Source organism: Calothrix anomala FACHB-343, from assembly GCF_014696435.1.
In the GTDB taxonomy this organism is placed as follows: domain Bacteria; phylum Cyanobacteriota; class Cyanobacteriia; order Cyanobacteriales; family Nostocaceae; genus Aulosira; species Aulosira anomala_A.
In genome coordinates, this window is sequence record NZ_JACJQG010000025.1 from 57,672 (window position 1) to 109,169 (window position 51,498).

General features: G+C 41.1%; 46 protein-coding genes, 1 tRNA gene and 2 pseudogenes (1 of these 49 cut by a window edge). 21 read left to right on the forward strand and 28 right to left on the reverse strand.

Annotated features, from left to right (window positions below):
- Window positions 1-500 carry the end of a GumC family protein gene (locus H6G08_RS16055; protein ID WP_190544476.1) on the forward strand. It extends 1,699 nt beyond the left edge of the window, so only the last 500 of its 2,199 coding nucleotides appear in the window; its start codon lies off the left edge, out of view; its stop codon occupies window positions 498-500.
- Between the two features lie 142 nt (window positions 501-642).
- Complete coding sequence (locus H6G08_RS16060) at window positions 643-1,107, forward strand: hypothetical protein (protein WP_190544620.1); 465 nt, start codon at window positions 643-645, stop codon at window positions 1,105-1,107.
- 298 nt (window positions 1,108-1,405) lie between these two features.
- Here the strand turns inward: H6G08_RS16060 and H6G08_RS16065 are convergent, their stop codons facing one another.
- The 5 genes from H6G08_RS16065 to H6G08_RS16085 all read right to left on the reverse strand — a co-directional run bounded on the left by H6G08_RS16065 (window position 1,406) and on the right by H6G08_RS16085 (window position 9,243).
- Complete coding sequence (locus tag H6G08_RS16065; protein ID WP_190544479.1) at window positions 1,406-2,551, reverse strand: ABC transporter permease; 1,146 nt, start codon at window positions 2,549-2,551, stop codon at window positions 1,406-1,408.
- Between the two features lie 62 nt (window positions 2,552-2,613).
- A complete protein-coding gene (locus H6G08_RS16070; RefSeq protein WP_190544482.1) occupies window positions 2,614-4,608 on the reverse strand; it encodes an ATP-binding cassette domain-containing protein in 1,995 nt (664 codons plus the stop codon).
- Window positions 4,609-4,653: 45 nt separating this feature from the next.
- On the reverse strand, window positions 4,654-4,929 hold the full coding sequence (locus H6G08_RS16075; protein ID WP_190544485.1) for a hypothetical protein: 276 nt from the start codon (window positions 4,927-4,929) through the stop codon (window positions 4,654-4,656).
- 125 nt (window positions 4,930-5,054) lie between these two features.
- The gene (locus tag H6G08_RS16080; protein ID WP_190544488.1) at window positions 5,055-6,314 is read right to left on the reverse strand and encodes an HlyD family secretion protein; all 1,260 of its coding nucleotides are present in this window, start codon (window positions 6,312-6,314) and stop codon (window positions 5,055-5,057) included.
- 478 nt (window positions 6,315-6,792) lie between these two features.
- A complete protein-coding gene (locus H6G08_RS16085; RefSeq protein WP_190544490.1) occupies window positions 6,793-9,243 on the reverse strand; it encodes a GNAT family N-acetyltransferase in 2,451 nt (816 codons plus the stop codon).
- Between the two features lie 525 nt (window positions 9,244-9,768).
- Between H6G08_RS16085 and H6G08_RS16090 the strand changes: the two genes are divergently transcribed.
- On the forward strand, window positions 9,769-10,389 hold the full coding sequence (locus H6G08_RS16090) for a hypothetical protein (RefSeq protein WP_190544496.1): 621 nt from the start codon (window positions 9,769-9,771) through the stop codon (window positions 10,387-10,389).
- Window positions 10,390-10,620: 231 nt separating this feature from the next.
- Here H6G08_RS16090 and H6G08_RS16095 read toward each other — a convergent pair whose 3' ends face one another.
- From H6G08_RS16095 to H6G08_RS16120, 6 genes are all read right to left on the reverse strand, one after another.
- Window positions 10,621-11,565: a ribonuclease Z gene (locus H6G08_RS16095; protein ID WP_190544499.1), complete on the reverse strand. Its 945-nt coding sequence runs from the start codon at window positions 11,563-11,565 to the stop codon at window positions 10,621-10,623.
- Between the two features lie 268 nt (window positions 11,566-11,833).
- Window positions 11,834-12,676 carry a M56 family metallopeptidase gene (locus tag H6G08_RS16100; RefSeq protein WP_190544502.1) on the reverse strand — a complete coding sequence of 281 codons (843 nt, stop codon included), beginning with the start codon at window positions 12,674-12,676 and terminating at the stop codon, window positions 11,834-11,836.
- Window positions 12,673-13,092 carry a BlaI/MecI/CopY family transcriptional regulator gene (locus H6G08_RS16105; RefSeq protein ID WP_096642420.1) on the reverse strand — a complete coding sequence of 140 codons (420 nt, stop codon included), beginning with the start codon at window positions 13,090-13,092 and terminating at the stop codon, window positions 12,673-12,675. The genes H6G08_RS16100 and H6G08_RS16105 overlap by 4 nt, the downstream gene beginning before the upstream one ends.
- 255 nt (window positions 13,093-13,347) lie before the next feature.
- On the reverse strand, window positions 13,348-14,796 hold the full coding sequence (locus H6G08_RS16110; RefSeq protein ID WP_190544504.1) for a DUF3370 domain-containing protein: 1,449 nt from the start codon (window positions 14,794-14,796) through the stop codon (window positions 13,348-13,350).
- A gap of 89 nt (window positions 14,797-14,885) precedes the next feature.
- A complete protein-coding gene (locus H6G08_RS16115; RefSeq protein WP_190544623.1) occupies window positions 14,886-15,455 on the reverse strand; it encodes a DUF3611 family protein in 570 nt (189 codons plus the stop codon).
- Window positions 15,456-15,857: 402 nt separating this feature from the next.
- Window positions 15,858-16,037 carry a hypothetical protein gene (locus H6G08_RS16120; RefSeq protein ID WP_190544508.1) on the reverse strand — a complete coding sequence of 60 codons (180 nt, stop codon included), beginning with the start codon at window positions 16,035-16,037 and terminating at the stop codon, window positions 15,858-15,860.
- Here H6G08_RS16120 and H6G08_RS16125 point away from each other — a divergent pair.
- On the forward strand, window positions 16,036-16,509 hold the full coding sequence (locus tag H6G08_RS16125) for a TspO/MBR family protein (protein WP_190544511.1): 474 nt from the start codon (window positions 16,036-16,038) through the stop codon (window positions 16,507-16,509). The genes H6G08_RS16120 and H6G08_RS16125 overlap by 2 nt on opposite strands.
- A gap of 90 nt (window positions 16,510-16,599) precedes the next feature.
- Here the strand turns inward: H6G08_RS16125 and trhO are convergent, their stop codons facing one another.
- Window positions 16,600-17,505 carry an oxygen-dependent tRNA uridine(34) hydroxylase TrhO gene (gene trhO / locus H6G08_RS16130; RefSeq protein ID WP_190544514.1) on the reverse strand — a complete coding sequence of 302 codons (906 nt, stop codon included), beginning with the start codon at window positions 17,503-17,505 and terminating at the stop codon, window positions 16,600-16,602.
- 71 nt (window positions 17,506-17,576) lie between these two features.
- Here trhO and H6G08_RS16135 point away from each other — a divergent pair.
- A tRNA-Ala gene (locus tag H6G08_RS16135) sits at window positions 17,577-17,649 on the forward strand.
- Window positions 17,650-17,966: 317 nt separating this feature from the next.
- Entirely contained in the window at window positions 17,967-19,049 is a 1,083-nt protein-coding gene (psbA, locus tag H6G08_RS16140) for a photosystem II reaction center subunit D1 (protein WP_190544517.1), read from the forward strand.
- 67 nt (window positions 19,050-19,116) lie between these two features.
- Here the strand turns inward: psbA and H6G08_RS16145 are convergent, their stop codons facing one another.
- On the reverse strand, window positions 19,117-19,479 hold the full coding sequence (locus H6G08_RS16145; protein WP_190544520.1) for an ArsR/SmtB family transcription factor: 363 nt from the start codon (window positions 19,477-19,479) through the stop codon (window positions 19,117-19,119).
- 376 nt (window positions 19,480-19,855) lie between these two features.
- Here H6G08_RS16145 and H6G08_RS16150 point away from each other — a divergent pair, with 376 nt between their 5' ends.
- Window positions 19,856-20,503: a DUF4142 domain-containing protein gene (locus tag H6G08_RS16150; RefSeq protein WP_242046173.1), complete on the forward strand. Its 648-nt coding sequence runs from the start codon at window positions 19,856-19,858 to the stop codon at window positions 20,501-20,503.
- Between the two features lie 241 nt (window positions 20,504-20,744).
- Here H6G08_RS16150 and H6G08_RS16155 read toward each other — a convergent pair whose 3' ends face one another.
- The 3 genes from H6G08_RS16155 to H6G08_RS16165 form a co-directional block, all read right to left on the reverse strand.
- Window positions 20,745-21,137 carry a DUF309 domain-containing protein gene (locus H6G08_RS16155; RefSeq protein WP_190544523.1) on the reverse strand — a complete coding sequence of 131 codons (393 nt, stop codon included), beginning with the start codon at window positions 21,135-21,137 and terminating at the stop codon, window positions 20,745-20,747.
- 230 nt (window positions 21,138-21,367) lie between these two features.
- Window positions 21,368-21,709: a ferredoxin thioredoxin reductase catalytic beta subunit gene (locus H6G08_RS16160; protein WP_190544526.1), complete on the reverse strand. Its 342-nt coding sequence runs from the start codon at window positions 21,707-21,709 to the stop codon at window positions 21,368-21,370.
- 222 nt (window positions 21,710-21,931) lie between these two features.
- On the reverse strand, window positions 21,932-23,089 hold the full coding sequence (locus tag H6G08_RS16165) for a DUF58 domain-containing protein (protein ID WP_190544529.1): 1,158 nt from the start codon (window positions 23,087-23,089) through the stop codon (window positions 21,932-21,934).
- Between the two features lie 347 nt (window positions 23,090-23,436).
- Here H6G08_RS16165 and H6G08_RS16170 point away from each other — a divergent pair, with 347 nt between their 5' ends.
- Window positions 23,437-24,627 carry a type IV pilus twitching motility protein PilT gene (locus H6G08_RS16170; RefSeq protein ID WP_190544532.1) on the forward strand — a complete coding sequence of 397 codons (1,191 nt, stop codon included), beginning with the start codon at window positions 23,437-23,439 and terminating at the stop codon, window positions 24,625-24,627.
- A gap of 72 nt (window positions 24,628-24,699) precedes the next feature.
- Here the strand turns inward: H6G08_RS16170 and H6G08_RS16175 are convergent, their stop codons facing one another.
- Window positions 24,700-25,287, reverse strand: coding sequence for a Uma2 family endonuclease (locus H6G08_RS16175; protein ID WP_190544536.1), 588 nt, complete (start codon window positions 25,285-25,287; stop codon window positions 24,700-24,702).
- 128 nt (window positions 25,288-25,415) lie between these two features.
- Here H6G08_RS16175 and H6G08_RS16180 point away from each other — a divergent pair, with 128 nt between their 5' ends.
- Window positions 25,416-25,619 (forward strand): type II toxin-antitoxin system HicB family antitoxin, encoded by a 204-nt coding sequence (locus H6G08_RS16180; protein WP_190544539.1) that lies wholly within the window; start codon window positions 25,416-25,418, stop codon window positions 25,617-25,619.
- A 76-nt stretch (window positions 25,620-25,695) separates the two neighbouring features.
- Here H6G08_RS16180 and H6G08_RS16185 read toward each other — a convergent pair whose 3' ends face one another.
- The 4 genes from H6G08_RS16185 to typA form a co-directional block, all read right to left on the reverse strand.
- Window positions 25,696-25,872, reverse strand: coding sequence for a hypothetical protein (locus tag H6G08_RS16185; RefSeq protein WP_242046174.1), 177 nt, complete (start codon window positions 25,870-25,872; stop codon window positions 25,696-25,698).
- Between the two features lie 67 nt (window positions 25,873-25,939).
- Window positions 25,940-26,713 (reverse strand): hypothetical protein, encoded by a 774-nt coding sequence (locus H6G08_RS16190; protein WP_190544542.1) that lies wholly within the window; start codon window positions 26,711-26,713, stop codon window positions 25,940-25,942.
- 26 nt (window positions 26,714-26,739) lie between these two features.
- Window positions 26,740-27,735, reverse strand: a complete 996-nt coding sequence (locus tag H6G08_RS16195; protein WP_190544545.1) for a hypothetical protein — start codon at window positions 27,733-27,735, stop codon at window positions 26,740-26,742.
- Between the two features lie 329 nt (window positions 27,736-28,064).
- Window positions 28,065-29,855 (reverse strand): translational GTPase TypA, encoded by a 1,791-nt coding sequence (gene typA / locus H6G08_RS16200; RefSeq protein WP_096642436.1) that lies wholly within the window; start codon window positions 29,853-29,855, stop codon window positions 28,065-28,067.
- 254 nt (window positions 29,856-30,109) lie between these two features.
- On the opposite strand from typA, the gene H6G08_RS16205 reads away from it, so the two are divergent.
- From H6G08_RS16205 to lepB, 3 genes and pseudogenes are all read left to right on the forward strand, one after another.
- Window positions 30,110-30,262 (forward strand): hypothetical protein, encoded by a 153-nt coding sequence (locus H6G08_RS16205; protein ID WP_190544548.1) that lies wholly within the window; start codon window positions 30,110-30,112, stop codon window positions 30,260-30,262.
- 232 nt (window positions 30,263-30,494) lie between these two features.
- Window positions 30,495-31,427 carry a calcium-binding protein gene (locus tag H6G08_RS16210; RefSeq protein ID WP_190544552.1) on the forward strand — a complete coding sequence of 311 codons (933 nt, stop codon included), beginning with the start codon at window positions 30,495-30,497 and terminating at the stop codon, window positions 31,425-31,427.
- A 985-nt stretch (window positions 31,428-32,412) separates the two neighbouring features.
- Window positions 32,413-32,964: pseudogene (gene lepB, locus H6G08_RS37520) on the forward strand (signal peptidase I); the annotation flags it as partial.
- Between the two features lie 13 nt (window positions 32,965-32,977).
- On the opposite strand, the gene H6G08_RS16220 reads toward lepB, so the two are convergent.
- Window positions 32,978-33,553 carry a Uma2 family endonuclease gene (locus H6G08_RS16220; RefSeq protein ID WP_190544558.1) on the reverse strand — a complete coding sequence of 192 codons (576 nt, stop codon included), beginning with the start codon at window positions 33,551-33,553 and terminating at the stop codon, window positions 32,978-32,980.
- A 176-nt stretch (window positions 33,554-33,729) separates the two neighbouring features.
- Window positions 33,730-34,752, reverse strand: coding sequence for a ribose-phosphate pyrophosphokinase (locus H6G08_RS16225; protein WP_190544560.1), 1,023 nt, complete (start codon window positions 34,750-34,752; stop codon window positions 33,730-33,732).
- Between the two features lie 744 nt (window positions 34,753-35,496).
- On the opposite strand from H6G08_RS16225, the gene H6G08_RS16230 reads away from it, so the two are divergent.
- The 3 genes from H6G08_RS16230 to H6G08_RS16240 all read left to right on the forward strand — a co-directional run bounded on the left by H6G08_RS16230 (window position 35,497) and on the right by H6G08_RS16240 (window position 39,472).
- Window positions 35,497-37,173, forward strand: coding sequence for a serine/threonine-protein kinase (locus H6G08_RS16230; protein WP_190544563.1), 1,677 nt, complete (start codon window positions 35,497-35,499; stop codon window positions 37,171-37,173).
- Between the two features lie 164 nt (window positions 37,174-37,337).
- On the forward strand, window positions 37,338-38,015 hold the full coding sequence (bioD, locus tag H6G08_RS16235) for a dethiobiotin synthase (RefSeq protein WP_190544566.1): 678 nt from the start codon (window positions 37,338-37,340) through the stop codon (window positions 38,013-38,015).
- 239 nt (window positions 38,016-38,254) lie between these two features.
- Window positions 38,255-39,472 (forward strand): M20 family metallopeptidase, encoded by a 1,218-nt coding sequence (locus H6G08_RS16240; RefSeq protein WP_190544569.1) that lies wholly within the window; start codon window positions 38,255-38,257, stop codon window positions 39,470-39,472.
- Window positions 39,473-39,787: 315 nt separating this feature from the next.
- On the opposite strand, the gene H6G08_RS16245 is transcribed toward H6G08_RS16240, so the two are convergent.
- The gene (locus H6G08_RS16245; RefSeq protein ID WP_190544572.1) at window positions 39,788-41,689 is read right to left on the reverse strand and encodes a protein kinase domain-containing protein; all 1,902 of its coding nucleotides are present in this window, start codon (window positions 41,687-41,689) and stop codon (window positions 39,788-39,790) included.
- A 163-nt stretch (window positions 41,690-41,852) separates the two neighbouring features.
- Here H6G08_RS16245 and H6G08_RS16250 point away from each other — a divergent pair, with 163 nt between their 5' ends.
- Entirely contained in the window at window positions 41,853-42,350 is a 498-nt protein-coding gene (locus tag H6G08_RS16250) for a hypothetical protein (protein WP_190544575.1), read from the forward strand.
- A 308-nt stretch (window positions 42,351-42,658) separates the two neighbouring features.
- On the opposite strand, the gene H6G08_RS16255 is transcribed toward H6G08_RS16250, so the two are convergent.
- Complete coding sequence (locus H6G08_RS16255) at window positions 42,659-43,933, reverse strand: hypothetical protein (RefSeq protein ID WP_190544578.1); 1,275 nt, start codon at window positions 43,931-43,933, stop codon at window positions 42,659-42,661.
- A gap of 281 nt (window positions 43,934-44,214) precedes the next feature.
- Between H6G08_RS16255 and H6G08_RS16260 the strand changes: the two genes are divergently transcribed.
- From H6G08_RS16260 to H6G08_RS16270, 3 genes are all read left to right on the forward strand, one after another.
- Window positions 44,215-45,135 carry a histone deacetylase family protein gene (locus H6G08_RS16260; RefSeq protein ID WP_190544581.1) on the forward strand — a complete coding sequence of 307 codons (921 nt, stop codon included), beginning with the start codon at window positions 44,215-44,217 and terminating at the stop codon, window positions 45,133-45,135.
- Window positions 45,136-45,740: 605 nt separating this feature from the next.
- Window positions 45,741-45,878: a hypothetical protein gene (locus H6G08_RS16265; RefSeq protein WP_190544584.1), complete on the forward strand. Its 138-nt coding sequence runs from the start codon at window positions 45,741-45,743 to the stop codon at window positions 45,876-45,878.
- Window positions 45,879-46,056: 178 nt separating this feature from the next.
- Window positions 46,057-46,503, forward strand: coding sequence for a tellurite resistance TerB family protein (locus H6G08_RS16270; protein ID WP_190544587.1), 447 nt, complete (start codon window positions 46,057-46,059; stop codon window positions 46,501-46,503).
- A 291-nt stretch (window positions 46,504-46,794) separates the two neighbouring features.
- Here H6G08_RS16270 and H6G08_RS16275 read toward each other — a convergent pair whose 3' ends face one another.
- From H6G08_RS16275 to H6G08_RS16285, 3 genes are all read right to left on the reverse strand, one after another.
- Window positions 46,795-47,679 carry a hypothetical protein gene (locus H6G08_RS16275; RefSeq protein WP_190544590.1) on the reverse strand — a complete coding sequence of 295 codons (885 nt, stop codon included), beginning with the start codon at window positions 47,677-47,679 and terminating at the stop codon, window positions 46,795-46,797.
- A gap of 69 nt (window positions 47,680-47,748) precedes the next feature.
- Entirely contained in the window at window positions 47,749-48,342 is a 594-nt protein-coding gene (locus H6G08_RS16280) for a DUF1517 domain-containing protein (protein WP_190544593.1), read from the reverse strand.
- Window positions 48,343-48,399: 57 nt separating this feature from the next.
- Window positions 48,400-49,965: a pentapeptide repeat-containing protein gene (locus H6G08_RS16285; RefSeq protein ID WP_190544596.1), complete on the reverse strand. Its 1,566-nt coding sequence runs from the start codon at window positions 49,963-49,965 to the stop codon at window positions 48,400-48,402.
- An 83-nt stretch (window positions 49,966-50,048) separates the two neighbouring features.
- On the opposite strand from H6G08_RS16285, the gene H6G08_RS16290 reads away from it, so the two are divergent.
- The gene (locus H6G08_RS16290) at window positions 50,049-50,888 is read left to right on the forward strand and encodes a prephenate/arogenate dehydrogenase (RefSeq protein ID WP_190544599.1); all 840 of its coding nucleotides are present in this window, start codon (window positions 50,049-50,051) and stop codon (window positions 50,886-50,888) included.
- A 287-nt stretch (window positions 50,889-51,175) separates the two neighbouring features.
- Window positions 51,176-51,498, forward strand: a pseudogene (locus tag H6G08_RS16295) (photosystem II q(b) protein); the annotation flags it as partial.

Here is a 51,498-nt window from a genome sequence, read left to right on the forward strand (position 1 = left end):
CGGGTGAAGGAAAAACAACCTTAGCTTTGGGGCTGGCTGCGAGCGCATCTCACATGCATCGTCGCGTATTAGTAATTGATGCTAATTTGCAGCATCCTAACTTGCATAAAAAATTAAATCTGTCTAATGATTGGGGTTTATCTCTGTTATTAGTTGATGAAAGTAATAATCCAGTTGCTGAGTATATTCAACCAATTCATCCCCACATTGATGTTTTAACTGCTGGCCCCGCACCAGAAGACGCTGTTAAGCTACTCAGTTCAGGGCGGATGAAAGAAATTATTGAATTGTTTGAACAAACCTACGATTTAGTGTTAATTGATGCTCCAGCAATTTTAAATAAGGTTGATGCCAGAATTCTGGCATCTTTGTGTAATGCCATTGTGTTAGTCGGGCGGATTGGTCAGGTAACTCAAAGCGAACTCATGGATGCTAGAGAAATTTTCAGCAACTTAAATTTAATTGGCGCGATCGCTAATGATGTCAAACAAACTAAGTAGGTCGGCGTAACGAAAATACAGGCAAAGGTAGTCATTGGTCATTGGTCATTAGTCATTAGTCAGGGGTTGGAAACTGTAAAACTACTGACTATCCCATTCAATGCTACGATGTTGAAGTATCTGCTTGACTAGTTGCGATCGGATGAATAAACCATTGGATGCGGCGCTTTCGGTTGAAATTTCTCAACGCATCAAAAGCAAAGCCAAAAAAACCTTTGATAATGCTTACAAAGCAGCACTGGCGACTGAGAAAGCAAAGTACGTCCAGGGGTTTGTAGTGTTTTCCGGTCAGCCATACCGACCTGTTGAACATGCTTGGATTGAATTAGACGAGTCAATTGTCGATCCTAACCTCCCGCATCTGCAAAAAAAACCAGAGAACCTTTACTACTTCCCCGCAGAAAGCTTTTCTATTAAGAAACTCAAAGCCATTATTGAGGAATCTGAAGAAGATTATCCTGAAGATGACCCCCTACCCATTTATGGCGATCCACCTTATGAATATTATGGTGATGTCATGTTGGGTGGGAAAAATTATTTAGATGCATATCAAGCTGCTGAGGCTAAAAGCAAAGAAATTAATCAACCCAAATTGGATAGTAATTAATAATTCTCAGTCGGTCGGTGTAATTAAAGATAACTAGCGAAGGCTGTCATTTGTCCTTTGTCATTGGTCATTTGGTAAGAGTTTCAAGCCAATTTACGTTTCTTAACATAGTTCGGTTTATTTCCACTGACTTACTTAGTAGTAGATTGACAAGCCTAAAATGATGCAATAGATTTTGTAGGTTGGGTCGTTCGCGTTAGCGTCACGTAGTGAAGAATGAGACCCAACACTCAACGAATGTTGGGTTTCGCAAAGCCTCAACCCAACCTACAACTAACTTCTTGAAGAAGTCGGGGATCTAGGAAGATAACTGCATTCGCTTTAAGATTCGTCGGGCGACATTAAATAGTAAAACGCCCAGAATAATTAGCATGAGGATGGCGAACCAAACACCAGCCCAACCGGTACCGCGCACGTAAGCATCGCGAGTAATTTCAATATAATAACGGGCGGGAATAATGGCAGAAAATAAGGATAGGGGAAAAGGAATATTACTGATAGGATAAATAAATCCTGATAGTAGTAAAGCTGTTAAAAAGCCGACTAAGGCGACAGCTTGCACAGCAGAATTTTGATTATTGACGCGCACGCCAATTAATAAACCAAACATCACACTATCAATTAAAAATATCAGCGTACCAATGAATAATGGTGTTGGTTCTACTGCAAAGCTTAATTGCCAAATAATTGCACTCATCACCATAATTAATATAGCTTCGCTAATGCCAATTAAAAGATAAGCCAAGCCTTTCCCTAATAGTAATTCCTCAGCAGTGAGATTAGAGGCATAAACTTGTAAAATTGTCCCTTTTTCTTTTTCTCGCACCATTGCAACTGCTGTTAATAGTGAGGGATAAATCCAAAGGATTACTGCATAAATTCCAGGGACTATATATAAAGATTCTTTTCTACCAGGGTTAAACCAGAGGCGGATATGGGCAACGATTTTATCAAATGAGGATTGTAGTCCAGAATCTCTTAAAAAGAATCTAGTAGTTGCTTGAATACTATTTTTGATAATTCTGGCATTATTCACATCTGTTCCATCAACTAACACTTGAATATTTATAGGTAAATCTGATTTAATCTGCCGACTAAAATCTGGGGGAATAATGACAGCAGCTTTGGCAAGTCCTTTATCAATTGCTTCTTGAGGATTAGATATTTCAACTTGAGATTTATTGAGGGAATTAAACAGGGGAAATTTAAAGTTATGAATTGGTTCAAATTGATTCGTAGCAAATAAACGCTCAATATAAGAGCGACTGAGGGGACTGTTATCAAAATCTTGAATAAATATCGGAATATTTTTTGATTCTAGGCGAATCACAAATCCAAAAATAATTAAAGTCATCAAGGGTAAGAGAAACGCCAGCGCTAACGAAAGGCGATCGCGTCTAAATTGGGCTAACTCTTTACGACATTGGGATAGTATTCTTGTCATTGGTCATTTGTCATTTGTCATTTGTCAGAGACGCGATTAATTGCGTCTGTACAATTGTCCACCTACCCCCTGCCCCCTCTTCCCCCAATCCCCAAAGGGGGCCCCGAGTCCCCCTGCACCCTTGCCTCTTCCTCTGTGCGTTGGACTATGCCGATGAAAGCATCTTCGAGGGAAAAGGGGATTGGACGGAGAGATTGTATATTTATGCGGTCTGTTTGCAAAATTGAGCGAATTCGGGGGATATCTGCGTCGGGATAGTCGAGGACTAGGTGGAGGCGATCGCCAAAAATTGACACTCGCCAAGGGGCAAACTGTGTTTTAAGTAAATTAGAGGCATCTTGGGTTCTATCTGTAACTATTTCTATTAACTGGCCGGGTTGGGCGGCTTTAATTTCGCTGGGGGAACCTTGTACTACCATTTCCCCGGCTACCATAAAGCCCATGCGGTTACATTGTTCGGCTTCTTCTAAATAATGGGTGGTGACTAATACTGCTGTTCCATCTCGCGCAAACTCGTTAATTAACCGCCAAAATTGACGCCGCGCTAAGGGATCTACTCCTGATGTCGGTTCATCGAGAAATAATATCTCTGGTTCGTGCATCACGGAAGCGCCAAAGGCTACTCGCTGTTTCCATCCCCCTGGTAGTTGTCCGGTAAGCATATTTTCTCTACCAACTAAGCCACAAGTTCTCAATACCCAGTCGATTTTACTGCGACGTAATTGTCTGGCGACGCCATAAACACCACAATAAAATTCTAAGTTCTGAATAATAGTTAAATCATCGTAAAGTGTGAACTTTTGACTCATGTAACCAATGCGTTTTCTTAAGGCACTGCTGCGTAAATTCTGCGTTTCTCCAGCTAAGGAAATTTTGCCTGATGTCGGTTCTAGCAAGCCGCAGAGCATTTTAATAATTGTCGTCTTACCTGCGCCATTTGCTCCTAATAATCCATAAATTTCACCGTAGGAAATTTCTAAATCTACACCTTTAACCGCTTGAAAATCACCAAATACTTTGCTTAACTTATTGGCACCAATCGCCACAGATAAATTATGAGCATCATTAGCTATTTTTTCATCCCTAGCCCCTGTTTTTGTCCGAGGAAAAGAAATAAATTCCGGGTCATTTCCCGATGCACGGAGACGGGAGACAAATACATTTTCTAGAGTTGCATCTGCTGCTTGAATATTATTAAGTTGTAGTTGCTGTTGGGCAAAAATTTTCTCAACTGAGGCGCTTGCTTTGACAGCATCGCGAACTAATACATCTAATCTATCGCCAAAGGTTTGCACATCGACAATAGATGTTTGCAGATTATTACTAGCATCGTGCAAAACTCGCTCGGCGGCGGCAATATTATTGGTGCGAACTTCTAAACGCTGTAAACCCAAGCTTTCGCGTAACTGGGACAGAGTACCAATTTGCTGGATTTCGCCTGCATACATTAAAGCAATGCGATCGCATCTTTCGGCTTCATCTAAATAGGGTGTAGCAACAACTACCGTCACCCCCTCAGCAGCGATCGCCGCTAATACATCCCAAAATTCCCGCCGCGATACGGGATCTACACCTGTTGTCGGTTCATCTAATAACAAAATTTGCGGCTGAGAAATCAGCGCACAGCATAAAGCCAGCTTTTGTTTCATCCCCCCAGAGAGACGACCCGCCAAGCGATCGCCAAATTTCTCTAAACTCATTAATCGCAGGTATTTATTGCGACGCTGCACAAAAATATTCTCAGAAACTTCACGTAAACCCGCACTATAGCGGAGATTTTCATCAATACTAAGGTCAAGATACAGAGAAAATTGCTGAGTCAGGTACCCAATAGCTAAACGCGCATCGCGAGGAAGTTTACCTAATATCTGGATATTCCCGGCTGATGCTTCCATCACCCCACTTAAAATATGAAATGTCGTAGTTTTCCCCGCACCATCAGGGCCAATTAAGCCAAAAATTTCTCCTTGGTTGACGGTAAAATCAATTCCCTTCACGGCGACTAATTTACCGTAACGTTTGTTTAAACCCTCCACCCGAATTACAATGTTTGTCATTTGTCAATGGTCAATAGTCAATAGTCAATGGTCAATGGTCAATTGTCATTGGTCATTTATCATGGGTAGGGGCGGGGTTTCCCCGCCCTTTGCTTGAAGTTTGATGTTCCAAAGAGGAATTTTCATGTAAAAAGGTGCAAGTTTCGAGTTCAAAGGCGCAACTTCCAAGCAAAAAGGCGCAAGTTTCCAGCAAAAAGGTGCAACTTCCGAGTTCAAAACCTCAACTTCCGAGCAAAAAGCCTCACCTTCCGAGTTCAAAGGTGCAACTTCCAAGCAAAAAACCTCAACTTCCGAGTTCAAAACCTCAACTTCCGAGTTCAAAACCTCAACTCCCAAGCAAAAAGCCTCAACGTCCAAGCTAATTTCACAAAACAGCGCCTCCCCCTTGTCCCCCTTGTCCTCCTTGTCCTCCTTGTCCCCCTTCCCTTCCCTTGTCCCCCGTCCCCCTAATTTGCTGTAAGATCAATCTCAGCATCCGCCGGCATTCCGGGTTTAGCGAATCCAGCCGGGTTATCAATGGTAATTTTGACACCAAAAACTTGTTTAACTCGGTCTTGTTGGAAGTAAATATTCTCCGGGGTGAAAGATGCTTGGGTATCAATCGCCGCAATCTTGGCTGTTAGGGGTTGTTTGATTGCTGAATCTAGAAATATCTTAGCTGGTTGACCAACACGGACTTTACCAATCATACCTTGGGGGATAAAAGCACGCAGATAAACTGTATTAGGATCGATTAAGGTAAGTAAAGTTTTACCAGTGCTGACAACTACTCCAGGTTCTACGCTGCGACTGACAACTACGCCGTTAATTGGACTAGTGACTGTGAGATTAGCAATTTTCGCTTTGATTTCTTCTACAGCCGCTTTAGCATTAAGTACATCAGCTTGGGCTGTAGAGAGTTTTAGCTGAGTTTGCGCTAATTGCGTCTTTGAAGCATTTAATTGAACGTTGCGAATGGAGGAATTGTACCCCACACTTTTAGCTTGGGTTAATTGTCCTTGGGCAGAATTGACTAATTTTTGATAAGAAGTTACTGCTGCTTGGCGAGATTTGAGATTAGCTAATGCACTTTCTAAGTTTGCTTGGGCTTGATCGAATTGTTGTCTGGTAATAGCGCCCTGTTTAACTAATTTGATGTAGCGATCGCGGTTCATTTGCGCTAATTTTAACTCAGATTTGGCTTGTTCTACATTGGCGATCGCTTGACTGAGTTGGGCTTGGCTAGAAGCTACTGATGATTCCGCCTGTAAAATTCGTCCTTTAGCATCTTCTACAGCTTGTTTTAAGCTGATTTGATTTTCTTGGATTTGGCTGTGGAGAAAACTGATTTGTAATCTTGCTTGCTCTTCTTGTTTTTGCATCGCATCTACACGCGCAGATGCACCTTTGAGTTGTGCTTGAATCTCTGCATCATCTAACTGAACAATTACCTGTTTTTCTCGCACCGTATCCCCTTCGCGCACAGCTACCGAGGTGATGCGCCCTGCAACTTTAGCGCCAATATCAGTTTGATAGCCTTCAATTCTTCCAGTAACTCGGATTGTATTAGCTGCAGAACGAGATGTGATTACATAAGAGGTGAAAACACCAATACCTGTGAGTAATAAACCTAATGGGATTAATAAACGCGGTGAGAGTTTGCGCTTACCTTTAGATGTGGCGCTGGTATCAAAAGGTTCTTGGGCGGGCGAGAGTGGCGGAGCCATATTTTTTTGAGTTTAAAACTAAACTTCAACGGGAACTTACTATGATGCTGGCTCAAGATTTACAACCTGAGTACATACGTTATAGTATGTCCGAGATGTTTTGCACAACTCAGATATTTCAGGGAGATTAGTAAATAGGGGCTAGGGACTGTTCATTGGTGTCAACTTAAGTTTAAACGCTTACCCCACAAGCCTTTCACCCCACCCTTTAATCCCCTCCCCGTTTACCTACGGCGTACACACAAGTCTTATAATCTAGCCCGATAACGTTTTGATCCCCCCTAACCCCCCTTAAAAAGGGGGGAAGAGAATCAAAGTCCCCCTTTTTAAGGGGCAGCCCTGCGTTGCGGGGGTTCCCCCCGTTGTAGCAAGTGGCGTGGATTTAGGGGGATCTAGCTACATTTTGCACTTAGCACAGAGATGTGTGTACACCGTAGCCTTAAAAAGGGGGGTAGGGGGGATCTGATAGCCCTGAGAATTATTGATTTGTCTTAAGTTGCAAGATACTATTTAAATCTTTGATAGTGATGGTTTGGCGATCTGATGCTGCGCCAATCAGATTTAAACTGTCGGGAGTGAGGACAGCATTATGTTTTAGTCCATCAACCGAGGAAATATATTTGTTATTTTGCCAATTCCATAGATTTGTAGAACAACAATCGTTAAAAATGATTGTTTGACTATCAGGTGTAACGGTTAAAGATGTTAAGAAAGTAGAAGAACCCGGTAATGTTTTTAATAGTTTCAAAGTTTGCGCATCCCAAACTTTCACCATCCAAATTGTACTTAAGTCTTGCCGATCGCTACCGCCAGTGACAATAAATTTACCATCAGGGCTGAGGGCGATTACTTCAACTTCGCGAGAATGCGCCGCCCAGCTTTGGACAAATTTTTGTTGACGTAAATCCCAAATCTTAACTCCGCCCAGGCTAGCAATATATAAATTCTGATTGTCTTTGCTAGTGGCTAAAGCAAACACATAACCGCGAGAATTAACTTTTTGTAGTAAGTTACCATCTGCTAAATTCCAAACTTTTACAGTTGGATCGTTGGGACTTCCAGTAACTAAGATTTGAGCATCGGCGCTGATGTTTAAAGCTTTAACTTCTCCTAAATGTGCGGGGTAGAATGTTTTATTTAACGTGCCGCTTTTGTAATCCCATTTTTGAATTACCCCTGTAGATGTACCCACTACTAAATTTTGATTATCTGGACTGACGGCGATAGATTGAATTTTGCCAGAAAATACGTTTAAGGTTTGTTGCAGACTCTTTTTGTTAATATCCCAAACTTGAATTTTGTTGTCCCAATTTCCGCTAATTAGTGTTTGGTTATCCGGCGCGATCGCTAAAACTCCAATATGTTCCGGTATTTTCCAAGCTGGTATGGCTGGTTGATTAGCGGAGATATCTTGTTTGGGAGTTTGCGGCTGTGAGTTAGCGTAAATTTGCGGTATTTGCCAAAGCGGCGTCAGCATGTAAATTACCAGGAAGATGACTACATCGCCAATCAAAAACCACTTGCGATCGCGTGACTTTTTTACTGGTAGATTTGGTGGGTGAACCGTTTGATGGGCGCTAATAGCGGTAATAGTTTCCGGTAGTTGATTAAATATGTTTGTCGCTGCTTGGGATGTCAGTTTGAAATATACTTGCTCGCTAAATTGAATGATTCTAAATTCTAATGGTAGTTCTTGACGATGGGCGGAAATGAAACCCAATCCATTATAAAACTGTTTATCTCTCCGCCAACCAAGACAGTAAAGTGGTAAGGTGATTTGCGGCTGAATTCGAGCTAATATCAACTTCGTCATTTCTTGAGGTTGATATTGTGCCTCAATATGCAAGTTAAATAACATCGAATAGTTATTGTATTTACCAAAGTGAATGTAACCTATTGGGCGGTTATCTTTCTCAATTAGTAACTCTTGCCATTTAAAAATAAACCGATTCAGGATGAAGAAGAGAGAAATTAACCAAAGTGCGATCGCAATTCCCGAAACAGGTAAATCTAATACAGAATAATCAAATTCAGCGAGCCATGTTAACCCTAGTAATTCTTTGATGATAATTCCAGTTAAACTAATTACTACAAAACTGCCGCCAGCTAGTGCAGTAATTATTGTGGCAATATAAATCAGAGACTTTCTAAATCTTTGTCGCTGCCAAAATGTTTGATAAATTTGCCATTGTTCTTGAAAATTTTGGAAAGGACGAATAGAAATCCCTGGCGGTAAAGGAAAACTTGTAGATTTATGTTCGCTGATGGGAATTGGTGGTTGCAATATTACCATTGCAGGGAGTGGAGAAAACTTTAATTCTCTAGGCTTCTCATCATTGGGAAGAGAAACAAACCCAAATCTTTCATAAAATGATTTGAGATAAGGAATATAAATTAGATATACAGGTAAACTGAGATTTTCTAGACAATGCCAGAGTAATTGTGAACCAACACCTTGACTGCGATGTTTAGGCTCAATATAAATGTTAGATAGGATATTATAGTTACTTTTAACTACAATGAATGCCCAACCAACAATTTGCTTTTCATACTCAACAAACCATACTTTATCTTTGGTATAGCTACGTGCTATTAAATATTCTGAAAGTTTATATATAGCAATGCCAAAGGCAACTGCACTACCCATTGATAAAAACACAAGAAAATCACTTGGTTTGATGGCTGAAGAAATTATTTGCCAATCAAGGAAGTGCTTTGGCGGTTTGCCATATTCAAATAAATATGCTTTATGATTTATTTCTAATCGCTTGACAAATGCTTCTAAAACTGTTCTGATACTGAAAACTATTGCCAAGATAGATATTGAAATAATTACCCAACCAGAGTATTTAGAGTGGTGCGCTTGTAATTCTGCAACAGTGCCTTGACGGAATGAGTATCCTGACGGTGTTTTTGCGGATGAAGACATTGATGAGTCAGCCTTTTAATAGTTGCACGCCTAGAAAAATATTTATGCGATCGCTCCCAGCTTTTCACGTAATTTAGAAAATAGAGAACCGCAATTACACCGAATGTTCTTATAGATGAGTCTGTTTTATTTTTTCTTTCAGGTATTTCCAGAAAATCAATTATCCAATTTACGACAGAGAATATTTTCTTTCTCCCCTTGCTCCCTTCCCCTTTACCAAAAAAGCGATAGTATATTTTTTTAGCCGGAAGTCCCTAAACGGGTACAGAACTATTTTTTATCAGTATTTTTACTAATAGAAGTAATATTTTTGACGATAAATGTGGTGATGGATTGAAAAAGTGTGTTTTCTATCCGCAGATTTGTCAATTACTAATCAAAACTTCACTGAAACGAAATATTACTGCCTAAGTAAATCCCTATAATAATACTTATAGAAACTATTTGAAACCGCAAATTTAGTTGCAAATATATTTGCTGTTTTCAAAGCATTAACAATATTTGCATTTAACTTTAAATAGGCTTATGTTATCAGTAGCATCAGCAGTAGAAGAGTCTGTCAAAATTTTCCACAATGTTCATAATGAATATGTGCCCGCCAAGATTGTACCTATTTCTGGCAAACATATTCAAGATATTGAATTACTATGGCTACCCCAACTGAGAAATCACAATTGTTGGGATCGGGATTTAGATATACACAAATATTTAAATAACCCAGATATTTATGAAGTTTATGTTCTGGAATACGATGCGATCGCGCAAGGTATAATTATTCTCCAAACTAATAAATGTTATTCTCGGTTGGATGTAGATAAAAATTTAATTTATGTTCACTTATTAACTGTAGCACCTTGGAACCGTGCAGCGATTCTCGGCAGAAGGAATTATAAAGGAGTGGGTACAGTTCTTTTAACATTTGCGATGTTACATAGTTTTAACTTGGGATTTCAAGGAAGAATTGCCTTAAATACTGTTCAAGAATCTGAAAATTTTTATCAAAAGTTGCCTTTTTTTGATGGCGGATATGATTTATTTCCATCTGGTAATGATGGCAGATATATTGGTTTAAAATATCTAGAAATGCCAGAAGAAGAAGCAGAATTAGTAATGCTAAATTTATATTTAACAAGTTATTTAAATTAGCATTTATAGCTGTTGACTGTTGACTGTTGACTGTTGACAGACTTAAAAGCCTTTTATTGTCAGGGTTTTATCTTAGGTTGATGTCCTAATCTATCTGGCTACAGCTATATTGTACATTCAAGGGTTTAAAACCCCTTTATTGACACTGAGTAAATTTTCAGTGGTGGTTGACATTCCCAGCTTAAAATATTTTGAATTTTGAATTTTGAATTTTGAATTTTGAATTTTGAATTATTCATCTGCCTCACGCCGCCGGGGTACATCATAAACCATGAAATCATGAGCCATATTAGTATTGGGAAAAATTGCTCTAGCTTCTTGTAGCAAATCCTTCAATTCTATACTATTGCCTGGAGCATAACGCGGGCTGAAATGAGTCATGATTAAGCGATGTGCTTGAGCCGCTAAAGCTGTTTGTGCTGCCATTGTACTAGTGGAATGTAGCCTTTGAAATGCCATATCTGCATCTTGATGGGCAAAAGTCGCTTCGTGAATTAACACATCTGCATCCTGTGCTAATTCCACTGCACCTTCGCAAAATACGGTATCCGTACAATAGGCAATCTTACGGCCAATCTCTGTAGGCCCGCATAATTCTTTACCATCAATTACTCGGCCATCTGTCAGCGTAACGGTTTCACCGCGCTTGAGTTGACCGTAAATCCGACCTGGGGGAATCTGCAATTCCTTCGCTTTTTCTATATCAAAGCGTCCGGCGCGGTCTTTTTCCGCGACTCGGTAGCCAAAAGCTGTAATCCGATGATGTAAAGCGCCGCAGGTAACCGTAAATTCATCATCTTCATAAACTACCCCCGGACGGACAGCATGAACTTTTACCGGGTAAGAAAAGTGTGTATGGGAGTAACGTAAAGCCGATTGGATATATTCATTTAATCCTGGCGGCCCGTAAATATCTATCTTTTCGACATTTCCCGCCAAGCCACAACTAGCTAGCAATCCCATCAAGCCAAAAATGTGGTCACCATGCATGTGGGTAATAAAAATTCGGGATAGTTGGCTGATTCTGAGTTCACTCCGCAATAGTTGATGCTGAGTACCTTCGCCACAATCGAATAACCACAGTTCTGCCCTTTGGGGTAATCTTAAGGCAACACTGGAAACATTACGCGCTCTTGTGGGTACGCCGGAACTTGTCCCTAAAAATGTGATCTGCACAGCGTTTTTTAGTTTTCCTTTGGCTGATTTGGATACTTTATTTTATTATGGGGCATTGGGCATTGGGCATTGGGCATTGGGCATTGGGCATTGAAACAATTTTGGATTTTGGATTTTAGATTTTAGATTTTAGATTGGAATCCAAAATCGCAAATCTAAAATCTAAAATTTCTTGTCCCCCTTGTCCTTTCATACATGGCGATGAAATTTGTTTCATCAAGACTGCCCTCTGCTTTCTGCCTTCTTCAATCCCAGTCCGCGATTGGATTTAGGTGTGAAATATCACAGTTAATAAGGGTAAAAATGCTAGCAGAAAGCCATGCCAGGAATGCAATTTAACTGCGGGGATGGGTTCTGGTGGTGCTAAAAGGGCTTCGATTCTCTGTTCTAAGCGATCGCCTGTGGGCGAACCTAAAGCAGCACAACAAATATCTGATAATACTGGTGTATTACTAACTACCATGAGCAGCGATTCTGCTAACACTAAGGGGTCTACTTTGCTGGCTGCATATCCATCGGCGCGGAGTTCGCGCAATACTAGCAATTCTTCCCACAAGGAGTCTGTGTTGGGTAACCAGGCGGTACAAGTACGCACCCAACCCAGCCAGAAAAACCAAAATGTATCTCGGTAATGATAATGACCTTGTTCGTGCGCCAGAACACTTTCTAAATGTTCAGGGGAAAGTGTTTGCAATAATCCTTGACTAACTACTAGTTCGGGGTGCCAAAAACCAATTTGACCTGCGAAGAGTGCTTCTGTGTTTAAGAGGCGGATTTGTCTGTGACCAAAATTTACTAAGGGACAGTTCCGCGCAGATTGGACAGACTGCCAGCCTTGAATGGTAATTTTGATACAGAAAATACTAAAAATTCCCAGATAACACAGAGCTAGGAGATAACTACCCCAGCCTGTATACATCCCTGCCATTTTACCTTGAGGCCCCATACAGAGGACAGCGATCGCAGTCATTAATAGTAGCAAGGGGGGGAAGAGAAATAAAAATAGCGATCGCCGCCAGCGCAAATTCCAATTACCTTGAGAACCATTCCAAGAGGATCTTAACCCCCAAGCCACTGCCACAGCAGTCAAAATCATGATTAAATGTATCATTTCCCCTCCCTAGCCTGCCTTGCGGCTTGAATGCGTTTTGCGATCGCTTCTATTTGTTCGCTGGCTGTTTCATCCAGACTATCAGCAAAAGCAGCCACGACATCGGGATTACCTACCGCCAAAAATCGCTGCAATTGCTCGTGCGCTCTAATTACTTCTGCTTGCTGTTTTGTAACTAAGGGACGCCAATAAAATGCTTTACCTTTTTTATCGCAGACTAGCCAACCTTTATCGGTGAGGCGGCGCATCACGGTGGTAACAGAGGTGTAAGCTAATTCTCGGTTGGGATCGGACAAAATGCGATCGTGTACATCCTTAACTGTCGCTGAACCCAATTCCCAGATGATTTGTAAAATTTCTGCTTCTAAAGGGCCTACAGATAGCTGTTTAGGTCGGTAGTCGGGTAATGGAGCCATATAAATTTTCCATTGGAGATGGTGGGTAAGTAGATTAAACGCGCAATTCCATTGTGAATTTGATTAGCTGAGGTTGAGTCTGTCTTTCTTTCACAATACAGACTTTTTCCGTTCCTTGAACAGCAGCCGACAACCATCAGCACCAGTTTGGCAGATAATCAAGTTACCACACCTGTCAACGGTCAACGGTCAACGGTCAACGGTCAACCGTCAACAGCCCTCACGATGCATTGTGCAACTTAAAAGCAGAATAGCTTATGTTAAAGTTCTCACAGTTAAAACCTGTGGTGGTGTTGAATCTGGCGGATAAATTAAATCTACCTGCACTCTACGTTGACTTCCAGGCGCTAGGTTTAGCTGGAGTAAAGGTTCTAAAACCTGGCCTGTTCTGTGCCATAAATGTACGTAGCGCGTTTTTTGTTGTCCTTGCTCGTCTAAATAGCGCAATCGCACCGTACCCCGGAAAAAGGGAAAATCCAAGGATGGTTGACGAAAACGCAGACCACCTTGGGATAATTTATCTTCTTTTAATGGTGTTTCTAATGTGACAGTAACTTTCTGATTTTCTTTAGTTTTATTACTTAAGGGTAAAGTGAGATTGTATTCCACTCCATAATTACCATGAGCTTCATAAGCTGTATCTGGATAGCGTACTAACATTTTTGCAGTTTGAATTTGTCCGCTACCCAATTGACCACCGCGTAAGCTACCAATAGCATAAGAAATTGCCTCACCACGTTGGGGAATAGTCAGAGTTTGCGCTTTAGTATTATCTGTCAGTACAGCTTGCCATTGGGAACCGCTAGAGACGCCTGCTACACGCCCATAAATTAGCACACCGCCTGTAGCATTGGGAGGAGTGGGAGTTTTATCTCTGGGGCCGGCAAAGTTGCCATTATTGAGTAAAGCTTGCCATTCTGTTAAACTAGGAGCGCGATCGCTCCCATCAGGATTTTTCTTGGCATACATTGCCAAACTAGCAGCATAAACTTTTCCACTACTACGTAACCGCATAAAAGTAGACCGACCATTGACAGGCTTTGCCAAATTTCTTACCTCAATGCCATGATTCAGCAATAATCGGCTTTGTCCTGGTGGAATAATCAACTTAGCTGGAAACTCTGCTTGGCGTACTCCCCGCAACACATCACTCACCGCACGCGCACCAGGCCCGGAAAAAGCTTTACCATCATTATTTTCGATGTAGGGCGCTAAAGTAGCAAAAGGCGCATCCTTCAATAAATAACTTGCTGCTTGTAAAACATCCACTGTTACAGGTTGCTTACCAGGATTATGCAACATCACACCCAGGTAGAGAGTCTGTAAATCTTTAGGAGTGTGAGTATAATGATGGGCAAATAAATCAAAGCGTCCCTGAAACGGAAAATTCAGATGAGCGCCTGGGACTTTTTTACCATTTGGGGGAAATGTAGACAGTAAAATACCCTCTTGTTTCACCCATTCTGGGCTATTGCTATTAAATACGGGGATATTATCCAGCTTTCCAGGTAAAGGACGGACTTCACCAGCTTGCACAATTATTTGAGGTGTTGGCTTAGGTGAACTTTGAGCAACTACTTGAGAATTATTACCTTCATTATTAAAGTTAAAAACTCCCGGTCTAAAAACTTGAGTAAGTGTAACTCCTAATAAAAATAAGCAGATAAATATAGGTAATTTATACTGAGGCTGAGGCGCTGGCATGAGTGTTGATACTCTCAGGAACTTTAATCTTTAGGATGACCTTTTGTAACTACAAGTTCCTAAAAGGATATTTCTGATATTCTGAATTTTTAATGTTGATTTACGCGCTCAAATAACCACAGTGACGAGATAGTACCAACAAAATGTGCTGCAATTCCATTGATATTTGCTACTGCTACAAATACATCAAGGGCGCGAATAATTTTATAAGGATCTGTAATAGCTACTCCTGGAGGTTGGGAGATAGATTTTGCAACTAACACTCCTATAGTAGAACCAGCGCCTAAAAGATTTAAAAGCATACCAATTAAAGCGGCGATAATTCCCCAGCGAATTACTTTAACTGTATCTGCTTTACTAGGATGAAGCGCCGGATTAATATTTCCTAAACGTTTACCGATGCGAGTATAACGAAAATCCCAATAAACGCTAAATAATAATACAAGAATTCCACATCCAGCCCAAAAAATGCCCACCCCAAGACCTGCGATTGGTTGTTCAGCAAAACCTCGACCAGTAGCAGCAAACAATAAAGTTAAGCCAGAAACCACAGCCAGTCCCAACTGTATCCAAAAAGCGATCCACCCTGTAATACGAATAGTATTAGCGATGCTTTGAATTTCTGGCGCGATCGCTCTTGTTTCTGATTGAGTTTGCATATTACTTTCCATCAGATTACTTCCTCCCCTACCTTCAGCATATTTCTGCAAGCTGTTCTCATACCCCCACCCCTAGACAGAATCACTACCACATCCAGAGAAATACAATCGCAACTATCTGGAATTACCTAATTGTCCTTTGGGGAACCAGTTGACAATAAATGTGGTTTTTGTGACAATTTCCACGCGGGAATTACGGTTGACTCCAAAACCTTACAACCTTTCCCCATCAATAGCTATGTAACAAAGGAACGGAGGTAATCTGGATGAAAAAATTTTCATCGCTATGTATGAAAGAGAAGGAGGACAAGGAGGACAAACAATTCAAAATTCTCTCTTGGAAAGTTCTGATCGCCGGAAGCCGGCGCTCAGACTTTCCGCAAAATTCGCGCATTAAGAATTCTATTTGACTTTTGCCCAATGCCCAATGCCCAATGCCCATTTGCAAACTGGGAAATATCTCTGACTGAGGCGAGTTATCAAACTCAAGGATGATGAGAGAACATGGCGAAATTGCCAATATTGGACTTGAATGTATGAAATTTCGATAGTTGCTAGCGATCGCAAAGGATAAAGCAGCATGATTAGATCTTGGATGGTAATAGGCGGCGTAGCTTTCGTAGTTGCCTTAGCAGCTAATTTGATTACGCCAAGCGATCGCAAATGGTTTCAGCGATTGCAACGACCTAACTGGTTAACTTTTGAAGCCGCAATTCCGATTATTTGGACTGTAATTTTTATCTGTGGTGCTTGGTCAGCTTATATTATTTGGGAAAAAAACCCAGGAAGTGACGCAACTTGGGTAATGATGGCTCTATACTTACTTCTAGAAATTGTGACTATTGCCTATACACCTGTAATGTTCCGCCTGCGTAGCCTAAAAATCGGTACAATTCTTGGCGGTACAGGTTTCATTATCGGTTTACTATTAACCCTGGCAGTTCTAACTACTTCCGGTTGGGCAGCTTTATTATTACTTCCCTACCTAATTTGGAGTCCCATCGGTACTTATACCACCTGGCAGATGATTAACCTCAATCCCCAAGCAGCCTAAGCACTAGGACGAGGGAGACAAGGAGGACAAGGAGGACAAGGGAGATAAATCTTCACCAATGCCCAATGCCCCATGCCCAATCCCTTGTAATTATTTATTTTTGCGGTTACTTTTAAGGAGAAACTGTCGCCTTTTTTCCTGCTGACGTACTCTTTTATCTTCCGTAAGGCTGTCAAAACAGTAGGGGCAAGAAATACCTGCTTCATACTGAGGTGAAGTCTTATCTACTGCAGAAATTGGGCGACCACAACTTTGACACATCTCATAGCTACCGTTTTCTAAGCCGTGGCGCACAGCTACTCGTTCATCAAAGACAAAGCATTCTCCTTCCCACAAGCTTTCTTGGGCAGGAACTTCTTCTAAATATTTGAGAATACCGCCTTTGAGGTGATAAACTTCGGCAAAGCCCTGAGATAGCATATAAGATGAGGCTTTTTCGCAGCGAATACCACCAGTGCAAAACATGGCTATCTTTTTATGTTTACTGGGGTCAAGGTTATGGCGGACATAATCGGGAAACTCGCGAAATGAGTGAGTTTGCGGATTTTGTGCCTTCTTAAAAGTGCCAATATTCACCTCGTAATCATTGCGGGTGTCAATCACAATTACTTCAGGGTCAGAAATTAACTCATTCCATTCTTGAGGACTGACATAATTACCCACTTGTTGATTAGGATCGACTTCCGGCAATCCTAAAGTGACAATTTCTGACTTTAACCGTACTTTCATCCGCTCAAATGGCGGAGTTTCTGTGTAAGATTCTTTGTGTTCTAAGTCTGCCAAACGAGGATCTGAACGCAGAAATTCCAAAACTGCGTCAATCGCCTGACGAGAACCAACAATTGTGCCGTTAATGCCTTCTTGTGCTAACAAAATTGTGCCCTTAATACCTTGCTGTTGGCAATAAGACAACCAAGGGTCTCGCATTTCGGCAAAATCTGGCAAACTGACGAATTTATAAAGTGTTGCCACAACTAAGAGATTTTCTTGCTTCATTCTGGTTGTAAAGTCACCATATTCAGGTAATATACTAGAGGTAGCTTAATTACCTACTTCTTTAATTTTACGGGGGTTTAGCTCAGTTGGTAGAGCGCCTGCTTTGCAAGCAGGATGTCAGCGGTTCGAGTCCGCTAACCTCCATTAACTCTTAAGTGTACTGAAGTGCAGCTCACACATTAACTAATTTCGCGACCAATTGCGCATACCAGCAGGTATGAAAATATTTTCTTTATGCTTGATTGTCAAAACAGCGATCGCACCTGTAATCAAACACATTACTCTCTACAGCTAGGCTAGCACCCACAGTGCCTATAGGCTCTTGGGCTGTTGACATCCCAAGCTTATCAGATTACTTTCTTATCGCTTGACTATTTAATAACTTTATAGTTATATAATAAAAATGTAGCTGAGATAACTGGCTACGCGATATCTAACCATACATTCGCACTTATTTAACAATGACAACAATTCTAGAAAAGCGCAGAAGCGCTGGTTTATGGGATCGTTTTTGTAACTGGGTAACTAGTACAGAAAATCGGCTATACGTAGGCTGGTTTGGAGTCATCTTGATTCCTACAGCTTTAACTGCGGCGATTGTTTTCGTTTTGGCTTTCGTTGCTGCGCCGCCTGTAGATGTAGATGGAATTCGCGAACCTGTGACCGGTTCACTACTCTATGGCAATAACATTATTAGTGCAACTGTAGTTCCGACTTCAGCAGCCATTGGCTTGCACTTCTACCCGATTTGGGAAGCCGCTTCTTTAGATGAATGGCTTTATAATGGCGGCCCTTACGAAATGATTATTTTTCACTTTCTCATTGCCGTATATGCTTATATGGGTCGTCAATGGGAATTAAGTTACCGCTTAGGTATGCGTCCTTGGATTCCTGTGGCATTTTCTGCACCTGCGGCAGCAGCAACAGCAGTATTGTTGATTTATCCCATTGGGCAAGGTAGCTTTTCTGATGGCATGATGCTGGGTATTTCCGGCACATTCAACTTTATGATTGTGTTCTCGCCGGAACATAACATTCTCATGCATCCGTTCCACATGCTAGGGGTTGCAGGGGTATTTGGCGGTGCTTTATTTTCAGCAATGCACGGCTCCCTAGTGACTTCTACCTTGGTGCGGGAAACAACAGAAATTGAATCTGCAAATACTGGCTACCAGTTTGGCCAAGAAGAAGAAACCTATAACATCATCGCCGCACATGGTTATTTTGGCAGGTTAATCTTCCAATATGCCAGTTTTAATAACTCGCGGGCGTTGCATTTCTTCCTGGCTGCTTGGCCTGTAGTTGGGATTTGGTTTGCAGCCTTGGGTGTAAGTACTATGTCATTTAACTTGAATGGCTTTAACTTTAATAACTCGGTGTTAGATAGTGAAGGACGGACAATTCCCACCTGGGCTGACTTACTCAATCGCGCCAACTTAGGGATTGAGGTGATGCATGAACGCAACGCCCACAACTTCCCCTTAGACTTAGCCTGTGGTGAGGCTCAACCAATCGCGCTCACAGCACCAACCATCGCCAGCTAATTGGTAATTCCTCGATCTCTCCTCTGGTTCATAATCATTGGCACCCTTTTTGTGAGGGTGCTTTTTATTAAAAAACTGCTGTATTGCTACGTATAGCTTTGAGACTTTCTGCTTGTTGCAGAATGCGATCGCTAATCCGATTACAAGCTATCTCACACAGTTCAAAAATCATCGGATCGGCAATCTCGTAAAACGCACTAGTCCCTTTAGGCTGACGAGATAACACCCCAGCCTGAGTTAATACTTTTAGATGCTTAGATAGATTTGCTTGTCCTAAACCAGTTGCATCTGCAATTTCCATAACATTCATCGGGCCTGACTTAAGACAGATCAATATCTGTAGCCGACTCACTTCTGATAGCACCTTGAAATACTCAGCCACCGCCGCAATGACTACTGGTTCAGTCTGAAATGATTTTGTTTTTAGCATAGGTAATATTTAATCAGTCAGCACAAAAATACTTGATTAATTTTCAGTATATTAATATTCTTTGTACACCAGGCTACCCTTTGCCGAAAGCATGGGTCAAGGCTATTTTTCCATAATTAGCTGTCTGGTCAAATCAAGTCAAGTTTTCCAGAAATATTATTTATAACTTTACAGTCCCTCCACAGAGAGAATTCAAGCCTATTCCTGTGGTAGAAGTTTTGCACTCGCTTCAGTAGCTACCTTTGTCATCAGAAATCAATATAAATCGAACCTGCCACAACTATTAGCAAAAATTTTTTTCACAAAGTGGCCTCAGGCAGGTTGGATTGGGGATCGACAAGATTGTTACCAGATTCAAACCAATCAATATCAATCAATGAATATGCTATATCAAACTAAAAGTCTGAAAAAGGTGATTACCAGCTTGATCGGCATAGCTAGCGCTAGCGCCTTCATTAGTCTGCCAGTCATTGCCCAAGCTGACTGCAATTCTCAGTCTCAAAACAATTCAAATCGCAATATTTTGACTCAAAATGGCACGCCTGCTACAACTCCCACAGCTATTCCGCAGCCTACAAATTCTCAGACTCCGGTTACCACATCGGATATAGAATTTATGAACCAAGCTGCCCAAAGTGACTTAACTGAGATTCAAACAAGTCAGCTGGCACTACAAAAGTCACAAAATAGAGCTGTGCGTAACTTTGCCCAGCAAATGATTAAACAGCATACAGCATCCAGTCAAAAATTAACTGCGATCGCGCAAGCTAAAGGTGTCACACTGCCAACAGAACTTGATTCCCAAAACCAAGCCTTATTAACCAAGCTGCAAGGTTTATCAGGGAGGAATTTTGACCAAGCTTACATGCAAGCGCAGACTCAAGCACATCAAAAAACACTGGCTCAATATCAAAATTATTTGCAAACAGGATTAGATGCTGATTTGAGAATGTTTGCTAGTGGAGTTGCACCGATTGTCAGACAACACTTAGAAATGGCGCAAAAGATGACATCTGCTCAGTAAAGCAAACTGTCAATAATTACACCATATTTCAGGTAAATGAGGTACGCGCTTCGGGGCATGGCAGTGCCAATGCCCCTACAATTAACGATTATCTGTACCTCACCAACTTGTAATTCGCTGTAATAGTCAGTAGTTTGGCTACTGACTACTTTTTGATAATGACACTTAATCCCCCGAATGCATTCGGGGGATTATTTTGAAAGTTGATATCATATTGCGCCTGCACCCCTAAGGCCAATCGCTAATCGTTAATTCGTTCAATTCTGGGTAAGGGTAAGGTGTCGGCTTCGCCAGAGTCATCAGCACCAGTTTTACCCGGGCCTGTCTGTTGTAATGCTTGTAATAAATCTCCAGTCTGGCTCAATAGCGCTTCTAAATCAATGCCTGCATAATTTCCTGGATAGCGGCGCAGACGATTACTGCCTTCTCCCAATAAAATTACAGCACCTCGCCAGTTTTGATTACTCAAATGATAAAGCGCTACAGCAATTTGTAAAATCCCTTGATAGAAGCTTTTGTCTGGTTCGCTGGCTTCGATCCATAAAGCTTCTAACGTGTCGTGACAGGCATAGAACTGTGCAGAATTGAACTGTTCTACACCTAGCCAAAACTCTAAGGGCATGGTCTCATTCATGCCATACTTTCTCGCACTTCTTTGATTGTTTCTAAGAGGATGTTTTAAAAGTCCTGTCGTTGGTAGCAAAAAGTTTTAGATCCCCCTAAATCCCCCTTAAAAAGGGGAGGCAGTGCGTTGGGCGGGTTTCCCGACTTGAAGCAACTGCCGTGGACTTTGATTGTATTTCCCCCCTTTTTTAAGGGGGGGTAGGGGGGATCAATAAGTGAAAAGGTACAGCCAAAAACTTTTCAAACAACCTCTAAGGTAATTTCCTGTTGATTGCCTGCAAACTCGTTATCTGATGTTAGAAACAGCATACAATGGCATTCTTTACGTTCTCGCATCGGCACACAAGGACAGTTCCAATACGCAGCATTGACCTCAGCTTCTTTATCTTCGTAGTGACGACAGGGACATAAGGGTGAGCCAAGTTCATCTTTATGTTTGGCTAGCCCTTCGATCACTACTGCTGTTACAGAAGGTTCAGAACAGAAGTATGTTCCAGTACGCTTGGCGTATTGTTCGGAAAAATGCCGCATTGCCTCTAGGCTTTTATCGCTGGATTTTGTGTTAACTTCTGGTGAGATCATGGAATCGGCTGCTCATAATTTAAACATTTCTTTGCATTGTACATCAGCCTTAGAGGGCTATTACTGGGGTATTTCCCCAAGCTGAGAAATTAAATTTGTCTCAGGTTTGCTTAAAGACTGATATTTCTGGATTGCTGGGAAGAAAAAAATTGCAGTTATCAACAAGAATTAATTTTTAGCAACATATTGAAATATCACACAAATTAAACTCCAAATCTTGCATCAAACCAATGGTTTTTGTAATTGGGGTTGTAGTGCTTGGTCGCTTTGCACCATGATGCCAGAAGAATTTTGATTAACTCCTACTGGTGTTGCTGGTAAAGAAGTATTTTGCCACAAAACCCAGCGACTTCCCGAACTTAAAGCAGAAATACTATCAGCATTTTCTGTCAGCCAAATTACCGGGAAGCCTTCAGGTAAAGGTGTTTTGCTATCTTCTTGGGCGTTAGTAGCGGCTAAGGCTTCTTGAATTGTCAAATCGCCTTTGATTAAACCTGTAAATGCTGTCCATAGACTTACCTGCATGTTTTGCCTTTGCGCATAAAAATATAATGAAGCAGCAGCTATTACCGCTTGTTCAAAGTTTTCTGTTTCCCATTGAGATGCACTATCCAAAGCAATAATAATTTCCTGCCCACTAGTCACAATTTCTAATTCCCGTACCCGTAATTCCCCGTAGCGGGCGCTAGTACGCCAGTGAATCAGACGAATAGGATCGCCTATGCGGTAAGGACGTAGCGATCGCACTAGTCCACTAGTTTCTGTTTGCAATGGTTTACCCCGTAGATGGCTAGTATAGCTTTCTTGTTGCCCCATTTCATCAACCAAAGGGCAGTATGACAGAGGTAAGACGCTAGGATACACAATCGCTGTGGCTGGACATTCACGCTGACGGCGACACCAAAACAATCCTAAAGGCGCACCCGTAACTAATTCAAGTTTTTGCCAACGATAAACCCCCCGACGCTGGGTAGGTTGGTAATACACCCAACGATAATGGCTTTGAGGCGGAATAGTTTCTATCGCTTTGGTAATCGGTTTACCTAAAACAAAGGGTAGAACATCCTCAACCTTCAGTAAATTTACTGATTGCTGTGTCTGATTGTAAATTTCGATTTCTACAGTTAATTCATCACCTGCTGATATTGGTCGGATAGGACGGCGTTTGACAGTTAACCCCACAAGCGATCGCGGCGGTAAAATAGCAGCCACAATCAACAACGCAAAACTAATTCCGCTAATCACATACAACCAACCAGCCATTGTGTTAACAGCAGCACCAAAAAAACACAATGCAATTCCTGCTAATACCCAACCACTATATGCAGGCGCACAAGCGCGGGTTTGTAACCAATTAATCATGGGTGTAGTAATTTTCATAATTCCCTTTTTAGCTTACCCATGTTGAAAATTTATAAAACCTCCGTAGTTACCTAAAGAATTGATGAAGATGACTATAAAAATAAAAATATTATCTCTATAAGTAGTAGATTAGATAATCTAAGTAAGTCTACGGTTGACTTAAACTAAATCAGTTAATCTATTCCCTTGAGATTAACTAGATATTTTGTTGTCGCCAACAATTTTATATCTTGGATTTTTCTCATATATAAAACGTGAAACAGTAGCTAAAAAATCTCAACATCAGCAATCTAAAATCAAAAGTTTATCTTCCCAGCTAAGTTTAACCGTTGCTTATTAGCTAATCATTGCTATGGCAAAATTATATGGACAAAGCACTGCAACTACCACCGCCACCACCTCCGCCTGTTCCACATAAACAGCAAAAAAAGGTAGTCTCGATTCAGCAAATGGTTCGCGACGCTTATATTCAGCAAGCCTCAGACATCCATATCCGCGTTGGAGAATTACCGCGATTTCGGATTCGCGGACAAATGGAGGTCTATGAATTAGGCGAATTAGTCACACCACAAATTTTTGCTGCATATTTAGACGAAATTCTCACTCCTTTAGGAAAACAACAGTTTGCCAAAACTAAAGAACTGGATACAGCCATAGTTTATCCGGGATTTATTCGCTGTCGTGTTAACTGTTTTGAAACATTAACCGGCGGTGCTATGGTACTACGGTTAATTACCTTGCATGTGCCTAGTATTGATAACTTAGGTTTGCCGCCAATTCTCAAAAATATTATTAATAAAAAGCAAGGATTAGTATTAGTTACAGGCCCCACAGGTTCAGGAAAATCAACCACAATAGCGGCGATGATTCGCTATTTAAACGAAACTGCCCAAAAGCATATTGTCACCATTGAAGACCCAATTGAATATGTGCATACATCCCAAAATTGCTTAATTAGCCAACGGGAAGTAGGTTTGCATACCCATGAATTTCATGAAGCTTTACGGTCAGTGTTGCGGGAAGACCCTGATGTAATTTTAATCGGAGAAATGCGCGATCGCGTAACGGTCGATACTGCCCTCAAAGCTGCACAAACCGGTCACCTAGTCTTAGGTACACTCCACTCGCAAGACAGCATTCGCTCAATTAACCGCTTACTCAACCTCTATAAGCCTGACGAACAACCAATCATGCGGGTGCAAATAGTCGATTCCTTAGTCGCTGTGATTAATCAAAATTTGCTCGCCACAACCGATGGTGGACGTACAGCTGCAATGGAAATTTTGCTCAATACACCCACAATGCAAGATTACCTACTCAAAGGTGAAGAAGCAGAAGCCTATGATTTGATGGAAGCTAGCAGCAAAGAAGGGATGAAAGTCATGAATGACGCCCTTTGTGAATTAATGCTATCTGGTCAAATTAGCATTGAGGATGCGTTTAGCATTACCCAAGATGTTGGCGATTTGCGTCGTCGTTCTCGCAATGAAGGGTTAGATCCATCTCATAGCACCCGTCGTGATGTGTACACAACATATAGCTACAGTTCACAGTAAGTGCAGATAATCGTTTCTTGTAGGGGCACAATATGTTGTGCCCTTACCAATTTCTTACTGTAGTTAATCATGTCAAATCTTGCGCTGTAACCAAGCAAAAACATCATCAACAGAGAGTGTCAAATTCAAATCTGTTAATACTGGTAATATATCTTTACCTGTTAACAAATCCGGCAAAGAATTAGGCTGATAAACTAAAATGCAGCGCTCGCTTGGGTCAATCAACCATCCTAGCTGACTGCCATTTCGCAAACAATGTAAAATATTGCCAGTGACTTTAGTTTGACTTTGAGCAGGCGAAAGAATTTCTATTACCCAAGCAGGTGCAAAATCAATCCCACTGCTGATAATTTCACCATTTTCATCTAGTGGTAGGTGATTGCTAGAAATTACAACCACATCAGGAACTACTGAACGATTACCAAAGGTACAACGCAATTCTGGAAAAGCTTCATAGTTACTGTCTAAACTATCAATTACAGAAACTAAACGTTTTTGCAATAAACTATGTTTAGCACCGCCCATAGGTTTTTGAATCGCTTCTCCGTTAATATATTCCCAAGCTGGTGACTCTTCAATGTAGGGAAGTTTTAAGAACTCCTCAAGAGTCGTGCTTTCTTTGACGATAATTTTTCCTTGTGTCAACTCAATATTCGTCATAATTAGGTTTCTTGAAGCATAATTCTTCTGTTTTATTTCTTGCTATAATTTTGTGCATGAAATTATTTTGCTTTACAAACTAGTAAATATTAGTCTAATTAACTACGAGTAAATTAACACAAAATATTATGAAAATAAAAGCAATTATTCATCCTGCAGAAGAAGGTGGTTATTGGGCTGAAGTTCCAGCGCTACCCGGTTGTATTACTGAGGGTGAAACGATGGAAGAGGTATTAGTTAATCTAAAAGATGCAATTGAAGGATGGTTGGAAGTTGCAAATAGTAGTCACCAAGTAGAATCAAATGCTCAAATTGTTGAGATTGCGGTATGAAATCAGAACTTGAAACCTGGAACATTAAAAGCATTGGTGAAAATCGCCAATCTAACAGAAGAAGATTTGACTTAATTTATTTGGAACTCTGTCTCACCCAATTACGAAAAGCTTTAATCGTGGCATAAGCAATTCGCGCTGCACGATGCTCACCTAATTCTTCAATAATTGTTTCTAGTTCTTGCCAAGTGACATCTTGCAATAATACTTTTTGTCCTGGTGGTAGATAGATACGCTTGAACTCAAATAACATATTTTTCGCTCCAATCGCTTTTCGTTTAACGGAGTCTTCACTAATGGACACAGTAAACTGTACTAAGTCACACAATTAGTTCGGGACTGATGTTCTTCTCAACATAAGCAATACCTTTAGGCAGAAGTACACAAAAACCATTTTCATGATGTATGAGAGCTTCGTCATCTAATGATTTTAATATTTCTTTTCGATATCTACTTACATTGGCATATTTAATCCATTTTATTAAATCTGTATCGCTGACTTTATCTGGCTGCTTGTAGTATAGAATAAGTAAAGTTTTTTGATCCGTTTTCAGTTTAGTGTTCTGCACTCTTATAAAGCTGCCAACTTCTACTATAACGGGCATTTTTGTCTCGTTGATACTTTCAACAATTTTTCTTGCTTCATCAATGCTGTTGATATGATAGTTGCGTATTAGTTCAACTAATATCCAATCGGCTGACTGTGATACAAATAACGAATCAGAGTAGTTTGGGTTTACTTCTCCACCAACATGAGCAACATTTCTCTTGTTTCTAATATCAAGAAGCACCCTTGTAAGCTGAGGAATAAAAAAGCGAATACCTTCTGGTAAGCTTGTATTGCTAGTAACACGATTTATGATTTTTTGAGTATCTAGTTGCTTGCCAAACGGAGTATAATTGCCTGTGTCTAAGAACTCAATTAAACGTAGGATACACTCACTGAAACGAGCAGCATTTAATTCGGCTGGCTGAAATTTTCTGAGAAAAAACTGTTGCTTGATATGTTGATATTCTTCAATCAAAGCAATAACGATATCTTTAGGTAGCTTTGTAGACAAAGCTGCTTCAATTTGGGATCTTAGAACACTCATGATTAGTCTTAATTTCCAAAAATACTCTAAATAAGCCACCCCTCCACAAAGCTTTCAGCATCAGGTGTAAGATAATATAAACCTTCAGAGGTTCGACTGAAATATTTACTGTAGTCTTTGGTGTTAGTCAAAGCTTTTGAAAAATTGCTTTGACTAACAGAAACTGTTTTATATTTCTTAACTAGGTAGTCGTATGCTAATCCTGGTTTCACAGCATCTTGAGCTTTCAACTCTTTGGTAATATCGTATAAAGCAAGAAGAGCATATTCAACAGCAGTATTTAGCTTTCTCACATCAAAGCTGTCAAACCTCGATGTCATTTGAATCCACTGCTCAATGTTTTGAGTATCCTCTTTTGTTTTACGAGAACCTTTACTCGAATTTTTGCGGCTTGAACTCCAATATTCATTACCTTTTAAGTCTGAATCTTGCATTTCTGCAATAATTTTCTTGACTTCAGCCTGTCCACCAGGATTAAGTTTAAAAGTTCCATCAGACTTTACGAAATAGCGGCTTGCCAGATCATTCAAGTAACTTGTGTAATTTTTATCGTAAATACCATTCACTTTAGCAGCTTGATTTAGATAGTCTTTTAAGACTGGTTCGTGGCAAAGTATATTGTAAGCCCAAACATAAAGCAGGCTAAATCTCTGTTGTTGAAGCTTTTTATTTTTACCTTTATAATCAGGAGTCTTTGAAACTAGAACACCTTGTCCATCTATTTCAAAATAGTTGGCAGGTGTGTTAGTTTCTGGGGAACTTTGAACAGTAGTATTAATTGTCTGTTCTTTGGTATCTTCATATCTGTTTAGATCAACTTCTTCTTCTAATTGCTGAAAAGGAGGTAAGATTGCTTGCTGTTCCAGAACTGAAGCAGGCTTCGTAACTTTAAGAGGAGTTAAGGGAACATAACCACCAAGAACAGATGCAACCTTATCAATTGCAGTATCAGTGAAAGATAGATTCAGCTTCCTTGAATAATTTTTGTCTGACTGTTCCTCTTCAAGAGAGAAATTATTCATAGGAGTAGAATGAAGCTTAGGAGTGTCAATTAAGGTGCCACACTTGAGGCATTTGCTCTTATCTTTAAGTAAATGTTTGCTGCACTTTAGACACTTCACTTGCCGTTCACAGCTAAGGCAAAAGCTATATTCCTCATCAATTTGAGTGTCACAATATGGGCAGTTTGACACAGTTTGCTCTTCCTAATATTTGTTCAAATACTTGACTTGTTAGTATAACCGAGAGGTACTTTTTTTACAACGTTTATATATGTGGGCAAGCTCACCTCATATGACAAAAATAAAAAGCCCGCATTTGCGGGCTTTCAACATCAATTCAGCAGATTGATTTATCGTTTTACTAACTTCTTCGACATCTTGCGCAAGCGAATCGATTGAGGTGTAACTTCTACCAATTCATCTGGGCCGATATACTCTAAAGCACGTTCCAAACTCATATCTACTGGTGCTTGTAACTGCACTAATTCATCACCACCAGCAGCACGGTGGTTGGTAAGCTGCTTGGTTTTACAGATATTCAGTTCTAAGTCTTGAGGACGATTGTGTTCTCCCACAATCATACCTTTATAAACTTTAGTACCAGGAGTAATGAAGAATACACCTCTATCTTCAGCGTTTCTCATCGCATAGAAGGTAGATACACCTTCTTCAAAGGAGATGAGAACGCCTTTGTTACGGGCTTCAATATCGCCAGAAAGCTGACGGTAATCTAAGAAGCTGTGGTTCATGATACCTTCGCCACGGGTCATCCGCATGAATTCGCCACGGAAACCAATCAAACCACGGGCGGGGATAACAAACTCTAGCTGGGTGCGTTCGTTACTACCGGGTTGCATATCTTGCATTTCACCCTTGCGTTGTCCCAAGCGTTCGATACAGCTACCAACTGCGTCTGCGGGGACATCAAGAACCAAAAGTTCATAAGGTTCACAAGGTTGTCCGTTGACTTCCCGGTAAATTACCTGTGGCTGAGATACTTGAAACTCATAGCCTTCTCGGCGCATGGTTTCAATTAAAATACCCAGGTGGAGTTCTCCACGACCAGACACGAGGAATTTATCAGGAGAATCGGTTTCTTCAACACGCAAAGCTACGTTAGTTTCTAATTCTCGCAGCAAGCGATCGCGTACTTGGCGCGATGTTACCAATTTACCTTCTTGACCTGCAAATGGTGAATCATTCACCCAGAAGGTCATCTGTAAGGTAGGTTCATCTACCTTAATTAGTGGTAAAGCTTGAGGTTCATTAGGATCTGTAATTGTTTCCCCAATATTGGCATCAGCAAAACCAGCCACAGCCACAATATAACCTGCGGATGCTTCTTCCATATCCACCCGCTTCAAGCCTTCAAAGCCCATCAACTTGGTGATTTTGGCCTTGACAATTGCACCACTTTCTGTTACTAAAGCTGCTTGCTGTCCAGCGCGAATCACACCGTTGTGAATTCTGCCAATAACAATCCGTCCTAGATATTCAGAATAATCTAGGGTTGTGACTTGCAATTGCAGAGGCTTGTTAACATCACCTACTGGGGGTGGTACATGGCGGAGGATAGCTTCAAAGAGTGGTTGCATATCCACTGGTTCTGCATCCAAGTCGTCTTTGGCATAACCAGCCAAGCCAGAAGCGAATAAATAGGGGAAATCGCACTGATCTTCATCTGCGCCTAATTCTAGGAACAGATCTAATACTTTATCAATTGCGCCGTAGGGGTCAGCTTGGGGACGGTCAATCTTATTGACAACAACAATGGGGCGTAGTCCTTTTTCTAAAGCCTTTTTCAACACAAAGCGTGTTTGCGGCATCGGGCCTTCATTGGCATCGACAATCAGGATACAACCATCAACCATGCCAAGTACACGTTCGACTTCACCGCCGAAGTCAGCGTGACCTGGGGTATCAACAATATTGATTAAGGTTTCTTTGTAACGAACTGCTGTATTTTTCGAGAGGATGGTAATTCCCCGTTCCCGTTCCAAGGCGTTGGAATCCATGACGCAATCCGGAACGTCTTCACCTTCTCGGAAGATGCCGGATTGTTTGAGGAGTGCATCAACCAGGGTGGTTTTGCCGTGGTCTACGTGGGCAATAATGGCGACGTTACGAATTGGGAGCGTCATAGAAACTTTTTGTGAACTCTAGAGGGGGTTTTCAGATGTACATCGTAAATGTTATGATGCTAGGCTGTTTTAACAGAATTGAGGATAAAGTACAAACTCTGTAAAGAAGCTTTAACAATTCTAGCTTAATCGTCACAATTCCGGGGACTTTTTTAGCCATTACTTTAAATTTCAACTTGGCAACGACCATCTCGAGAAACAATAATTACCGTTGTGCCAAAATTGACTTAGTAATCGACTGATAATTTGTGACTATGCTTTGGAAATCGGGACAGCAGTTGCAGGGTGGTAAGTATAAGATTGAACAGGAATTAGGCGAGGGTGGCTTTGGTATCACTTACCGCGCTAGCAGTCATAATGGTTCCGACGTTGTCATTAAAATTGAGCTTGTTGGAGTGCAAGCCTGACAACAAACTCCATCAAGGTAAAAACTCGCAAAGCGATATTTAACAAAAACATCAAGCCAGTGATTCGGTTTTGATTCTGGAAGTAAATCGGTAAGGCAGGTAAAGAACCTCAGGCTAAGGCATTGAAATTCCTGGAGTATTGGACGGAAGAAAGAAACAGATTGAAGAAGAAGAAAGATCCACAATCTCAACAACTCCAGTTGGCAATGAAGGTTTTGATTTCCATTGATGAATGTGCTTCACTAAAACCTGTGTACTCAAGGAGAATCAAAATATGGCTATTATCAATGGCGATAACAATGCTAACACGCTCACTGGTACTAATAGTGCTGATGCTATCAAAGGCTTGGGTGGTGATGACACTATCTACGGTTTAGGTGGTAATGATAGCCTTGATGGTAATGATGGTAACGATAGAATTTACGGTGGCGATGGTGCTGACATAGTACGCGCTGGTAATGGTAACGATTACATAGACCTAGGCAGAGCTCAATTAATCACAGGTAACGAGTATAATCTTGTCGATGCTGGTGATGGTGATGATACAGTTATTGGTGGTCAAGATACTGATAGGATTTACTTATACTCTGGTGCAGACTCAGCTAATGGTGGGGATGGTAGAGATTATATATTCGGTGGTATAGGTAATGATACTATCCGTGGTGGTGGAGGTAATGATGACCTTTATGGAGAAGAAGGTAATGATACCCTCTATGGAGACAATGGCGACGACCTCCTTATTGGTGGTTTAAATAGTGATAGCGTTTATGGTGGTGCGGGTTATGACCTTATACGTGCAGCCTCTAAGATTACCTATTCTGATTTCTCTTATGAGAGTAGGAATACTGTAGATAATCTTTGGGGTGGAACTGAAGGTGATACATTCAGCTTTGGTTATCGTGTAACGTACAACGGTGTGCTTCGTACGATACAGGATTATCAAGGTGGAGGTAATGCGGACTATGCTATTATTCGTGACTTTCAGGGTGGTTATGGGTATGACCGTATTCAACTAGCTGGTAGTCCAAGTGAATACTCGCTTGACCGTATGACGCTTAATGGAGTTGAAGGAACGGGAATACGTTTTGGTACAGACTTAGTTGCCCTAGTAAAGGATAAGTTCGATCTTAGTCTGACTAACTCCAATCAATTTATTTATTTCTAGTTATTAAAGAATTAGGCTTTCAATCACAGGCAAGGCAGGAAATCGAAATCAAGTTGGGAAGACAAATGATTCGAGCCTAAGAATTACCAACAGAAATCGCACGCACAGATACAACTTTTATTACGCCTCTTAATCAGCTTCAAAAACAGATTCTTTCCGCCATGAAAATGCCTTTCTCTCTTTATTTGCTAGAACCATTACTCTGCAAGATTTAATTCCTTTTTCTGAGGTGAAAATCAGCGAACGGAAAGTCTTAATTTTGAATTTTGAATTTTGAATTTTGAATTTTGAATTGGTATTAGGACTGTCAAGGGTCAATAGTCCAAGGTCAAAGACTAGCTTTGACTTTGTACTCTTAACTTTTGATAACCTGAGTGCGAAATATACAATTTAAATGCGTAACAGCTTATGATTACTTATAAAATCTCTGTTTTACATCATTTTCACACAAGAGTGATTTGATATGTCTAAAGAACCTTGGCTAGCCGTAAACTTATCAAAAATATTTCCTGGGCTAGGACAAATATATTCAGGAAAAAAAGTTCAGGGATATTCTCTTATATTTATTGATATTGCTTTATATATAACTGCATTGTGGCTTATACTCAGTTCTGAAGGTAATATAATTATCGGCTTTGGTCTTTTAGTAAGTCTTTTTTGTGTCTGGGTGTGGAATATTTTCGATGCTTATAATGCAGCAAAAAGTCGAAATACTCCAGAATTCGAGGAACTACGCAGACAAAGTAAAGATCCTTGGCTGGCTATGTTCCTGTCACAGCTATTTTTAGGTATCGGTCACTTCTATATTGGTAAGTGGTTATTTGGCATATTCGCAGTTATCTTGATAATTGTTTCTTCAGGTATATCAAGATTTCTCCCAGCGATTATTTATGCTGTGATTTCATATCTAGCGTATGTGTTTTCCCCAGTGCATCGTCAAAGGTCAAAAAATTGGGCATTAATCATCGCAATACTGATAGCAATATCAGGTTTATTAGCTGTAGGCACTGCATTTTTTCTGAGAACATATTTAGCTGAAGCTAGATGGATACCTTCAGGCGCTATGGAACCAACTCTGCACGGTACTCCAAACCAATGGGAGGCAGATAAGGTTATTGTTAATAAGCTTAACTATCGCTTTCAAAATCCTCAACGTGGAGACATTATAGTTTTTGCACCTACCGAAGCCTTACAAAAGGAAGGATACCAGGATGCGTTTATTAAGCGTATTGTTGGGCTACCTGGTGAAAAAGTAGAATTGAAGAATGGGCAGGTTTATATTAACAACCAAGCTTTACCAGAAAACAAGTACTTGAGTTCTAATCAGAGAACTTTAATTGATGTTTGTACATCAGGATTTGAGCAACCTTACCTAGCAAAACCAGTTACTATACCACCTGCATCTTACTTAGCTTTAGGTGATAATCGCAATAGTTCCTACGATGGACGTTGCTGGGGAGTTGTACCTCGTGAATTGATTATTGGTAAAGTCAGCAAAAGATTTTTCCCTTTTAACCGCATTGGCATTATTGAATAGTCAGGCTTGGCGATTACAATAACTTTTTTAATAGCAAGGTAAATCCAGGTACAACATCTTCACCACTCAAAGTGGCTGTGGCTGGATATTGAGTGATTGAACCATCTTGGCGATAAACTAAAGCTTGCTGATTTTGACGGTCAATTAACCATCCCAACCGGACACCGTTAGCAATATACTCTGCCATCTTGGCTTTGAGTTTTTCCAAACTATCATTTTGGGAACGAATTTCTATGACGAAATCTGGTGCTAAATTGATAAACTGATCTTCTTGCTCATCCCAACCGATTGGTAAGCGTCCTTTAGCGACAAAAGCAGCATCAGGAGAACGCACAGCAGTATTTGGTAATCTAAAACCTGTACTGGCACTAAAAACTTCGCCTAAATCCTGACTTTCTACCCAATTTAATAGATAAGCTCCGGCTTTGATTTCGCGATTGCCAGAAATTCCTCCAGTTGGTGGCATAGTATCTATAGTTCCATCAGCATTGCGCTCAAACCGCAGTTCTGGGTTTTGCGAACTCATCTGCATTAATTCTCTATCTGTAACCTGATACAAAGATTGCCAGGTTACGGTTTCGCTGTTCATGATGCTTTCACATTATGGGATAAAAGAGCGATCGCTACAGAGAATAAGAAATTTTAGCGACAGATTCCCCTAACTATGAAGGTTGAAGAATGAAGCAAGAAAAATTTTCTACTTCAAACTTCAGACTTCACACTTGTTTACGCAGAACTGTATCGACTGTAACAGTCATTTTTTTGCTAGCGGAACATACTACTTACTGAAGTATCCTCGTGAATTCGCCAGATGGTTTCTCCGAGTAGATTAGCCACTGAAAGCACTACCAGTTGCGGAAAACGATTGCTTTCTGGAATAGGAATCGTGTTGGTAACGATAACTTCCTCAAACAAGCCACTAAGAGACAACCGCTCAACTGCTGGTGGGGAAAATACTGCATGAGTCGCACAGGCATATACCTGACGCGCTCCTTCTTCACGCAGTAATTTTGCACCCTCAGAAATTGTGCCGCCAGTGTCGATCATATCGTCCACTAAAACAGCAGTTTTACCCCTAACATCACCAATTACATTCATGACTTCGGCGACGTTGTGAGCCTGACGACGTTTATCAATAATCGCCAAGGGAGCATCACCCAGCTTTTTAGCAAATGCTCTAGCTCTGGCTACACCACCAACATCAGGAGAAACTACCACAATATCTGATAGCTGTTTACTCACCAGATAGTCTAATATGACTGGCGAACCATAAACATGATCGAAAGGTATGTCGAAGTAACCCTGAATCTGAGCTGAGTGTAAGTCCATTGCCAAAACACGGTTGGCTCCTGCTTGCGTGATTAGGTTAGCAACCAATTTCGCAGTAATGGATTCTCTTCCTGCTGTTTTGCGATCGGCCCGCGCATAACCATAATAAGGAATTACTGCTGTTACCTGGCGTGCAGAAGCTCGCCGACAGGCATCAATCATGATCAGCAATTCCATTAAATGATCGTTAACCGGCTGACAAGTCGGCTGGATGAGATAGACATCACAACCCCGGATAGACTCCTGGATTTGAATATAGAGTTCGCCGTCCGCAAACCTTTTTCGGATCATGGGGCCTAAGTCCATGCCCAGGTAGCGAGCGACTTCTTGAGACAGTTGTAAATTGGCAGAGCCAGAAAACAGCCGCAGGCGATTATTTTCAGTTATTCCTGTTGCAACTGGCTGCACTTTAGATAAAGTTGCAGAACTGAGCACAGCAGATCCTCGATGTGCATTCATGGCAATCTTAACATCAGCAATTTAGCAAATTTAACCGGAATTGTGTAAAAAAATATCTGTAAAAGTTAAAACATTTCTCCCGAAAATTATGATTTGCTAATTTTTGACTAAGTTTGGTAAACAAACTACTGATAGCTTAACTGAACAACAACTTTATTAACTAGAGCCATTGTTCGGATTTTTGCTTGAACTCAGAAAAATTTCACATCTCAGATTTTTGTGGGGAGATTGTTAGTTATACCTACATATTTAGGGAATGTGGTACATAATTTTTACATTTCCAACGTCATTACTCCGAGATATTCTAGAGTCGAATATGAATAATTCAACACTTAAGTAGCAGCTAACAATCCTATGATACTAACTGCACAAGCAAACAAAAATTTGAGTTATCAGGGTTTACACACAATACCTGTATGCCTATCTGTTTACCGTTAGCTAGGGTACCACAGTTAAGGCAAAGTTAAAGAGAGAAATTAGCAAAGGAAATTTTTTGTCATCAGCCTTATAGATGATATTTCAGGCGGTTGCTTGAGGATTGTTTATATCCCAGGTATCAGGTACTGACAAAGAGAGTGTAACAATAAAGTTGAGCTAGTCTGATTCTTTGTAGGCAGATTTTCGCGAAAATGCCTAAATATGATGGCAGTGGACATATTTGCCCATGAGGTAGGGTAGAATATCGCCGCAAGTAAATATCGTCAAGCCTGAAACCTATCTTGACAGAACACTTATCCCACAATTATGCAACCACCGATTACAGTTGGCACTATCTTACAAAATCGTTATCGCATTATTCAAATTCTCGGACAAGGGGGATTTGCTAGAACTTATTTAGTAGAAGATCAAAGACGGTTTAATGAACTTTGCGCTATCAAAGAATTAACTCCTACGACTGTGGGAACTTCGATGTGGGAGAAGACGCAAGAACTGTTTCAGCGAGAAGCTGCGATTTTATATCAAATCGAACATCCCCAAGTTCCCAAATTCCGCGAAAGATTTGAGCAAGACCAGCGCTTGTTTTTGGTGGAAGATTATATTGCAGGGAAAACTTACCGGAATATACTCTCAGAACGCCAAGCTTTGGGTCAAAATTTGACAGAAAATGAAGTATTACTGTTAATACGGTCGTTATTACCTGTATTAGAGCATATTCATAGTCGGGGAATTATTCACCGCGATATTTCTCCAGAGAATATTATTTTACGAGAGAGCGACTCGAAACCCGTTTTAATTGATTTTGGGGTGGTGAAAGAATTAGCAACTCGCTTGCAATCGCCTGATAGTACAGCGCCGGTGACTAGTGTGGGAAAATTAGGTTATTCTCCCAGCGAACAGATGCAAGCAGGACAAGCTTACCCTAATAGCGATTTATATGCACTAGCTGTGACAGCGATTGTGTTGCTGACTGGTAGAGAACCAAGAGAGTTATTTGATGAGAATCAATTATCGTGGAATTGGCAACAGTTTGTGCGGGTTAATCCCCAATTTGCCGAGATTATTAATCGGATGTTAAATTATCGTCCAAGCGATCGCTATCAAAATGCAAGTGATGTCATCGCCGCATTACAAGCTATCGATCGTCCTACTGCCCCTATTCCTAATAATACCTCTAATATCCAAACTGTTGCTGTAGGCGGGCGTCAACCTCAACCAGTACCATCACCTTCACCTAATCGCCCAGCACCAGCCATTCCACCCAGCAATAGTAGTTCTGTTTTAGATAATCCGTTAGCGGTTGGGGCTATTGGTAGTGCTGTAGTTATCTTAGCCGGTGTTGGTTCTTGGGCTTTAGTCAGTTCAATTCGCAGTCAGCCAAAAACACCTCAAGAAACACCAGCACAAACTTTTCCTTCACCGATTATTTCTGGTGGTAGTTTAACACCTTCACCTACACCAACTAATACTGAACCTGTGATTTTGAGTAAGCGCCTGATTTTTGGCGCAGGAAATACAGCTACAGTAGAAAATACTATTAAGGAGAATCAAATAGTTCAGTATAGTTTTGCGGCGCAAAAAGGTCAAAGATTAACTGCTGTAGTTGAACAAGGTAATGGGATTATTTTATCGATTTTAGATAATAAGAAACAACCAATTGATAATTTAGCCAATCAAGTTCCATCTTATGATGGCAGATTACTCCTAACAGGTAGATACACGATTCAATTAAGTTTAGAACCGGGAATTGCGGAAAGCGATTATATTCTCACAGTTGGATTAGAAAAATTAATTAGGGAAACACCGACACCTACATTTACACCTACACCAACCCCTACCCTATCGCCAATAATCTCACCCACGCCGACACCAAGCCCTACAGCATCGCCATCGCCAACGCCTAGCGAGACGCCAACGCCAACACCAACTCCGACTGCAACAGAAGAGCCAATTGATATACCTACTCCAAATACTAGCCCATAAAATTAAATGTAAATTTACCAATATATACAGATGGTAATTAATAGTTTATTGGTTATGAAACCAAGATAATTTATAGCCAATAAACTGCTTGTAAATAAATATAAATATAAGTATAATGAGAAATAACTATAGAAGATGTTAGTGAATTTTTCTAGAATAAATTGTTGAATACATTACTAATTACTGGCACTGATACTGAGGCGGGTAAGACTGTTTTAACAACAGCATTAGCAGCCTATTGGCAAAAATATTTTCCCCAGCGTAACTGGGGAATTATGAAACCAATTCAATCGGGAGAAGGCGATCGCGAGTGGTATCAAAAGCTGTTTTCCCTACAGCAAACGGCGGAAGAAATTACACCGTTGTATTTTCAAGCACCTCTCGCACCCCCAATCGCCGCCGCTAAGGAAAATCGCCAAGTTGATTTAGCTGTAGTTTGGCAAGCTTTTTCTAAATTGCGATCGCAACGGGAATTTGTGCTTGTAGAATCATTGGGGGGTTTAGGTTCGCCTATCACCGATGAATTGACGGTAGCAGACTTAGCCGGAGATTGGCATTTACCGACAATTTTAGTAGTACCAGTGAGATTAGGCGCGATCGCACAAGCAGTAGCTAACGTCGCCTTAGCTAGACAAGCGCGGATCGATTTAAAAGGGATTGTGCTTAACTGCGTGCAACCCCGTTCCGATGCAGAAATAGCTGATTTAACGCCACCAGAGTTAATTCAATCGCTCACCCATATTCCAGTTTTAGGCTGTTTACCTCATCTCGATAACCTGACTGATTTAGATAAACTAGCCCAAGTAGCCTCCAATTTAAATTTAGAAACACTAAATTTTTGATAACGATACACTGAGAACATAACTCATCAGCTATTCTGCTTTTAAGTTGCACAATTTATCGTGAAGGCTGTTGATGGTTGATATGTAGGGGCGGGTTTATTTGGATCTTTGTTAATAAATGAGGATATCGGTGAACCCGCCCCTACAAAGGTTGACAGCCCTGATTGATAGTTTTGCAATTTAGACGCGCATTAGCTTAAGCGTTTCCACCAGTTGTCTTCTACTAGCGTGTCTTCACAATGGTTTCTACCTTCCCAAATCCCGGTACTGTTGACTTATCTCACGTTCGCCTGTCGATTCGTTCATTGCAAACGCAACTGGTAGAATGGAGGCGATCGCTACATCAAAAACCAGAGTTAGGTTTTCAAGAAAAACTCACAGCTGAGTTTATCGCCCAAAAGTTGCAAGCATGGGGAATTGAGCATCAAACCGGTATAGCGAAAACTGGAATTGTGGCGATCGTTAAAGGTAACAAACCCGGTAACGATAAGGTATTGGCGATTCGTGCGGATATGGATGCTTTACCCATCCAGGAACTCAATCAAGTACCCTATTGTTCCCAGCATGATGGAGTAATGCACGCTTGTGGACATGATGGACATACTGCGATCGCACTAGGTACAGCTTACTATCTCCAGCAGCACCGCGATGATTTTGCTGGTACTGTAAAAATTATCTTCCAGCCAGCAGAAGAAGGGCCGGGAGGTGCAAAACCCATGATTGCAGCTGGGGTACTGAAGAACCCAGATGTAGATGCAATTATTGGCTTACACCTGTGGAATAACTTACCCTTGGGAACCGTTGGCGTGCGTCCTGGGGCATTAATGGCAGCTGTAGAATTGTTTGATTGTACAATTCGCGGTAAAGGTGGACATGGCGCAATACCCCATCAAACCGTAGATTCGATTGTTGTCGCCGCCCAAATTGTCAACGCCTTACAAACCATTGTGGCACGTAACGTTAATCCTATTGATTCTGCTGTGGTGACTGTAGGCGCGCTTCATGCTGGTACAGCACACAATGTCATTGCTGACACCGCGAATATGAAAGGTACAGTCAGGTATTTTAACCCAGCCTTTCAAGGATATTTTCACCAGCGAATTGAGCAAATAATTGCTGGATTGTGTCACAGTCATGGCGCAAGTTATGACTTTGAATATGTATCACTTTATCCCCCAGTAATTAATGATGCGGGTATTGCTGAATTAGTGCGATCCATCGCTGCAGAAGTTGTAGAAACACCCATCGGAATTGTCCCAGAATGTCAAACAATGGGTGGTGAAGATATGTCCTTTTTCTTGCAAGAAGTTCCTGGTTGCTATTTCTTCCTTGGTTCTGCAAATCCTGAAAAAGACTTAGCTTATCCCCATCATCATCCCCGGTTTGATTTTGATGAAACCGCCTTACCAATGGGTGTGGAAATATTTATTAGATTTGTCGAGAGGTTTTTGAATTAGTCAATAGTCAATAGTCAATAGTCATTGGTGATTAATAAACCTCTTGCAAAATTCGGCGTTGCTTATTTGTGGTATGATTTTTGTCTCACGCAGAGACGCAGCGAAAAGTCGGAGCGGAGGTTTCCTCCGATCTGAACTTTTCAAGACAGAGGCGCAGAGAGTAAGAGGTTGAGAACCACATCTGTAGTAGTAGGGGCACGGCACCAGTAAAATTATTGTATGTACCGAAAGATTGGTCGATGCCGTGCCCCTACAGTGTGGTCTATTTACCTGAAAATCGCTGTAAAATTATCACTATTGACTATTGACTATTGACTATTGACCCTTTGATTTCTCCTGAGTTTGCAAATCGCTATTACCTTTTTGTTCAGTTTGAGGTTGTCCCTGTTTAGCTAAATTGTCCGCAGCTTTTTGAAATAAGGGAGACATTTTATCTTGCCAATATTTAATATTAGGCAGTTTTTCGGGATGTTTTTGATAATCCAAAACCTTATCCCATTGACCTTCTCCTAAAGCGGTATTGATATCATTAAATAAAGCATCAGCTTTCGCCCAATCTTGTTGCCATTGTGCAATCATATCCGCAGTTTCTTGAAAATCAGAAGCGGCTGTTTTAGGTACAGATTTGAGTAGAGCGATCGCTCCCCATAAATCCCCGGAATTATACTTTTCCTTGGCTTGTTCCAACACTTGCACGCTGTTATCTGTAGACTGCGATCGCTCTGTTTTTTCTCCATTAGAAGTAAATGGATCGGAACGAAATGCATCTGATTGATTGGTTGATGAAGTTGCTACTTTAGGAGGTTGAGGTTTGGGCAAAGGGCGATCGGCAATTAAAGTATTATCATTTACTGTCTTAATTGCAATCCCTTTATCGCGCAAACAAGCAATCCATTGGTCATTATTGGCGATGACATCTGAATGTGCCCAAGCGGATTTTCCGGAGTTAAGTTTTACTTGTACCCATCCCAATTTAGTGCGTTTACCAGTTACCTCAAACTTACTATTATTGGTCACTGTTTGCACTACATTATCAGAATGAATCGCACTTGGTTCATAACGAATATTAGAATTACCCACCACAACAGCTAAACATTTGTTAGCTACAGCAGCATCATTATTACCTGTTAAATTTGCTGCAAAATTTTTGATACTAGGATAAACATTTGTCACAACAGCCGCAGCACCACCCGCTAACATCAACCCGACGATAAAAGGTAATGGATCTGGTTTATTAGAATCGGGACGAATAGGAACAGGTTTAGCAGCTACTTTATTCGCTGGTGCAACTGCAACAGTTTTTTGTTGTAATGCTTGAGTAGGAGTTTTATTAACTTGAGCTTGATTGCTAATATTTTGCTGTAATTCTGGGAATTTAGTACCAACCGCCATTGGCACCATAAACTGTTTGCAAGCTTGTAGCGCTTCTGTGGCGTTTTGGTAGCGGTCTTTAAAATGATAGCGTACCATTTTTGTCAAAATAGCAGCTAACTCAGAATTCACATTTACTAAATGCTGCCATAAAAGTTCGCCTGTATTCGGGTCTTCTTGCAAAGCGCCGGCTGGAACTCCAGTTAAAGCTTGGATAGCAATAATACCTAAAGAATAAAGATCGCTATTCGGACGGGGTTTACCTTGTCCCTGTTCTGTAGGCATATAACCAGGAGTACCAATGACAATTGTGGCACTTGGCTGCACCCCAGCCGTAACTAATTGTGTGCGTAATTGTTTAACCGCGCCAAAGTCTACTAAAACTAATTTACTATCAGAACTACGACGAATAATGTTATCTGGCTTAATATCGCGGTGAATTACACCTTGGCTGTGAACATATTCTAAAACGCTCAGAATTTCTACCAATAAATGAATTACCTGATTTTCACTCCAGCGCTGACCAGGTAACAGTTCTTCACTTAAAGTATTACCGTCAATAAATTCTTGGACTAAATAAAACTCTTGTTTTTCATCAAAATAAGCTAAGAGTCTAGGTATTTGGTCATGTTGTCCCAAAACTTCTAAAGTTTCGGCTTCGCTGTTAAACAAGCGCTTGGCTGTGTCAAAAACTCTGGGGTCAGAACTACTCGGCTTGAGATGCTTAACCACACAAATAGGATTACCCGGTCGTCTAGTATCTTGTGCAATGTAGGTTTGACCAAATCCTCCCGTAGCGAGGACTTTAATTACTTTGTAACGATGGTCTAGTAGCTTACCGATCATATTCCCTCCCCAGAGTTAACACCCAAATTTCCAGATGCTAATCAATATCTCCAAATTTTCCTCCATGAAATCCGCTATCTTGAGAAAAGATTTGGAATCAAAATGTAATTTTCTTAATAAACACACTTTGTTAATTTTTGTTTCACATCTTTTTTAATTAGCAATGCCACCGAAAATAAACGATTCTGTCACTTGGCAACAGGCTGAAACCCTCATGCAGCCTGCTTTCATCCGTGTAGTTGATAATATTCGCAAGCAACTAGATGTGTCTTCCTGGATTGGTACTTATCATGAGGTATTGATTTGGCCTGGGAATATCACCGATGAAACTAAAGCAATGGTGACTAATTTGTTGCAAGAAATGGAAACTGCGACACCAGAACAGGCAGATGAAATTAGAAAAACTCTTTCTCATCTACCCGTGCCCCATCCAGGATATCACCTACTTTTGCAGCGTCAAGAGCAGCAAATAACTATAGATTTATGGGATCTATGTTATCAGGTGTGTTTTATCAATTACAGCCCCGATGCAGTAAATGCCGAAGCAGTAGAAATTGACACTAGTTTAATAGATGAAATGGGAGAAGTCGATTGGCAACATTTGGAAGTCAAGACTAAAGAGTTAGTAGAACAGGTATTTGCCAATTTACCGACTGATTGACACTCCCCTATCTAAAGACGTTTGGGTTTTCAACAGGTTTCCTTATAAACTCTTTTTGCTCGCTTCTTGGTGTCTAATGCGGTTCGTTAAAAACAGGACTTACGCAAAGACAATGGGTAAATAAACCACAGAGTACGCAGAGTTCACAGAGAGAAGTCTGAGCGTCGGTTTCTGGCGATGGCTTCTCCCAAGGGGAGACGCTGCGCGAACGCCAACGTCTTCGACGAACAGAACTTCGGTGGGAATAAGAGTTTGAGAGGTTTTGTGCGTAAGTCCTAAAAAAATAAAGTGTTTCTTCAGTATAAAAATTACACTAGTTCTTGTGTAACTACTCGGCGCAAAATCTCAGTGACTTCAGTTACCATTCTCGCATCTAGCTCAACTGCATCGCGATTTTTCGCCTGTTCAATCGCCGCCGGATTAGTTTCCTGGAAAGGTTTTGCTCCCCGTAAAGCTAAACCCAAAGTTATCAAATCGGCGGGTTTCTTTCCTGATTGCGGCAAATCCAAAATAAATTGCATGAATGCGAGATAAACTATTTCTGTACTTTTGCGCGAATCGCTGTAGCCATCGCCTAATTTCGAGATAATTACTGGAGAACTAATAAAGTTTTTCAATCCCAATGTCTCAATGGCTATATCAGTATAGCGACAAGCATCTTTACCCAAAGCTTTGACAATCAGACTTAAGCTGTGCCATTGCGCACCCGGTAACCTTGCTTCCACTGGTAGCTGATGGTGCCACCCTAACATTGTCAGCAACCGGAGTAAATCGTATGCAGTCACAAGATTATCGCCTCTAGTTGTTTCTGGTGCAGCACTGAGCAAGACTTTTTTTGTGTTTAAATCAAACAATTCAGGCTGGTTAATAAAAGGATCTTCACCATAACGTCCCCGAAAAACTAAATCTTGGTTTCCAGTAACTTTTTTGACCCAGGCTTCTAAACCTTCCCAAGTCTCGAAGCGTTTGCACATAGCAGCTAGTGAATTAGAACTGGCTACTTTTTGTTGATAGCTAATAATGTCAGATGCAATATCTAAAAATGGAGTATCTTTCTGACGCTTGGCTGGGTCTCTAATTACACAATTTTCTAAGCTGGATTGAAAGAATTTTGTATTCGCTTGAGATACTATATTCAGCAAAGGAATGATTTTCGTACCGCTCCAAAATTGATTTTTATTGAGGGCATTTCTCCCCAGCCAATGAGCTTTGATTTTCCCTTCATTGACGCGACCAATACAGATACAAGCTTCTTTAATATCTGAATGGATAAACTCTAAACCTTGGCGGTCAATTTGCGGCATTTCCCCGACTTTAGGATAAGGTTTAAAGATTAAATCTTCAGGATTTGCTTGTTGTTTTAGCCGCTCTGGATAATTATTAATATCTTGTAGATAAGGCGAAGTTTCTACACCTCTGTATAATATTGCTAGTTTCTCAGCAGTGGAACCTGCATTAATTCCCTCTTTGAGAAATTTGTCAAAAATCTTGTCTTTATTCTTAGCTTGCTCTAGGGTGTTTTGCAGATTGGTGATTGTGCTATTTGCTGGTGTTTGATTAGTTGTATTGGAAGAATTAGTCATAACACGCTCCAATTGCCTAAATATTTGGTTATTAGCTGAATTTCTGCTGGCATTGTATCTTATTTATCGAAAGCGGCGGGAAACTCCATTCCCTTGTGGGTGGAGAGGGACAGTCGCCCCGCCGCTTGGGGCATTGGGCATTGGGCATTGGGCATGATGAACCTGTGGCTAGCCAAAAAATGTATCTCCGATATGACAAGACTTTGATGTAGCGATCGCTCTAGATAATCTGGGGAAGATACAATATCATTTAGTGTTTTGCTGCTAACTCTTATCGCCCCATGCTACCAGTCATCTATTCTGATGAGTTTCTAGATCACAAGACTGGAAATTACCACCCAGAAACACCAGAACGTTTAACCGCGATCGCCAATGCTATCAAAGCAGCTAATTTTGCCGAGCAAATTTCCTGGCGATCGCCGACACCAGTTTTAGAAAATTCATCGCTGATGTCTGTACTGTTACAAGCGCACACCGCAGATTACATCCACAAAATCCAGGCGATCGCGATCGCAGGTGGCGGTTATTTAGATGGAGATACGCCAGTATCACCTCGCAGTTATGATGTGGCATTGTTAGCAGTTAGTGCTTGGTTGGATGGCGTTAACACTGTATTAACTAGCGAAAATCCCGCCTTTGTCCTCGCCCGTCCCCCCGGACATCATGCGGAAAGTGATGCAGGTATGGGCTTTTGTTTATTTTCTAATGCGGCGATCGCTGCTTTTTACGCCCTACAACAACCAGGAGTGAATCGCGTCGCTATCCTCGATTGGGATGTACATCACGGTAATGGTACTCAGGCGATCGTTGAAAATCAGCCGCAAATCGCCTACTGTTCTCTTCATCAATACCCCTGCTACCCCGGTACCGGTCGAGCCTCAGAACGTGGCTTGCATAATAATGTTTTAAATGTACCCATACCTCCAGGTAGCAATATAGCTGTATATCAACCCATATTTGAAAAGTCGGTAATTCCCTTTTTAACTCAATTTCAGCCAGATTTACTGATTATTAGCGCCGGTTACGATGCTAACGCTGACGATCCCTTAGCCAGTATCAATTTGCAACCAGCAGATTATGGTTTATTCGTGGATTATTGTTTAGGACTAACGCGCAAAATTCTTTTTGGCTTAGAAGGTGGCTATGATTTAGACTCACTTTCCGAATCAGTTATCAGCACCATCGAACGCTGCCTAGTTTAGGCTTTGATGAGAGACTTTTAGTTCTCGCACACAACTCTTAACATTTCTTCATGAAGTTTTATTACACCGAGCGATCGGGCTGTGACTTTAACAGACCAAATCAAGGCAAACTACCAGCAAATAGCTGTGCCTGGTTAGGTAATTTTGAAGTTTTAGTAAGCTATTGACAAAAAATTTTTTGCCGTCAATTAGCATGAGTCTAATATCACATTAAATCCTAGTATTTTTATCGGTAAAAGTTTGGCTATAGTTGCTTTTGTTTCGGCTTTTTAGTCTCAAGAAAAAGCTTTAAAGCAAAAGTACTTTCATATTGATGAAAAACAGAATTTATATTAAAGCGTATTGAAAATAACTTAAGCGTTCAGTATTTATATTTATAGATAAATTGATTTATTTTTAACATAAATCGATTTTCAGTATTGAATTGTACCAATCATCGGTCAAGTTCATGGAATCTTCAAAAAGAAAAAATTCGAGATATGTTTTTAAACAGCTAAAGTTTTGTTAAGATGCAATTGCTAGGAAGTTCTCAACGAAATACACCAATCAGGGTGTGAAGAGATTAAACAGCACTAGCAACACAGAGTTATAAAAGGTGAAGTGTAATGACCACCTACATTTTCTTCAACGATGCCCTGCAAATGCTTGTCAATGCCTTTTTAATATCAGCAATAGTGCTTATAGCAGCTTCTGGTATAGGTTTGGCAGTGATCGAAACAATTGAAAAGACTGGAGAACGCTAAATTCGTACCTGGCTGTCTGCTGTTTGCCAAAAACCTATTCAGTGCAAGTGTTCGCTGTTAAGAAATCTTGGGAACACTAAACTTATGAAAGTCTTACAGCGTTACAGGCTAACCTAAAAGTTGTGAAACTTGTAGGAAACTGTACTGCTATTGAGACCTCAATCAAGGAGCAACTACAATGGGTTTGTTGGATACCGTATTAGATACAGAAAGCCAGGTTCAAGTGACACTTAGTCCAGCAGAAGCCTTTGCTGCTATTACCTTGGCTGCAACCGCTATAGACGGTTATTTGTCAGAGAATGACGCGCGTTGTATATCCTCAGTTTTATTACGGTCAAAGCTTTTTAGAAACTATACCAACGAGTTGATGTGCAGGTTATTTGACAAAATCCTGAGCATCCTCCGGCGTGATGGGATGAATGTTTTATTCGATGCGGCGAAAGCATCCCTCAGTCCAGAATTGCGAGAAGCAGCTTTTGCTGTAGCTACAGATTTACTACTTTCTGAGAGTATAGTTACAGAAGAAGAAAAATATTTTTTAACCGATTTGTATCAGGCCTTGGGGATATCCAGAGAAGTAGCGATACAAATCGTCCAGGTGATCTCGATCAAGAACCGGGGATAGGATAACTGAATTACACTCTAATAGCGATCGCTATTATGTAGACGATCTCACAAAAAAATAATATTAAACTCCATTAAAAGTTGTGTAGGGGCAGGCAAAGATCTTATCGCTAAACCTGCCCCTAATTTTTTACCTAATCCTCCAGATCCCGAATTCAATTCGGAATGTTTATAAGCTAATTCGCTGCTAAATTGCATAACTACTAATCAGGGCTGTCAACAGTCAACAGTCAACCGTCAACCGTCAACAGCCCTCAAGATGGATTGTGCAACTTAAAAGCAGAATAGCTAATTAACGGCGTCTACCACCAAAAGAAGGCGCGCGCCGACCGCTACTACGTCCACCGCTACCAAAGCTACTACCGCTAGGACTGCGTCTGGAAGATCCAGAATTAGAAGGTCTAAGTTCGCTACCACCAAAACCAGAACCGCTAGGACGGCTATTAGTATTGCGATTTGGGGTATTACGTACCGATGAGCCGCTAGGATATGTTCTTCTAATTGTCCCTGTAGTGCGGAATGCAGTGCGATTTCTCACGGCTGCTGGTGGTTGATTATAACGGCTGCGGTAGCTAGAAACTGCTTGATCGTAGCTGCTACCATATCCACCATAACCAACCAAAACTCCTCCGGGTTGGTAGACAGGAGGTACATAATATTGGGGTCTAAACAACAGACTACCGATTGCCTGACCTGCTATATTACCAGCCACAGCCGCCGCAAAGGGTGTCCAGAAACTATTCTCTTGACGGACTACAACTGTTTCTTGCTGTCCTGTTTGGGGATTAGTTTTGTTTTCTACGACATTATGGACGTACTCAATTTTAAAGTCTTCTGTTAAATATAAGACGGGCTGTCCATTTTCTACTTTTAAATAGCTTTTCTTACCTTCTTTGATTTCTTCATCTGTCAGCCGAGCCATTTGTAAGTTCTCGGTGACAAAGGTTGGGGGTTTGCTGTTAATCAAAAATAGCGTGTACTCGCCAGTACCATCATCGTAAGTGGCTTGTTGTAATTGATACTGTCCATCACTCAGTTTGGTATTGACAGCAGTTTGGCTCACATTTTTGGCTGGAGAGTTGGCTTGGTCGGAACCTCCTCCACAGGCTACTGTTGTTAAGCACAAACTCATGGCTAAACACACTGCTGTAAATTTACGCAATATGGTCATAATCATTGCACTAGTATCCTTATATGAGCTTAACAATTTCTCTTGACATCTTGTAAGTACGGACTACCCCACCAATTACAAGGGAATTAATTCTGGATAAAATTGCAACAGCTGATCTTTAGTCAGTTCATCACCTAATTGTGCTGGTGAAAAATGCACCTGTACAGCCCGTAATTTATGATTGTAGTGTAGATTAATCAGGGCTTTTAAACCTTGCTTCAAGGCTTGAACGTTAGATAAATCAGTTTCTAACTCTGGTACTTCTCCTTCAAAAGCCACCGTAATCATCACAATAATATTGCGGGTTGCAGGTAGAGATAAAGGATCGTTAAATCCAGAATCATCATTTAAATCTAGTTCTGCACCATATCTTGCAGCAGAGTCGCTAAACAGTTCGTTGACGTAATCTCCGGCTTCGCCTTCATTCCAAAATACGTCACCTTCATTAGCAGCAGAAAGCCAGTAATCGTCATACCGCGTTAGGGTTTCACAGATTTCTACTAAGCCTTCGCCTAACACTTCCATGTCGCCTTCGGCATCAATTGCATCTCTAGCGGCACTATTAAATATACCTAAAATTGGCGCTACTTCTGAGCCGCCTAAATGTAGAAATAAGCGGCAGACTACATAGCGAGTCCGCCCGATCATTTTATTAAAAGTATCGCGCATCTGTATCCTCCATCCATTTATCAGTTATTCAAGAATGATTATTTCACTGACAATTGTTCATTCTTCAATATAATGAAAACTTTTAACAAAATCCTTAATCATTTTGATTGTAGGCAATAGATATTGGCTAGATTCACTGGATATAGTATCAAAAAATGAAGCATTGTTATCAGATTGACTAATAAATCGTTTGCCGAAATAGGGATTGTCGTAAATAATTAAAGTTTGGGCACTAGAATTGGTTAAAATTGTTTGGGTAGGAGTTTTAAAGAATTTTAATTTAGCTGCTAACGCCAGAGTTTTTTGTACTTCCTTAAGGGACTGAGCCTTATTTCTAGCTTCGTCGATCGCTGCCCTTAATTGCCTCACCCGATGGGGTATTTTTACACCCATGTAAGAAATATCTTCACCTTTAATTATGTCTATCACATCTTCGATACTTTGTTGCGTGCTGGCAGCATCCATAAATGGCAAAATAGCTATATAAGCTAGGGGAAATAAGTCTTCGTCACGCTCCACCCGGAAGGTAAAAACCGTCCGCCGACGGCCAATTTCCATAGTTGGTGGTTGTTTAAGTCGGCGATATTGGCGGGAAATTTGGTAGTAAGCCCCAGCTAGGGTAAAGTTGGCTTCATGTTCCAAGGGGGCGTCAACAATAATTCTGATGGTGGGGGAGGTTTCATTAAAAAAGTCTCGCGCATCTTCGGCGTTAAACTTTTGGATGATGGAGCGATCGCCTGTAGGGGAAAGATCAATCCACTCACAAGTTATACCTTCAGTTTTCAAGCCATACCGAGATGTGGCGTAAAGTTTCGCTCCAGTGAGTATGGCTGATGTTAAGTCAGCGCCGTTCCATTCTGCTTTAATTAATTTTGCTTGGGTTAGATCGGCATGTACTAAACTGGCATTGGTTAAATTAGCATTGCTTAAATCTGTGCTAATTAACTTCGCCCCGCTTAATTTAGCGCCGCTTAAATCAGCCCAGCGCAGGTTAGCACCACTTAAATCAGCCCAGCGCAGGTTAGCGCCGCTTAAATCGGCTCCACTGAGGTTAGCGCGGCTGAGGTTGGCTTTTCTGAGTTCCGCATCGCGCAAATTAGCACCACTCAAATCTGTATGTACCAAATCAGCAGAGTGGAGATTCGCCATTTCTAAGTTTGCAGCTATTAAGGAAGAACCCCGCAAAATTGCACCGCTTAAATTAGCTTTGCGAAAATTGGCTTGTCTGAGAGTGGCTTCTCGCAAATCGGCGCTGGTGAGGTTAGCAGCGGACAGATCTGCACCACTAAGATTGGCTCTAATCATCTCAGCCCGAATTAATGAGGCTTCCCGCAATTGGGCTTGATTTAAGTCAGCGCGGATTAAATTGGCAACATTGAGACTAGCTTGATTGAGAATCGCCTGAGCCAGATTGGCACCGCTAAGTCTAGCAACATTGAGTATGGCATTAGTTAAGTTAGCTTTACTGAGATTAGCACCGCTTAAATTAATCACACTCATATTAGCTTGAGTGAGATTGACGCCTACTAGCTTGACCCTACTTAAATTGGCTTCCGAGAGGTCAATACCGCTAAAGTCATAAACTCCGGCTGTGTATTTTCTCAACAAGTCTTCTACAGTCATAAATACTACCCCTCAGATGCCAACTTTAAATTGGTGGTCAAGTACACAGAAAATACTTAAAAGATTAACTATCAAAATCAAAAATGAAAATTGGAATTGTCGGACTGGGACTGATCGGTGGCTCCTTGGGTTTCGATTTGCGATCGCAAGGACATGAAGTTTTCGGAGTGAGTCGTCGTCAATCAACCTGCCAAAAGGCGGTATCTCTGGGGAGCGTTGATGAGGCTGCAGTGGATCTGAGTCTCTTAGCTACCACAGAAGTGGTATTTATTTGTACACCGATAGCTCTTATTGTTCCCCAAGTTCAACAATTAATTGCGCACTTACCTGCTACCACAGTTATTACTGATGTGGGATCGGTAAAAGCACCGATAGTTCAAGCTATATCCCCTTTATGGCAGAATTTCGTCGGCGGTCATCCAATGGCGGGAACTGCAGATAGCGGTATCGAAGCCGCACAACGGCATTTATTTGTCGATCGCCCTTATGTACTGACACCAACTGAGACAACACCCACCGCCGCCGTTTTAGTATTAGAAGAAATAGTGCGATCGCTTGGTGCAAAAATTTACCATTGTCAGCCAGAACAACACGACCGCGCTGTCAGTTGGATTTCCCATTTACCTGTAATGGTCAGCGCTTCCTTAATTGCAGCTTGTATGGGTGAAACCGACCCCACAGTGTTACAACTAGCGAAAAACTTAGCTAGTTCCGGTTTTCGCGATACCAGCCGCGTTGGTGGCGGTAATCCAGAGTTAGGGGTAATGATGGCGCAATTTAATCAGCAAGCGTTGCTGGGGTCATTACAACAATATCGCCAGCAGCTTGATGAAGTAATTAAGTTAATAGAACAGGAAGATTGGACAGCTTTAGAGGCAAAATTGCAATCTACGCAAAAAGTTCGCCCCGATTTTGTTGATTAAGGGTCTGTTTTGGGCATTGGGCATGGGGCATTGGGCATTGGTTAAGTATTTCTTTCCCCCTGCACCCTGCACCCTGCCCCCCTGCCTTGTCCCGCTTCCCTCATCCCCTCACTGAGCTAAGTTGAGGCACTGCTCCATAACCTATAGATATTAATAAGCAGAACTTATCAACTAATTAAGTAAATTTTTTGAGAAACTTCTTTACAATCCGTTACAAAGTCTCTAAGATAAAAACATCATAAGTAATTATTCCTGCGTACAACAACGCAAGTAGCAATCATAAAACCATGACAGCAACTCTACAACAGCGCTCAAGCGCCAACGTATGGGATCGCTTCTGCGAATGGATTACCAGCACCAACAACCGTTTATACATCGGTTGGTTCGGCGTCCTGATGATCCCCACCCTCTTAGCAGCTACAGCTTGCTTCGTAATCGCCTTCATCGCTGCACCTCCAGTAGACATCGATGGTATCCGCGAACCAGTTGCAGGTTCCTTAATCTACGGAAACAACATCATCTCTGGTGCAGTTGTTCCTTCCTCCAACGCTATCGGTTTACACTTCTACCCCATTTGGGAAGCAGCTTCCTTAGATGAGTGGTTGTACAA

Coding starts and splice junctions, on each gene's coding strand:
- H6G08_RS16240 (WP_190544569.1), top strand. CDS start 38,255: ATGGTTTCTACCTTCCCAAATCCCGGTACTGTTGACTTATCTCACGTT.
- H6G08_RS16220 (WP_190544558.1), bottom strand. CDS start 33,553: ATGAACAGCGAAACCGTAACCTGGCAATCTTTGTATCAGGTTACAGAT.
- H6G08_RS16165 (WP_190544529.1), bottom strand. CDS start 23,089: ATGAAAATTACTACACCCATGATTAATTGGTTACAAACCCGCGCTTGT.
- H6G08_RS16120 (WP_190544508.1), bottom strand. CDS start 16,037: ATGCTGCTTTATCCTTTGCGATCGCTAGCAACTATCGAAATTTCATAC.
- H6G08_RS16070 (WP_190544482.1), bottom strand. CDS start 4,608: ATGACAAACATTGTAATTCGGGTGGAGGGTTTAAACAAACGTTACGGT.
- H6G08_RS16110 (WP_190544504.1), bottom strand. CDS start 14,796: ATGCCAGCGCCTCAGCCTCAGTATAAATTACCTATATTTATCTGCTTA.
- H6G08_RS16080 (WP_190544488.1), bottom strand. CDS start 6,314: ATGGCTCCGCCACTCTCGCCCGCCCAAGAACCTTTTGATACCAGCGCC.
- H6G08_RS16280 (WP_190544593.1), bottom strand. CDS start 48,342: ATGCGCGATACTTTTAATAAAATGATCGGGCGGACTCGCTATGTAGTC.
- H6G08_RS16150 (WP_242046173.1), top strand. CDS start 19,856: ATGAATATGCTATATCAAACTAAAAGTCTGAAAAAGGTGATTACCAGC.
- psbA (WP_190544517.1), top strand. CDS start 17,967: ATGACAACAATTCTAGAAAAGCGCAGAAGCGCTGGTTTATGGGATCGT.
- H6G08_RS16265 (WP_190544584.1), top strand. CDS start 45,741: ATGACCACCTACATTTTCTTCAACGATGCCCTGCAAATGCTTGTCAAT.
- H6G08_RS16230 (WP_190544563.1), top strand. CDS start 35,497: ATGCAACCACCGATTACAGTTGGCACTATCTTACAAAATCGTTATCGC.
- H6G08_RS16255 (WP_190544578.1), bottom strand. CDS start 43,933: ATGACTAATTCTTCCAATACAACTAATCAAACACCAGCAAATAGCACA.
- H6G08_RS16170 (WP_190544532.1), top strand. CDS start 23,437: ATGGACAAAGCACTGCAACTACCACCGCCACCACCTCCGCCTGTTCCA.
- H6G08_RS16285 (WP_190544596.1), bottom strand. CDS start 49,965: ATGACTGTAGAAGACTTGTTGAGAAAATACACAGCCGGAGTTTATGAC.
- H6G08_RS16155 (WP_190544523.1), bottom strand. CDS start 21,137: ATGAATGAGACCATGCCCTTAGAGTTTTGGCTAGGTGTAGAACAGTTC.
- H6G08_RS16125 (WP_190544511.1), top strand. CDS start 16,036: ATGATTAGATCTTGGATGGTAATAGGCGGCGTAGCTTTCGTAGTTGCC.
- typA (WP_096642436.1), bottom strand. CDS start 29,855: ATGACGCTCCCAATTCGTAACGTCGCCATTATTGCCCACGTAGACCAC.
- H6G08_RS16195 (WP_190544545.1), bottom strand. CDS start 27,735: ATGAATAATTTCTCTCTTGAAGAGGAACAGTCAGACAAAAATTATTCA.
- H6G08_RS16180 (WP_190544539.1), top strand. CDS start 25,416: ATGAAAATAAAAGCAATTATTCATCCTGCAGAAGAAGGTGGTTATTGG.
- H6G08_RS16100 (WP_190544502.1), bottom strand. CDS start 12,676: ATGATACATTTAATCATGATTTTGACTGCTGTGGCAGTGGCTTGGGGG.
- H6G08_RS16270 (WP_190544587.1), top strand. CDS start 46,057: ATGGGTTTGTTGGATACCGTATTAGATACAGAAAGCCAGGTTCAAGTG.
- H6G08_RS16185 (WP_242046174.1), bottom strand. CDS start 25,872: ATGTTATTTGAGTTCAAGCGTATCTATCTACCACCAGGACAAAAAGTA.
- H6G08_RS16105 (WP_096642420.1), bottom strand. CDS start 13,092: ATGGCTCCATTACCCGACTACCGACCTAAACAGCTATCTGTAGGCCCT.
- H6G08_RS16090 (WP_190544496.1), top strand. CDS start 9,769: ATGTTATCAGTAGCATCAGCAGTAGAAGAGTCTGTCAAAATTTTCCAC.
- H6G08_RS16175 (WP_190544536.1), bottom strand. CDS start 25,287: ATGACGAATATTGAGTTGACACAAGGAAAAATTATCGTCAAAGAAAGC.
- H6G08_RS16115 (WP_190544623.1), bottom strand. CDS start 15,455: ATGCAAACTCAATCAGAAACAAGAGCGATCGCGCCAGAAATTCAAAGC.
- H6G08_RS16085 (WP_190544490.1), bottom strand. CDS start 9,243: ATGTCTTCATCCGCAAAAACACCGTCAGGATACTCATTCCGTCAAGGC.
- H6G08_RS16190 (WP_190544542.1), bottom strand. CDS start 26,713: ATGAGTGTTCTAAGATCCCAAATTGAAGCAGCTTTGTCTACAAAGCTA.
- H6G08_RS16290 (WP_190544599.1), top strand. CDS start 50,049: ATGAAAATTGGAATTGTCGGACTGGGACTGATCGGTGGCTCCTTGGGT.
- trhO (WP_190544514.1), bottom strand. CDS start 17,505: ATGAAGCAAGAAAATCTCTTAGTTGTGGCAACACTTTATAAATTCGTC.
- H6G08_RS16160 (WP_190544526.1), bottom strand. CDS start 21,709: ATGATCTCACCAGAAGTTAACACAAAATCCAGCGATAAAAGCCTAGAG.
- H6G08_RS16145 (WP_190544520.1), bottom strand. CDS start 19,479: ATGCTAAAAACAAAATCATTTCAGACTGAACCAGTAGTCATTGCGGCG.
- H6G08_RS16225 (WP_190544560.1), bottom strand. CDS start 34,752: ATGAATGCACATCGAGGATCTGCTGTGCTCAGTTCTGCAACTTTATCT.
- H6G08_RS16210 (WP_190544552.1), top strand. CDS start 30,495: ATGTGCTTCACTAAAACCTGTGTACTCAAGGAGAATCAAAATATGGCT.
- H6G08_RS16065 (WP_190544479.1), bottom strand. CDS start 2,551: ATGACAAGAATACTATCCCAATGTCGTAAAGAGTTAGCCCAATTTAGA.
- H6G08_RS16205 (WP_190544548.1), top strand. CDS start 30,110: ATGCTTTGGAAATCGGGACAGCAGTTGCAGGGTGGTAAGTATAAGATT.
- H6G08_RS16060 (WP_190544620.1), top strand. CDS start 643: ATGAATAAACCATTGGATGCGGCGCTTTCGGTTGAAATTTCTCAACGC.
- H6G08_RS16250 (WP_190544575.1), top strand. CDS start 41,853: ATGCCACCGAAAATAAACGATTCTGTCACTTGGCAACAGGCTGAAACC.
- H6G08_RS16275 (WP_190544590.1), bottom strand. CDS start 47,679: ATGATTATGACCATATTGCGTAAATTTACAGCAGTGTGTTTAGCCATG.
- H6G08_RS16245 (WP_190544572.1), bottom strand. CDS start 41,689: ATGATCGGTAAGCTACTAGACCATCGTTACAAAGTAATTAAAGTCCTC.
- H6G08_RS16260 (WP_190544581.1), top strand. CDS start 44,215: ATGCTACCAGTCATCTATTCTGATGAGTTTCTAGATCACAAGACTGGA.